The following is a 56,416-nucleotide window of genomic DNA, read 5'->3' as shown; positions in this document are numbered from 1 at the left end:
CCTTACATCACCGGTGAGATCAAGCGGTTCTTCCGCGACACCTCCTGGGCCGTGCACGTGCCGCGCCGGCTGCAGGAAGCCCGTATCGAGCTGTCCAAGGCGACGGAGGAGCTGCGGACCCGGCTGGGCCGCATGCCGTCCACGGCCGAGCTCGCCGAGCTGATGCAGCTGGAGCCGAAGGAGGTCGCCGAGGCGCAGAAGGCGTCCAACGGCTACAGCGCCGTCTCCCTGAACGCGGCGGTCAACGGCCAGGACGACGAGTCCGACACGATGCTGGCCGACTTCATCGGAGTCGATGAGGAGTCCTTCGAGCTCGTCGAGAACTTCCACTCCCTGGCGCCGCTGATCGCGGACCTCGACGAGCGGGACCGCACCCTCATCCACCTCCGCTTCGTCGAGGAGCGGACCCAGCAGCAGATCGCGGACGAGCTGGGCTGCTCGCAGATGCACGTGTCGCGGCTGATCAGCCGTGTCGTGAGCAAGCTCCGCGCCGGCCTGATGGCCACCGACTGACCCGCTGACCGGCTAACCGGCTGCCACAGCCTTCGCCCAGCGGTAGTCCGCCTTACCGCTGGGCGAACGCTGTATGTGGTCCGCGAAGACCACGGACCGCGGGATCTTGTACCCGGCGAGCAGCGCGCGGCAGTGGGCCTGAACCGCTTCCAGGTCCAACGAGGGTGCCCCGGGACGGAGTTGCACGACCGCGGCCACCCTGCTGCCCCACCGCTCGTCGGGGACCCCGGTCACCAGCGCGTCGTACACGTCGGGATGCGACTTGAGCGCCTGCTCGACCTCCTCCGGGTACACCTTCTCGCCGCCCGTGTTGATGCACTGCGAGCCGCGGCCGAGCACGGTCACGATGCCGTCCTCGTCGACCGTCGCCATGTCGCCGAGCAGCACCCAGCGCTCGTCGTCCTTCTGGAAGAACGTCTCGGCCGATTTCCCCGGGTCGTTGTAGTAGCCGAGCGGTACGTGACCGCGCTGGGCGAGGCGGCCGGGCTCGCCCACCGGGACCGGCTCGTGCGTCGCCGGGTCCACCACCCGCGTACGCTCGTTGACCTCCAGGCGGAAGCCCCTCTCCGGGCCGGAGTCGTCCGTCGCCTTGCCGTTGGAGCCGGACTCGGAGGAGCCGAAGTTGTTCAGGAGCAGGACGTTCGGCACGAGCTCCTGGAACTGGGCGCGGACCGTCTCCGACATGATCGCCCCGGACGAGGAGACGCTGAACAGCGACGAGAGGTCGACGCCCTGGAGCGGGCCGCGCAGCGCGTCGATCAGCGGCCTGAGCATGGCGTCACCGACCAGCGACACGCTCGACACCTTCTCCTTCGCGATCGTGCGCAACACCTCTTCGGGTACGTACTTGCGGTGCAGGGCCACGCGCTGCCCGTAGTTGAAGGCGATGAACGACGTCAGCGTCGATGTGCCGTGCATGAGCGGGGGAGTGGGGAAGAAGGTGATGCCGGGTCCGCCCGCCGCCACGCGCTCGGCCAGCTCCTCGGGCCGCTTCACCGGCTCGCCCGCGGGCTCGCCGCCGAAGAGCCCGGCGAAGAACAGGTCCTCCTGACGCCACATGACGCCCTTGGGCATACCGGTCGTGCCGCCGGTGTAGATGATGAACAGGTCGTCGGCCGAGCGCGGCCCGAACCCGCGCCGCGGCGAGCCCGCCGTCTCCGCGTCGATGAAGGCCACCGCGTCGAGCCGGGGCGCGTCCGCGCGAGAGGCTCCCACCCGGATCAGGTGCCGCAGCTTCTCCGTGCGGGGCAGCGCCGCCGCGACGCGCTCCGTGAACTCGGCGTCGAAGACGAGCGCGGCGAGGTCGGCGTCACGGTAGAGGTAGACCAATTCCTCTTCGACGTAACGGTAGTTGACGTTGACCGGCACGAGGCGCGCCTTGAGGCAGCCGAGGACCGTCTGGAGGTACTCGACGCCGTTGTACAGGTGCAGGCCGAGGTGCTCGCCGGGCTTCAGGCCGCTGTCGATCAAGTGGTGGGCGATGCGGTTGGCGGCCGCGTCGAGCTCGGCGTAGGTCAGTCGGCGCTCCGCGCCCGTGCCGGGATGGTCGATGTAGACGAGCGCCTCGCGTTCGGGGACCACGTCGACGACCGACTCGAACAGGTCGGCAAGGTTGTACTCCACCGCACTCCTCCTGACCCCGGCACCCACAGTGACGTCTCGCTTGGCGGTCATCAGAGCAGAGGCACCCACAACTGGGAAGGGCCCCCGCACAACAAAACTGACTGGGTGTCAGAAAACTCTTGAACTGGCTCCTCTGCTGCTGCAACCTGTTCCAGGTCCAAAGGCGCCGGGCCGGCCGTCCGTCGGCCGTCGATGGAAGGAGCACGGCACATGGGTGGGACCGAACACCTCACCGTGCGGCGCGAAGGCGCCACACTGATACTCACGCTGAACAGGCCCGAGGCGAAGAACGCCCTGTCGCTCGCGATGCTCGTGGGCCTCTACGACGGGTGGATCGAGGCCGACGAGGACGACGAGGTCCGCTCCATCGTGCTCACGGGCGCGGGCGGCTCGTTCTGCGCGGGCATGGACCTCAAGGCCCTCGCCGGCAAGGGCATGGAGGGCGAGCGGCACCGGGACCGGCTGACGGCCGACCCCGATCTGCACTGGAAGGCGATGCTGCGCCACCACCGCCCCCGCAAACCCGTCATCGCCGCCGTCGAGGGCTACTGCGTGGCGGGCGGCACGGAGATCCTTCAGGGCACCGACATCCGCGTCGCGGGCGAATCGGCGACGTTCGGGCTCTTCGAGGTGAAGCGGGGGCTGTTCCCGATCGGCGGCTCGACCGTCCGCCTCCCGCGCCAGATCCCCCGCACGCACGCCCTCGAAATGCTGCTCACCGGGCGTCCGTACGCGGCGGCCGAGGCCGCGTCGATCGGCCTGATCGGGCAGGTCGTGCCGGACGGCACCGCGCTGGACAAGGCCCTCGTCATCGCCGAACAGATCAACGCGTGCGGGCCACTGGCCGTGGAGGCGGTCAAGGCATCCGTGTACGAGGCGGCTGAGCTGACGGAGACGGAAGGGCTCGCGGCCGAGTTGAAGCGGGGGTGGCCGGTCTTCGACACGGCTGACGCGAAGGAGGGTTCCCGAGCCTTCGCGGAGAAGCGGGCGCCCGTCTTCCGGCGCGCCTGAGTCGTGTCACGTCCGCGGGCTGTTTCCGGCCCGTCGTACGTCCTCGCGCCCCTGCCGGGCGCCGCCTCCGTTCCTCCAGCAAAAGGAGTTCGCTGATGGCATCCGCTCCCTCACCGGAGGTGCTGCGCGCGCCTCTCGTCGTCGAGTTCCCCTTCACCCGCTCCCTCGGGCCCGTGCAGAGCGCCTTCCTGACCGGGCTGCGCGAGCGCACCGTGCTCGGGGTCAGGACCGGGGACGGCCGCACGCTCGTGCCGCCCGTCGAGTACGACCCCGTGACCGCCGAGGAGATACGCGACCTCGTCCAGGTCGCCACGACCGGCACCGTCACCACCTGGGCCTGGAACCACGAACCCCGCCGCGGCCAGCCCCTCGACACCCCCTTCGCCTGGGTCCTTGTCAAGCTCGACGGCGCCGACACCGCCCTGCTCCACGCCCTCGACGCGCCGGGCCCCGACGCCGTGCGCACCGGGATGCGCGTCCGGATCCGCTGGGCACCCGAACGCGTCGGCGCCATCACGGACATCGCCTGCTTCGAGGCGTACGAGGGGACCGCGGGGCAGACCCGGCCCGCCGCCCACAGCGGCGAGTTCGACGACGCCGTCACCGGGATCGTCGCGGCCGCACGGCTCGACTACACCTACTCGCCGGGCCGCGCACAGACCGCGTACATCAACGCGCTCTCCGCCCGCAAAACCGTCGGTGAACGCTGCCCGTCCTGTCAAAAGGTGTACGTCCCGCCCCGCGGCGCCTGCCCCACCTGCGGGATCGCCACGGCGGAACGGGTGGAGGTGGGACCGCGCGGCACGGTCACGACGTACTGCATCGTCAACATCAAGGCGAAGAACGCCATGAACGACGCCATCGAAGTCCCCTACGTCTACGCGCACATCGCCCTCGACGGCGCGGACCTCGCCCTGCACGCACGCATCGCCGGCATCCCCTACGACCAGGTCCGCATGGGCCTGCGCGTCGAACCGGTATGGACCGAGGGCGGCCGCTTTCCCGACCACTACCGGCCCACCGGCGAACCCGACGCCGACTACGACACGTACAAGGAGCTGGTGTAGATGGCGTCACGCAAGCCCTCCGTGCTGCGGCCCGCCCGCGACGTCGCCATCGTCGCGTTCGGGCAGAGCGACCACCGGCGCACCTCCGACGAGCTCTCCGAGGTGGAGATGCTCATGCCGGTGCTGCACGAGGTCCTCGCCGCCACCGGCATGAAGACCAGCGACATCGGCTTCACCTGCTCCGGCTCGTCGGACTACCTCGCGGGCCGGGCCTTCTCCTTCACGATGGCCCTCGACGGGGTGGGCGCCTGGCCGCCGATCTCCGAGTCGCACGTCGAGATGGACGGCGCCTGGGCGCTGTACGAGGCGTGGGTGAAGCTGCAGACCGGCGAGGCCGACACCGCGCTCGTCTACTCCTACGGCAAGTCGTCACCCGGCTCCGTACGCGATGTGCTGACCCGGCAGCTCGACCCGTACTACGTCGCCCCGCTGTGGCCCGACTCCGTGGCGCTCGCCGCGCTCCAGGCGCAGGCGCTGATCGACGCGGGGGAGACCGACGAGCCCGCTCTCGCCGGCGTCGCCCACCGCAGCCGTACCGACGCCACCGCCAACTCCCACGCACAGCTGACCGGTTCGGTCGAGCAGGGCGGGTATGCCGTACGACCCCTGCGCACCGGGGACTGCCCGCCGATCGGCGACGGGGCGGCGGCCGTGATCCTCGCCGCGGGCGAGCGGGCCCGGGAGCTCTGCGGGCGGCCCGCGTGGATACGCGGCATCGACCACCGCATCGAGGCGCACGGCCTCGGCGTCCGCGACCTCACCGACTCGCCGTCGACACGCCTGGCCGCCGAGCGCGCCGGCGTCCACGAACGCCCCGTCGACACCGCCGAGTTGCACGCCCCCTTCACCTCGCAGGAGATCATCCTGCGCAAGGCCCTGGAACTGACGGACGACGTCGCCGTCAACCCCTCCGGCGGCGCCCTCGCCGCCAACCCGATGATGGCCGCCGGACTCATCCGGCTCGGTGAGGCCGCCGCCCGCATCCACCGGGGCGCGTCGGACCGTGCCGTCGCCCACGCCACGTCCGGGCCCTGCCTCCAGCAGAACCTGGTCGCCGTCCTGGAAGGAGACACACGTGTCTGAGGGACCCGTGTCCAAGGAACCCGTGGCGGTCGTCGGGATCGGCCAGACCAAGCACGTGGCCGCGCGGCGCGACGTGTCGATCGCGGGCCTGGTCCGCGAGGCGGCTCAAAGCGCCCTCGTCGACGCGGAGTTGACGTGGGACGACATAGACGCCGTCGTCATCGGCAAGGCGCCCGACTTCTTCGAGGGCGTCATGATGCCCGAGCTGTATCTCGCCGACGCGCTCGGCGCCGTCGGCAAACCCATGCTCCGCGTCCACACGGCGGGCTCCGTCGGCGGCTCCACGGCACTCGTCGCCGCGAACCTCGTCGCGGGGCGCGTCCACGGCACCGTCCTCACTCTCGCCTTCGAAAAGCAGTCGGAATCCAACGCCATGTGGGGCCTGTCGCTGCCGATCCCCTTCCAGCAGCCCCTGCTCGCCGGCGCCGGCGGCTTCTTCGCCCCGCACGTGCGCGCCTACATGCGGCGCACCGGGGCCCCGGACACGGTCGGCTCACTCGTCGCGTACAAGGACCGCCGCAACGCCCTGAAGAACCCCTTCGCACACCTCCACGAGCACGACATCACCCTGGAGAAGGTCCAGGCCTCGCCGATGCTCTGGGACCCGATCCGCTACTCGGAGACCTGCCCGTCCTCCGACGGCGCCTGCGCGATGATCCTCACCGACCGTACGGGCGCGGCCCGTGCGCCCCGGCCGCCGGCCTGGATGCACGGCGGGGCGATGCGCAGCGAGCCGACGCTGTTCGCGGGCAAGGACTTCGTGTCCCCGCAGGCGGGCAAGGACTGCGCGGCCGACGTCTACCGGCAGGCCGGCATCGCGGACCCGCGCCGGGAGATCGACGCAGTCGAGATGTACGTGCCGTTCTCCTGGTACGAGCCGATGTGGCTGGAGAACCTCGGCTTCGCGGCGGAGGGCGAGGGCTGGAAGCTCACCGAGGCCGGTGTCACGGAACTGGACGGCGACCTCCCCGTGAACATGTCCGGCGGCGTCCTGTCCACCAACCCCATCGGGGCCTCCGGCATGATCCGCTTCGCCGAAGCGGCACTTCAGGTGCGCGGCCTGGCGGGTGAGCACCAAGTGGCGGGAGCACGCAAGGCACTAGGGCACGCCTACGGAGGAGGCGCGCAGTTCTTCTCCATGTGGCTCGTCGGCGCCGAACCGCCCACCACCTGACAGGGGCCGGTGGCGCCGGACGGATCGAGGTCCTGCCACCGCGGCCTGTCCGGCGCCCGGAGCGAAAGCTAGGCTGGCGCCCGACCGACGTATTCGGGAGGAGCACGGACGTGGCCGACAGCACCACTCAGCAGCATCCGCTCGCGGGCTGGGACAAGCCGGAGCTCGACCTCAGCACGGCGGACTGGCGATCGAGCAGCGAGGGCCGCGGCGACGTGGAGATCGCCTTCATCGAGGGTTTCGTCGCCATGCGCAACAGTGGCCGCCCGGAGAGTCCTTCCCTGATCTTCACCCCGGCGGAGTGGGGAGCCTTCGTCCACGGCGCCCGGGAGGGCGAGTTCGATCTGACATAGCGGGCGTGCGCCACGCTCAACGCAGCACCACGCAGCCCCGGGCGTCGAGGGCCCGCAGGACGTGGTCGCTGATGTGCACGTCGTTCCAGCGCAGGTCCAGTTTCTCCAGAGCGGGCAACTCCGCCACCCAGGCGGGCAGGTCAGTGAGGTGATTGGCGCGCAGGTCGACGCGGCGCAGCAGGGGCAGGCCGCGCAGGGCGTCCGGTACGTCCGTGAAGGCGTTCTCGCGCAGCTCCAGTTCGCGCAGCTCGGTGAGGCGGCCGACGCCCGTCGGGAGACGGGTCAGTCGGTTGCCGCGCAGCCAGAGTTCCCGGAGGGCGGAGAGTGAGCCGACCGACTCGGGCAGGCGGGTCAACTCGTTGTGCTGGACGCGCAGTTCCACGAGTCCGGCCAGGCCGCCGAGCGTCTCGGGGAGCGCCGTCAGACGGTTCTCGCCGACGTTCAGATACGCGAGCCGGGTGAGACGGCCCAGGGACGCGGGAAGCTCGGTGAGCGCGTTGTCGTGCAGATAGAGGAAACGGCTGAGAGCCGTGAGGTCGCCGAGCTCCTCGGGGACCGCGCGCAGCTTGTTGTGGCCGAGATCGAGGGTGTGCAGAGAGGTGAGCGTGCCGATGCGGCCGGGGAGCCCGGTGAGCGCGTTGTCGGGCAGGAGCAGCACCTTCAGTTCTGGACGCAGCCAGACCTCGTCGGGCACGTCGTCGAGGCCGGCGCGCCAGTAGTTCAGTACGGATCGGTCGGTCACGTTGGTCTCCGCGGTCGATGGTTGCGCCATTGTGCCCGGGGCGGAGCCTCGCGCCGGAATTCGGTCGCGGCGGCGCAGCGCGGCGGCTCCGTCGCTGGTCGCGCCGTTCCCCACGCGCGCGAGGCGCGCCCGCCCCCGCGCCGGAACGCCCCGCGGGCCACGTACCATGGGCGCATGTCCTTCCTCCGCCGCCGCAGCTCCGCCACTCCCGCGGGCCCGGACTTCGATGTCCTGGCCATGGACCCCGGTGACTGGCCCGGCAATCTCGGCGCGGGCCTGCTGCCCGCCCCCGACGGCAGCTGCCAGGGCGTCTTCCTGCGCTACGACCTGTTCGGCGGCCGCGGCCCCGCGATGATCATCGGTAACCTTCCCGAGGGCTCGCCCGCGCGCGAGACCGCCGAGGGCGAGGTCCCCTTCGAGGTGGCCCAGCTGCTCCTCGCCCTGGAGAACGACGAGGACATCACGGTCGTCTCCACCGAGGACGTGCCGGTGATGCAGGGCGACAACCTCCTCATCGTGCGCCGTCTCAAGCTCTCCGAGGGCCGGATCTCCTGCGTGCAGTTCGACCGCAGTGACAACGTCCTGGTGACCATCGCCGCCTGGGACCGGCCGATCACCGATGACCTGTACGCGCTCCTGAAGCCGCTGCCCGCGGAGCTCTTCCAGCAGGGCTGACGACCCGGCACCTCCCCGTCACGGGTACTGCCCCTCCTTTCTCCGTACTGCCCCGCTCCGCTTCAAGGAGCGGGGCAGTTTTGTGTCGTGCCCTTGCCAGCCCAGTCATCGGACCTTTAGCGTGACCGCTCATGACTCAGGGGATCACGCGAAGGACGACCATGAGGACCGCTCTCGGCGGTGCTGCCGCCATCGCGGCGAACGGTGGCACGCTCGGCGGCCCCCGGACGGCCTCAGCGGCTTCCGAAGACGCGGATCGTGACACATCCGATGACTTGTTGCTCTGGTACGACGCCCCCGCGGCCGACTGGGAACGCGAGGCCCTGCCCGTCGGCAATGGCGCCCTGGGCGCCATGGTCTTCGGCACCCTCACCTCCGAGCGGCTCCAGTTCAACGAGAAGACCCTGTGGACCGGCGGGCCCGGCTCCCGGGAGGGCTACGACTCCGGCAACTGGCGCGAGCCACGCCCCGGCGCCCTCGACGCCGTGCGCGACGAGCTCGACGAGAAGGGGCGGCTCGCCCCGGACGCGGTCGCGGCCGGGCTCGGCCAGGCCCGGCGCGGCTACGGCGCCCACCAGACCTTCGGCGACCTCCACATCGACGTGCCGGGCGCCCCGGCCGTACCCGACGCCACGTACCGCCGCGCCCTCGACCTCGGCCGGGGCCTAGCGACTGTCACGTACCTCCACGAACAGGCGCGACACCGAAGGGAGTTCTTCGCCTCGTACCCCCATGGGGTGATCGTCGGCCGGCTCTCCGCCGACCGTCCCGCGCAGGTCACCTGCACCTTCCGCCACACCTCGCCCCGCGCCGACCGCACCGCGAAGGCGAGCGGCGACCGCATCACCGTACGGGGCGAACTCGCCGACAACGGGCTGAAGTTCGAGGCGCAGCTGCGCGTCCGGCACCGGGGCGGCACGAGCGTCGCGAACGACGACGGCAGCGTCACGGTGACCGGCGCCGACCACGTCTGGTTCGTCCTCGCCGCGGGCACGGACTACGCCGACACCTACCCCGGCTACCGGGGCGAGGACCCGCACGCCGCCGTGTCCCGCACCGTCGACAAGGCGGTGGCGGCGGGCCACGGCACGCTGCGCGCCCACCACCTGCGCGACCACCGTGCCCTCTTCGACCGCGTCACCCTCGACATCGGTCAGGCGCTGCCCGCGGGCGTGCCCACCGACCGGCTGCTCGAGCAGTACGGGACAGGGGCGGGCGACACCGCCGACCGGGCCCTGGAGGCGCTCTTCTTCCAGTACGGCCGCTACCTCCTGATCGCCTCTTCGCGCGCGGGATCGCTCCCCGCCAACCTCCAGGGCGTCTGGAACAACAGCACCACCCCGCCCTGGGCGGCCGACTACCACACCAACATCAACCTCCAGATGAACTACTGGCTCGCCGAGGCCGCGAACCTCGCCGAGACGACCGCCCCGTACGACCGCTTCGTCGAGGCGCTGCGCGCGCCCGGCCGGCGTACGGCCCAGGAGATGTTCGGCAGCCGCGGCTGGGTGGTGCACAACGAGACCAATCCGTACGGCTTCACCGGCGTCCACGACTGGTCGACGGCGTTCTGGTTCCCCGAGGCCGCCGCCTGGCTCACCGCGCAGCTCTACGAGCACTACCGGTTCGGCGGCTCCACGGACTATCTGCGCACCACCGCGTACCCGGCGATGAAGGAGGCCGCCGAGTTCTGGCTCGACAACCTGCGCACCGACCCACGCGACGGCACCCTGATCGTCACGCCCAGCTACTCGCCCGAGCACGGCGACTTCACCGCGGGCGGCGCGATGGCCCAGCAGATCGTCCACGACCTGCTCACCAACACACTGGAAGCCGCCCGCGTGCTCGGGGACTCGCCGTCCTTCCGTGCCGATCTCGAGAAGACGCTCGACGCCCTCGACCCCGGGCTGCGGATCGGCTCCTGGGGGCAACTCCAGGAGTGGAAGGCCGACCTGGACGACCGGACGGACGACCACCGGCACGTCTCCCACCTGTACGCACTGCACCCCGGCCGGCAGATCGAGCCCGGCAGCACATGGGCCGAGGCGGCGAAGGTCTCCCTCACCGCGCGAGGCGACGGCGGCACCGGCTGGTCCAAAGCCTGGAAGATCAACTTCTGGGCGCGTCTGCGCGACGGCGACCACGCGCACAAGATGCTCGGCGAACAGCTGAAGTCCTCGACGCTGCCCAACCTCTGGGACACGCATCCACCGTTCCAGATCGACGGCAACTTCGGCGCCACATCGGGCATCGTCGAGATGCTCCTGCAGAGCCAGCACGACGCGATCGAGATCCTGCCCGCGCTGCCCGCGACCTGGCCCGAGGGCTCGGTGCGCGGACTGCGGGCCCGCGGCGGCGCGACCGTCGACATCGACTGGGCGGCGGGCCGCGCCACCCGCGTCGTGTTGAAGGCCTCGCGCACACGCGAACTCACCCTGCGCGGCCACCTGTTCAGCGGCGGCACGAAAAAGGTCAGGGCGCGCGCGGGGGAGCGCTACGTCTTCGGCCGCTCGTGAACGCGCGGCGACCCGTCAGGCGTGGACGCCGATCATCCCGATCCCGTCGATCGCCGCCGGGGACAGCGCCGACTCGTCCAGGCCGGACAGGGGCATCCAGGCCACGGCTGACGTGGAGTCGTCCGTCACGGTGACCCGGGCGGGCCCCGGCGCGAGTTCGACGACGTAGAAGAGCCCCACCAGATGCCAGCTCACGCCGAGCCGGCGGGCCGAGTACGTCCGCGCGTCCACCAGACGCGCGGACACCACTTCGAGGCCGGTCTCCTCGTGCAGCTCGCGTGCGAGCGTCTCCTCCGGCTGCTCGCCCGGATCGATGCCGCCGCCGGGCAGATGCCACAGTCCGGGCTCGAACACCGGTGAGGCGTCGGAGAGTTGGGTCAGCAGCAGTTCGTCCCGCGCTGTGGCGACGGCGTACGCCGACACGCGCGATCGGACCTGATTCCCCACCTGTGCACCTCCGCAGTTTCCCACCGTGCGCTTCGAGACCCCCAGATCGTACGTCGGGTCCGAGCCCGCCCCCACGGCAGGCCCGGACCCGACCGTCCTCGAAGGTGCTACGAACCCGGCCGTGCCACCTGCACGTCCGCCGCCCGCACATAACCGATCCGGTGCCCGTACTGGATCACGTAGTACATGTCCTTGCCGCGCACCACCCTGTGCGGCGCGGTGTCGAAGGTCGGGGAGTAGAAGTACTCGCCCGGCACCTTGTCGCCCGCCACGTACTTCTGGCCCGCGAGGATCTTGTACGGCAGCGGGGAGACCGCCTGCACGGGGACGCCCGCCGGATAGGCCTCCTTCTCCGGGTACGCGCGCCCGTACACCGGGATCTCGGTCGCGCCGGCCTTCGGCGTCACCAGGAGCCCCTTCGCCGGGACCGCGGTGGGCTGCTTCGCCGGGTTCTTGAACCAGGCCTTCTGGCCGAGGTACCAGACGGCCGTCCAGTCGCCCTCGCGCCCCGCGACCGCGTACTGCTGACCGGTGGAGAGCCGCGCCCCGACGTCGTTCACGTCGATCGTGGAGGCCTGGCCGCCGGGACGCTTGCCGATGTCCTTGATCAGCGGCGCGTCGTCACGCGGCTCCGTGTGGACGCGCACCGCGGCCGAACCGTGCGGCACGCACTTCTCGCCGGGCTTGACGCAGCCCGTGTACTCGGGACGGTTCTTGGAGTACTCGGGCGCCACCGTCACCACTCCGCTGCCCGGACCCGCCGTGCGGTGGAACGGCTTGCCGAGCAGCTGGAAGTAGTGCTGCCAGTCCCAGTACGGCCCCGGGTCCGTGTGCATGCCCGGGATCGACGAGGGCACGGTGCCCTGGACGTTGTCGTGGCCGAGGATGTGCTGGCGGTCCAGCGGAATGCCGTACTTCTTCGCGAGGTACTTCACCAGCCGGGCCGACGAGCGGTACATCGCCTCCGTGTACCAGGTGTCGGGTGCGGTGAGGAAGCCCTCGTGCTCCAGGCCGATCGACTTGGCGTTCACGTACCAGTTTCCGGCGTGCCAGGCGACGTCCTTGGCCTTCACATGTTGGGCGATGTGGCCGTCGGTGGAGCGCAGGGTGTACTGCCACGACACGTAGGTGGGGTCCTGCACCATGTTCAGGACACCTTCCCACCTGCCCTCGGTGTCGTGGACGATGATCGAGTCGATGCTCTGGCTCTTCGGCCGGTCCGACAGGTCGTGGTTGCCGTAGTCCGGATTGCCGTTGGGGTCCTTGAACTCCTCGTACGGCGCGGGAATCCACTCGCACGAAACGGTCCTCGGGCACTCGGTCGGACCCGTGGGCGCCTTGCGCAGACCCATGCGCTTGAGCTGCGCGGCATCGGGCCTCAGGCCGGGCTCGGGCGCCAGCGCGACGCGCTGGCCCGCGTCCGTCGTGCGCCGCTCGCCGTCCCGGATCACGGCGAACACGTCATTGGCGTACGTGGCCGCGGTGGCCTCGTCGTCCGCCCCGGAGAAGCGGGCGATGGCGCCGTACCAGTCGGCGGGGTCGCCGCTCAGCGGTTTGCCGAGCTTGCGCTGGGCCGTCGCGAGCAGGGCCGCGCCGCCCTCGACGTTCGCGGCGGCGTCGGTGCGCAGTTCGTCGGCCGACCGGCCGGTCAGCTCGGCCGCGCGGGGCAACGTCCGCAGACGCGCCGGGAGTTCGGACTCATCGGGCACCTCGGCCCTGGGCGGCGGGGCCGGGCGCGAGGTGTCGCCGCGCGGGTCCTCCGTGCCCTCACTGTGGTGCGGGGCCGAGGCCAGGGCGGTGCGGGCGTCGGTGAGGTGCATGGGGCCGTAGCCCCCGGTGACGCTGGCCGCGCCGCCGTGCCCGTCCCAGCGCGACTGGAGGTAGGAGACGCCGAGCAGCACGCTCTGGGGAACGCGGTACTCGGCGGCGGCGGACGCGAAGGCGTTCTGGAGCCGCTCCGCGGGGGCCTGCTGGGAATCGCCGGACGACGGAGCCGCGCCGAGCAGCGGCACCAGCAGACCGGCCGACGCGAGGGCGCCCGCCGTTCTGACGGCACGTCTGCGCGCGGACGAGGTACGGGCGGTGTCGGATCCTCGCAATGCAGCCTCCTGGGACTCCTGGGCCGATGAAGCGTGACGGGGCGTGCGGGGCCGGGCGTGCGTCAGTGGTACCGGCTCCCCGACGATCCGTCAATCATCCCCAGGGCAGGAGATTTCGCATGTCAGCGCCGGTCCCGGCGGGTCAGGGGCGGGTTTCCGCCAGAGGGGCCCCACCGCCTGCGGCGCGTCAGTGGCGTGGACCAATGAGCGGTGCGGAGATCCACCTGTTCGGTGGAGCGGCCGGGGGAGCGGCGGCCGGATTCAGTCCAGCGGCTCGGCGGCTTCACCCCCGCTCGACTCACGAGGCATGCGCGTCACGTCCAGACGCGGCCAGTCGGCCAGGTCACGCAACAGCTGCCGGTCATGGGTCGCGACCACGACGGCGGAGCTCGTGCCGAGGATCGCCTCGGTCAACTCGTCCACCAGCGCCGACGACAGATGGTTGGTCGGCTCGTCGAGCAGTACCGATCCGGGCCGCCCGGCCAGCGCCAACGCCAGGTCGAGACGCCGCCGCTGACCCTGCGACATCCGCCCGACCGGCGTGCGCATCGCGTCGCGGTCCAGCAGGCCGAGCGACCCGAGCGGGACGGCGTCGGCGTCGCGGAGCAGGCCACGGGCCACCAGCCGCCCCACGTGCCGGGCGTGCACCTCGCGGGCGGTGAGCCCGGGGTCCTGCGCGGCGGTCTCCTGGGTCACCCGGACGACCCGCGCCCCCGCCGCCGTACGGACGTAGCCGCCCGTGGGCGCGAGCGAACCGGCCAGCACCGCCAGCAGCGTGGACTTTCCGGCGCCGTTCGGCCCGGTGACGAGCAGCCGGTCGCCGCCGGACAGGGTCAGGTCGACGGGACCGGCGAGCCGCCCCTCGACCACGACGCCGTGCGCCCGCAGCTGCGGCGCGCCCGGCCTGACACCCGGGTCGGGCCACCGCAGGACCGGCGGCGGCTCCGGCACATCGATCCGGTGCGCCTCCAGGGCATCCTGCTGCCGCTTCAGTGCCTGGACCACACCCGGTGCCCGGGACTGGCGCTGGTGCTTGCCGGTGCCCTTGTCCGGCCGCCACCCCGTGGAGAGCCGGTCGCGGGCCTTCGACGCCGCGTCCCGCAACCGCCGGTGCTCTTCCTGCTGTTCCTCGTGGTCCTGCTCCCAGCGCTCGCGCTCGCGACGTCGCGCGTCCTGCCAGGCGTCGTAACCGCCGGCGTAGAGGCGCGCCCGCCCGTCGCGGGTGGGATCGAGATCGAGGAACCGGTCCGCGACGTCACGCAGCAGCGCCCGGTCGTGGCTGACGAGGGCGAGGCCGCCGTCGTGCTCCCGCAGCCTGCGGGTCAGGAAGTCGAGCCCGGCGGCATCGAGGTGATTGGTCGGCTCGTCGAGCAGCAGGACGTCGTGCCGCGCGCCGAGCAGGCACGCCAGCCGCACCCGATAGCGCTGTCCGACCGACAGCTCGGACAGCGGGCGTTCGCGGTCGGTGCAGGCGCCGAGGGCTTCGAGGGCGACGTCGACGCGGCGTTCGGCGTCCCACGCGTCGAGCCGGGTGGCGGCGTCGAGCGCGGACGCGTAGCGGCCGTCGGCCGTGGGGTCGCCCTCGGCCATGGCGAGGGTCGCCTCGTCCAGCGCGGCGAGGGCCGCGAGTGACGCGGTCAGCGCCTCGGACGTGAGGGTGCCGACGGTCTCGCCGTCCCGCGCGGACAGCTCCTGGCGGGCCAGGCCGATGGTGCCGACCCGGTGCACGGCGCCCTCGTCGGGGCTGATCAGACCGGCAAGGACGTGCAGCAGTGTCGTCTTGCCCCGCCCGTTCTCGCCGACGACGGCAGTCCGCGACCGTGCGGAGACGGTGAGCGAGACATCGTCCAGGACGTGCCGGGACCCCAGGGTGACGGTGATGTTCTCGGCGCGGATGTGCGCGCTGCCGCCCGCCTCGATGGGCAGAGAGCCGATGGGCAGAGAGGCGTTGGGCAGAGACGCGGCTTCGGGGAAGGTGGCTTCGGGGGAGGGGGTGAGGTTCACGGGTGCTCCGCAGCTCGCAGTGGAGCCGGGCAGCGGAAGGCGGCCGCCCGGCGGGAACCGGGACGGCGAGCGCTGACTCAGTGGAGAGAAGGCGCCGCCGTCAGCGGGCGGAGCGAACCTTCTGCGACCAGATACCTCGTGCCATGACAATCATGCTAACAGCGGGGCTTCTCGATCTCCTGGGGTTTTCCGGGGCGGTCCCGTGGTCGGCGCGCGGTCACCGGAAGCAGTCACCGGATGTCTCCCGACCAGTCGAAGCGGCGCCGGTCGCCGGGACGTGGACGGTACGTCGCCCGGCCGTCGGCGCCGAACCGCCCCAGTTCGGTCCGGAGGCCGACGCCCGCGTCGACTTCCTCCTGCGTCCAGCCGGTGATGTCGAGCAGCAACCCGTCCAGCGGGCCGCCGACCAACTCGGCGTAGGACTGTCCCGGACGTGGGCCCGGTCGTTCGTGATCCTGGCCGTAGACCCGGCCGCGCAGCAGCTGCTCGTCGTCGCTGTCCATGCGGTCCAGCCTTCCAGCCCCCACTGACAGCGAGGTTTGATAGTGAGGTCTGACAGCGAGGTCTGGGGCGGACAGCGCTCTCGTTCGACGCGCGCTCAGTGCTCGGACGGCGCCAGATGTGCGCGTTCTCCCTGGGCCCCGAACAGGGCGAGCAGTTCCGCGGGCCGGCTGTCGGCGCTGCCGATCCAATGCGGGACGCGGGTGTCGAACTCCGCGGCCTCGCCGACGCCGAGCCGGAACTCCCGCTCCCCGAGCACGAACCTGACCTGGCCGTCGAGGACGTAGAACCACTCGTATCCCTCGTGGGTCTGCAACTTCGTCGTGGGCGCCCGGCCCGCGGGCGGATGGATCACCTTGTACGCCTGGATGCCTCCGGGCCGTCTCGTCAGCGGCACCATCACCAGCCCGGCCCGCCGCACGGGGCGCAGATGGACGCGCGGGTCGCCGGTGGGCGGCGCCGCGACGAGATCGTCGAGCGGGACGTCGTGTGCCCGGGCCAGGGGCAGCAGCTGCTCCAGCGTGGGGCGGAGCTTGCCGTTCTCGAGGCGGGACAGGGTGCTCGCCGTGAGGCCGGTCTCGCCGGCCAGGGCCGCCAAGGTGGTGCCGCGCGCCCGGCGCAGGGCACGCAGCCGCGGCCCGACTCCGGCCAGCACGTCTTCCGCGGAGTTGCCGCTGTTGTGCTTGCTGCTCTTGCCTTCCTTGCTCTCCATGGCCCGATGATGCGGATCCGCAATTTTTCTTGCAAGAGCGAAAAGGCGGTGCCGATGCTGTCGGTACATCACCGGAGTCGGAGAACGCGTATCGAAGCGCGCTCGTCGCCGGTCCACGAAGGGGTACGCGCATGGATTCCACCGGACGCCGACAGCCCACCGCAGAGGTCACCGGCACCGACACCGCTGCCACCGCCACCGCCACCGCCGGAACCGACGCGGACGCGGATGCCGAACTGTTCTGGGAGCGGCACTACCGCACCCGGCGCACCTGGGGCGGGCGCGTCAATCCGCTGCTCGCCGAGACCGTCGCCCCCCTGCGCCCGGGGACGGCCCTGGATCTCGGCTGCGGCGCCGGCGGCGACACCATCTGGCTCGCGCGGCAGGGCTGGCACGTCACCGCCGTCGACATCTCCACCACCGTGGTCGAACGCGTGCAGGATCGCGCCGGGGAACTCGGCGTCGGGGACCGCGTCACCACCGAACAGCACGACCTCACGAGCAGCTTTCCGGCAGGCCGGTTCGATCTCGTCTCCGCCCAGTACTTCCAGACCCCGTTCGCGCTGCCCCGCAGCCGCATCCTGCGCACCGCCGCGAAGGCCCTGCGCCCCGGGGGCCGACTGCTGATCGTCGACCACGGGTCCACCGCACCCTGGTCATGGAGCCAGGAACCCGACGTCCATTACCCCACGCCCACCGAGATCGCCGCCGAACTGGATCTCGACCCGGCGCGCTGGTCCGTCGTCCGCGCCGACATGCCCCGCTGCAAGGCCACCGGCCCCACCGGCGAGACGGCCACCGTCATCGACAACGTCCTGCTCGTCCGGCGAGCGGGGTCATGACCCCCTGGCAGAACGGGGCAGGCACGCCCTTCGACGGAACGGAGCAACCAGATGAGCAACCAGATGAAGGAAACCGCACCTCCGGGCTCCGCCGACGACGAGAAGGCCACCCTCCGGAGCTGCCTCGACCAATTGCGGAACTCGATCGCCGACAAGGTCGCGGGCGCGCCGGAACCCCAGGTCCGCACGGCCGGAGTGCCCTCGGGCACCAGCCTTCTCGGGCTGCTCAAGCACCTGGCGTTCGTGGAACGGTTCTACTTCCTCGGCGAGGAGCCCGGCCACTGGCCCGCGACGCTGCGGCCGTCCGCCACGGACACCGTCGACAGCGTGCTCGCCGACTACCGCACGAGCGTGCAGCGGGCGAACGAGGTCATCGGCGCCTGCCCGGATCTGGCGTTCCTCGCCCCGCGGCCTCCGCGGCGGGGACCTGGACCCTCCATGCGATGGGTCCTGGTGCACATGATCGAGGAGACGGGACGGCACGCCGGTCACGCGGACATCCTCCGCGAGCAGATCGACGGATCGACCGGCCGCTGACGAGCCGGAGAAGATGGAGCCATGCCACACGACGTGAACGAGACGGCCGGGACAGTTCTGAGCAAGCAGGACCTCCGTGAGGTCACGGCCTTCGCCGCGGCATGTGCGGAGGGGGTGCTCGCGGTGTTCGAGGCCGATCAGCCGGACGACGCGCGGCCGCGGGACGCGATCGACGCCGCGTGGGCGTTCGCTCGGGGCGGTGAGCGCGGGAAATCCCTGCGCGACACGGCGTGGGCGGCGCTGAAGGCGGCCAACAGTACGGAGACCGCGGCGGCGCGGGAGGCCGCGCGGGCGGCGATGGCCGCTGCGGGCGCCGCCTACCTGCATCCGTTGGCCAAGGCCACGCAGGTCAAGCACATTCTGGGAGCGGCCGCGCACGCGGCCAGAGCGGCCGAGCTCGTCGCGGGAGACGATCGCACCGTCGGTGCGGGACACATCGGCCGGGCGGCGCGTCGGGCGACACCAGCCGTCATCGACGTACTCGAACGCTTTCCGGCGGCGCCGACCGGTGGCGGACGCGTCGGTGAGCTGATCCGCGCGCTGGACGCGGACCTCCGTCACTGAACCACCGATGACCCGCGGGCCGTTCCCGCGAGCGGCATGAAGAAGCCCCGGCTGGACGGGGGAGACCAGCCGGGGCCGTTGAGTGTGGCGAGCGGAGGGCGGTCGCCTCTCGGCGAAAGGCTCCATGGGACTTCAGCCGAACGATCTTCCCCATGGGCTATAGGTGAGGCCCGGGGACACTGTCCCCTCCGCAGCCACACCTGAATGAACGACGGACCACCGCGCGTTGTTCCAGGCCATATGCCTCATACAGGGTGATCTGGGCCACACCTCCTGACCGGGCCGGAGTCTCCTACGCTGCTGCCATGCAGATCCGCCTCATCGACCCACGCGACACGGCGTGGGAACAGCCGCACGCCACCTTCCGCGTCTACTTCTGGGACGTGCCCGCCAGGAGCTCGCACGAGTACGAAATCGTGGAGGAGGTCGACGTCGAGGAACTCCTCGCCTGGGCGAAGGAGTACGCGGCGGAACGAAGCTGGACCTACACCCTCTACGTCGCGGTCGCCGACGCCTCCGGCCCGGGACTCATCCGGCTCGCCGGTGTCACGGACGACCCGTTCGACGACGCGTAGCCGATCGCGTGAGAACCCGTGATCAGACCATTCTGTCGAAACCGGTCGACGGTACGAGAGCCGACCCGCACCTCACCCCCGCGGCGCCCACCGCCGGCCGCCTCCACATCCCCCTGCCCCCCCGGACGGACCGGACCGCCGAAACCGGCACCGTCAGACGAAGCGGCGCACGAAGGTCAGTGCGACGTCGGCGACCTCCTGCCACCTGCTGTCCAGCGTCAGGGCGTGGTCCCGTCCGTGCAGCTCGACGATCTCCGTGACGCACGGACCGCGCTTCTGCCGTTTGTACGCGCCGCTGGCGAGCGCCCAGGGAATGGCGTTGTCCTCGCCGCCCGAGACGATCAGCAGCGGGCCACGCCGCGGATTGCGGCAGTCGGCCTTGACCTCCGTGCGGGGGTTGAGGTTGGCGAGCGCCGCCTGCATGGGCGGGGCGCACGGCGCGGACACGGCGTACCGCTCGTAGATGGACCGGGCCTCCTCCTCGCCGACGGCGTTGGCGTAGGCGTAGCGGAACTGCTCGTACGTCAGCGGCTTGGCGCGCTTCCGGTTGGCGGGGTTGGCGATCATCGGGAGCAGCGAACGCACCGTGGACAGCGGCATCGCGAGGACACCGCGGAACGGGGCCGGGTCGATCGCCACCGAGGCCGCCGACAGGCCGCGTCCTGCCAGGATCTGCGTGAGCAGCCCGCCGACGGAGTGGCCGATCACCACGGGCTTGCGCTCCAACGTGCCGATGCGAGCGGCGAGATGGTCGGCGACCTGCCCGACGGTCGTGCCCGCGACGGCCTCGGGGTGCTGCCTCGCCTCGGCCGTCGTCGCCGGTTCGCCGGGCCACGTCAGGGCGACCGGCGCGAACCCCGCGGCCTCGAAGTGCGGGAGCCAGTGGTCCCAGCTGCTCGCCAGCATCCACAGGCCGTGCACGAACACGGCCGGCGTGCGGCCGGAGGTGTTGGCCCGGTCGATCTGCTCTGCGTCGGTTGCGGACATACCCTGACGCTACGGTCACAAGCCGGCGCCCGTAAGGGGGAGTTGGGGGTGTGGCCGATACTGCCGCCCGCGCCGCCGGATCGTGCCCCCGACCTCAGCGGGCGGCGCCCGACAGCACCCGGTCCACCTGACGCGGCGACAGGGCGTGCTCGACGGCGAGGATCGCGGCGCCGATCGCCGCCGCGTTCTCCCCGGTGCGGCTCGGCTCGATGCGCAGCACATGCGTGGCCAGCGGGTGCGAGCGCCGGTACACCGCCTCGCGTACTCCGGCGAGGAGCTGGTCGTGGACGGCGGCGAGCGCCCCGCCGACGACGACCGTGTCCGGGTTGAAGAAGTTCACCAGACCCGCGAGCACCTCGCCGACCGAGCGGCCCGCCTCGCGCACCATGCGTACGGCGTCGCGGTTGCCGGACTTCACCAGACGCACCACATCGCTGCCCGACGTCGCCTCCAGGCCGAGCCCGGAAAGCCTGCGGGCGAGCGCCGCGCCGCCCGCCACCGCCTCGAGGCAGCCGGAGTTGCCGCACCGGCACGGGTCCTCCAGATCACCGACCCGGATGTGCCCGATGTCGCCCGCACTGCCCTGCGCGCCCCGGTGCAGCCTGCCGTCGGCGACGATGCCGCAGCCGATGCCCGTGCCCACCTTGATGTAGAGGAGGTAGCGGGTGTCCGGAAAGGCGCGGCGCTGCTCGGCCAGCGCCATCACGTTCACGTCGTTGTCGACGAGGGCGCGCGCCCCGAACCGGTCGGCGAAGAACTCGGGAATGGGGTACTGGTGCCAGCCCGGCATGATCGGGGGATCCACCGGGCGGCCCGTGGAGAACTCGACGGGACCCGGCACGCCGACGCCGATCGACTGGAGGCCGCCCGCGTCCCGACCGGCCTCGTCGAGCAGTGCGCGCAAGGTGCGTTCCACATGGCCGAGAACCGCCTGCGGGCCGTCCCCGATGGACAGCGGGTCCTCGCGCAGCGCCAGTGTCTCGCCGCCGATGTCCATGAGCGCCACCCGGCAGTGCGAGGCGCCCAGGTCGACGCCCGCCACGGCGTGCTCACGGGTGCGCAGCCGGAGCCTGCGCGGCGGCCGGCCGCCCGTCGAGCCGCCGTCGGCCTCCTCCGCCAGGAAGCCGTGCGCGATCAGGGCGTCCACGCGCTGCGACACCGTCGAGCGCGCGAGCCCCGTGAGGCGGGCGATGTCCGCACGCGTCTCCGCGGCCCCGGTGCGCAGCAGGGCGAGCACCTCCCCGGGCGAGGACGGCACGGCTGAGGGGAGGTGATCCGGCGCTCCAGACATGTCGCCACCCTAGGGACGAGTTTCGCTGCTCACAAGGCCGATGCTGTTCGACAATCGACCTAACTCACCGTCAAAGTACGGGAAAATAAAGCTGCTTGAGCCCTTGACAGGTCAAAGCCCGCTCATCACATTGCTCTGCAGACCGCTGCCGAAGGAGCCGATGGTGCAGGCGATGCAGGCAAGCCAGCTGAACCGGACGATGCTGACGATGCGCGGCGTCTCCAAAAGCTTTCTCGGGGTGCGCGTGCTGCACGGGGTCTCGCTCGACCTCGCCGCGGGCGAAGTGCACGCGCTGGTCGGCGAGAACGGCGCCGGGAAGTCGACCCTGATGAAGATCCTCGCCGGCGAGCACGTCCCGGACGAGGGAACCATCACGCTCGACGGCACGGAACACGCCTTCACCCACCCCGTGCAGGCCCAGGCCGCCGGCGTCGGCATCATCCACCAGGAGTTCGCGCTCCTCGAACACCGCACCGTCGCCGAGAACGTCTTCCTCGGCCGCGAACCCACCCGCTACGGCCTCGTCGACCGCCGCACCATGGAGACCCGCACCGCCGAACTCCTCGACGACGTCGGGGTGTCGGGCATCACTCCGCGCACGTACGTCCGTGACCTCTCCGTCGCCCGCCAGCAGACCGTCGAGATCGTCAAGGCACTCGCCTCCGACGTCCGCGTGCTCGTCATGGACGAGCCGACCGCACCGCTCGCCGACCACGAGGCGGGCCTCCTGCACGCTCTCGTGCGCCGCCTCGCGGCCCGGGGCCTCGGCGTCCTGTACATCTCGCACCGCCTGCGCGAGGTCTTCGACCTGTCGCAGCGCATCACGGTCCTCAAGGACGGCCGCCACGTGACGACCGTGCCCACCGCACACACGGACACCGACCAGGTCGTACGCGCCATGGTGGGCCGCGAGCTGAGCGCCTACTACCCGCCGCGCGCCCGCCCGAAGGACATCGGCGACACCCGCCTGACCGTGCGCGGCGGCGGCAACGGCCGCCTCTCGGACATCGACCTCACCCTGCGCGCCGGCGAGGTCACCGGCATCGCGGGCCTCCAGGGATCGGGCCGCACCTCCTTGGCGCGAGCCCTGTTCGGAGCCGCCCCCTTCACCGAGGGCACCATGACCGTGGACGGCGCCGAACTGCGCCCCGCCTCCCCGCGCCGGGCCATCCGCGCGGGCATCGCCCTGGTCACCGAGGACCGCAAGGCCGAGGGCCTCGCCCTGCGCCAGTCCGTCCGCGACAACGCCCTCCTCGTCACCCGCGCCGTCCCCGCCCGCGACCGCCCGCCCGCGGCACGCGAGCTGACCGCGCTCCTGGAACGGGTCCGGTTGCAGGCGCACGGCGAGGACCAGCAGGCCCAGTACCTCTCCGGCGGCAACCAGCAGAAGGTCGTCATCGCCAAATGGCTCGCCGCCCGACCCCGCGTGCTCCTCTTCGACGAGCCGACCCGCGGCGTCGACGTCGGAGCCAAGGCCGCCATCCACACGCTCGTCCGCGACCTGGCCCGCGAGGGCCTCGCCGTCCTCATCGTCTCCTCCGAACTGCCCGAACTCATCGGCATGAGCGACCGCGTCCTCGTCATGTCCGAAGGGCGGATCGCCGGTGAACTCCCGCCCGGCGCCGCCGAGGAGGACGTCATGCACCTCGCCACCGGACACCCCGCAGCGCGCCCGGCCCCCGCCCCGCCGACGCCCGACAGGACCGCAGAGGAAGGAGCCGCATGACCGGCACCGCCGTCGCGCCGCCGCCCACCGTGAAGAAGCCCGGCGCCCCGCACCGCCGCAGCCGCCTCACCGACCCGGCCGTCGGGGTCTGGCTCGCCGCAGCCGTCGTCACCGCGCTCGGCTGGATCGTCGTCGCCGCCCGCGGCGGGGACTTCCTCACCCTCGCCAACGTCGTCGGCATCCTGCAGAACTGCGTCGCCCTCGGCCTGGTCGCGGTGGGCCAGACCGCCGTCATCCTCACCGGCTCCCTCGACCTGTCGGTGGCCTACCTCATCAGCCTCGGCACGCTCGTCGCCGCCACCACGATGGAGGACGGCAGCGTCGTCACCGCCGTGCTCGCCGTCCTCGCCCTCTCGGCGGCGGTCGGCCTCGCCAACGGCCTCATCGTCACCGGCCTCAAGGTCAACGCCTTCATCGCGACCCTCGGCACCGCGTTCATCCTGCGCGGCTGGATCGAGGACAACTACACCGGACCGGCCGGCAAGGTCTCCCCCTCCTTCCAGCACCTCGGCTACGACCGCGTCGGCCCCTTCCCCGTCTCCCTCTTCCTGCTGCTCGCCGTCGCCGCCGCACTCTGGCTGATCACGCGCCGCACCCGCCTCGGCCACCACCTGTACGCCACCGGGGGCGACGAACACGCGGCACGGCTGTCCGGCGTCCGCACCCGGCGCACCGTCATCGCCGCGCATGTCCTGTGCTCCCTCTGCGTCGGAGCCGCCGCACTGTTCCTCGCCGCGCGGCTCGGCGCGGGCGCCCCGTGGGCCGGCACCGAGGCCCGCTACGACCTGGAGTCGATCGCCGCCGTCGTCCTCGGCGGCACTGCGCTCGCGGGCGGCCGCGGGGGAGTGGCCGGCACCCTCGGCGGTGTCCTCGTCCTCGCCGTGCTCGACTCCGTCTTCAACCAGCTCGGCGTCGACCCGTTCTTCAAGAACGTCGTCCGCGGCGTCGTCATCATCGCCGCCGTCGCCCTCTACGCCCGGCGCGGCGCCAGGAGGACCGCATGACCACGGCCACGGCGACAAGCCCCGCGTACAAGCGTGTCGTACGTTCCCTCGGCACCGGAGCCCCCGTCTACGCCCTCCTCGCCGCGCTGCTCCTCCTCCTGGCGATCACCGACATCGGCTTCTACGAGCCCGACCGCTTCCTCGCCTTCGTCAAGCGGGCGGCGCCCCTGGTGATCCTGGCCGCCGGCCAGTACCTGGTCATCGTCTGCGGCGAGTTCGACCTGTCCGTGGGCGCGATCGTGACCGCCGGAGTGGTCGCAGCGGCCGAGGTCTACGGCTCGTTCCCGGACGCGCCCTGGCTGGTCATCGCGGCCGGACTGCTGCTCGCGGGAGCACTGGCCGGGCTGGTGAACGGGCTGATCACGACCCGGCTGCGCGTCCCGTCGTTCATCACCACGCTCGGCATGATGCTGATCCTCGAAGGCGCCGTCTTCTACTGGACGGGCGGCTCGCCCCACGGCCAGCTCCCGCAGGACTTCCGGCAGCTGGGGCGCGGGACGGCGATGGGCTGGCTGCCCTGGGCCGTCCTCGCCTGTCTCGCCGCGGGCGCCCTCGCGGTGCTGCTCATGCGATCCGACTTCGGCCGCACCCTCGTCGCCACCGGAGACAGCGAACGCACCGCCGCCCTCGCGGGGGTGCGCGTGCACCGGGCGCGCGTCATCGCCTTCACCCTCTCCGGGGTGGCCGCCGCGCTCGCCGCCATCCTCGTCGCCGGCTTCTCCGGCGTGTCCGCGCAGGCAGGCCGCGGCTACGAGTTCGAGGCGATCACCGCCGTGGTCCTCGGCGGTGTCGTGCTCGGCGGCGGGCGCGGCAGCGTCGTCGCCGCGATGGCCGGCGCCTTCTCGCTGCAGGCCCTGTTCACGCTGCTCAACCTGCGGGGCGTGTCCGGCGCCCTGGAGTCCACCGTCCAGGGCGTCATCGTCATCGCCGCCGTCGGTATCGGGGCCGCCGACTGGTCCCGGCTGCGCCGTCGTCGTACCCACTCCCCGGGAGGGACACCCTCATGATCCGCAGACGCACCCTCGCGTCGGCCGCCGTCCTGCTGACGGGCGCCCTGCTCACCTCGTGCTCCAGCGACACCCCGCCCGACGCGCCCGGAGCGGCGAGCGTGAGCAAGGAGCCAGGAGGTGACAAGCCGTCCAAGTTCTTCGAACAGGCCGAGTACGAGCGGCAGTTGATGCTCTCCGAGGAGACCCCGAAGGGCCCGGCCGGCAAGCCCTGGGAGCAGATGCTCGAACCGCGGATGACCAGTACCGCCCAGTACGAGAAGAAGGGCTCGGACGGCACCCACCTCTGCTTCTCCAACGCCGGGGTGTTCAACCCGTGGCGGCAGGTCGGCCTGAAGAGCATGAAGGCCGAGGTGAAGCTCCACAAGGAGATATCCGACTTCACCGTCCTGGACGCGCAGGGCAAGGACGACAAGCAGATCTCCGACATCCAGGAGCTCGCGGGCAACAAGGACTGCGACGCGCTCATCGTCTCGCCGAACACCACCGCCACCCTCACGCCCGCCGTGCAGCAAGCCTGCGGCAAGCTGCCCGTCATCGTCTTCGACCGCGGCGTGGAGACGGACTGCGCGGTCACCTTCGTCAACCCGATCGGCGGCTACGGCTACGGCGCCGTCGCCGCCGACTTCCTCGTCGACGAGGTCGAGCCGGAAGGGAAGATCCTCGCCCTGCGGATATCGCCCGGCGTCGACGTCCTGGAGACCCGCTGGTCGGCGGCGAAGCTCGCCTTCGACAAGAGCGAACTCGACGTCGCCGACGTGAAGTTCACCGACGGCGACCCCGCCAAGACCAAGTCGATCGTCGCCGACGCGATCTCCAGGCACGGCTCCATCGACGGCGTGTGGATGGACTCCGGCGCCACCGCCGTCGCCGCCGTCGAGGCCTTCGAGGACGCGGGTGTCGACGTACCGCCCATCACGGGCGAGGACCAGCAGGACTTCCTTCAGGCATGGAAGGACAAGAAGCTCACCGCGATCGCCCCCACCTACCCGACCTTCCAGTGGCGCACGCCGGTCATCGCGGCCCTGCGGGTCCTCGACGGCGAGCCGGTGCCCAAGGAGTGGAAGCTGCCGCAGCCCACCGTCACCCAGGACAACCTCGACGAGTACCTCCAGGACGGCATGCCGCCGCTGCACTACGCCATGTGCGGCTGCCAGCAGCTGCCCGGCTTCCCCGGCGACTGGGGAGGCAAGAAGTGACTCCCCAAAGCCCCGCCCCCGCATGGCCGTTGGGCGCCAACCCCTGGATCTGGCACTCGCCGGTGACCACCGACGCCCTCACCGAGACCCTGCCCCGGCTCGCGGACTGGGGCTTCGACTGCGCGGAGCTCCCGCTGGAGAACGCCGACGACTGGAACCCGGCGGCCATCGGCAGACTCCTGGACGCCACGGGCATCGCCCCCGCCGCCGTCGTCGCGGCCATGTCCGACGGACGCAACCTCGTGCGCGCCGACCCGATCACGGCCCGCACCACCCAGGACTACCTCCGGCGCTGCGTCGACGCCGCCCACGCGATCGGAGCCCCCGTGGTGGCCGGGCCCGTGTACGCGCCGGTCGGCCGCACCTGGCGCATGGACCTCTCCGCGCGCACGGCGGCGTACGAGGAATGGCGGGCCAACATCGCCCCGGTCGTCGCCCACGCGGCCCGCGCCGGCGTCCGCATCGCCGTCGAGCCCCTCAACCGCTACGAGACGAGCCTGCTCAACACCGTCGCCCAGACCCTGGACGCCCTCGAAGGTCTGCCCGAGGACGCGATCGGCATCGCCCTGGACACGTACCACCAGAACATCGAGGAACACTCCCTGCCCGAGGCGGTCCGCGCGGCGGCGGGCCGCATCGCGCACGTCCAGGTGTGCGCCAACGACCGGGGCGCGCCCGGCACCGACCACCTCGACTGGCCGGGCTTCCTGGGCGCGCTGCGGGCGGCGGAGTACCGGGGGCCCCTGTGCATCGAGTCGTTCACGTCGCACAACGACGCCATCGCCGTCGCGGCCTCCGTCTGGCGGCCGCTGGCCCACAGTCAGGACGGCCTCGCCACCGACGGCCTCCGCTTCCTGCGCCGCGCTGTCGCGGCCCTCTGAGTTTCCGGCATCAGGCACCCGTACCCAGTCCACACAGAGAGGACCCCTCATGAGCTGTCATGCTCGTGACATAGAAGGTCTCGGAGGTCCGAGAGGCCACAGAGATCTACGAAGAGGGCTCGTCGCCCTGATCGCGGCCCTGCTCCTCACCGTCGCCTTCCTGCCCGGCACCGGAGCAACGGCGGCGGACAAGGCCCCCGCCTTCCGCGCCCTGCTCTTCACCAAGGCCGTCGGTTACGTCCACGACTCCATCCCGGCCGGCATCAAGATGGTTCAGGAGCAGGCCGCGGCGAACAACTTCGAGGTCGTCCAGACCGACGACGCCACCGTCTTCAATGACGCCGAGCTCAAAAACTTCGACGTCATCGTCATGCTGCAGAACTCCGGCATGGTCTGGGACACCGAAGCCCAGCGCGACGCCATGAAGAAGTACGTGAAGAGCGGCAAGGGAGTCGTCGCACTGCACAACACCCTCGACATGGGCGTCGAGGACTCCTTCCCCTGGTGGGACGAGCTCATCAACGCGGGCGCCCACATGCCCGCCCACTCGCCCGGTGTCGTCAAGGGCACCGCCAAGGTCGCCGACCACACCCACCCCTCCACCAAGGGCCTCCCGGAGCGCTGGGAGCGCCCGGAGGAGTGGTACAACTTCGACAAGAACCCCCGCGGTGACGTGCACGTCCTGGTCACGGCCGACGAGACCACGTACGACCCGGGCAGCGAAGCGATGGGCGCCGACCACCCCATCTCCTGGTGCCGCAACGCCGAGGGCGGCAAGGTCTGGGCCACCGCCATGGGCCACGACAAGGCCTCCTACAGCGAACCCGCCTTCCGCGAGCATGTGCTCGGCGGCATCACATGGGCGGCGGGCAACACCCCCGGCGACTGCGGCGGCACCGTCTGGTCCGGCTATGAGAAGACCGCCCTGGACGACAACACCGCCGACCCCATGGAGCTCGACGTCGCCAAGGACGGCAAGGTCTTCTACGTCCAGCGCAGCGGCGAGGTGAAGATCTTCGACCCGAAGACCCACGCCACGACCACCGCGGGCAAGCTCGACGTGTACACCGGCGGCGAGGACGGCCTGGTCGGCATGGAACTCGACCCGAAGTTCGCCACCAACCGCTGGATCTACCTCTACTACGCGCCGGCCAAGGCGACCGACGACGTCAACCGCCTCTCCCGCTTCACGGTCAGGAAGAACAACACCCTCGACCCGGCCAGCGAGAAGAAGCTCCTCGACGTCCCCGCCTACCGCGACCGCACCTTCCCCGAGCCCGGCCACACCGGCGGCGCCGTCGAGTTCGGCCCCGACCGCACCCTCTACCTCGGCGTCGGCGACGACACCCCGCCGAACCTCGACCCCGCCTGGCAGGGGTACGCCCCGCTCGACTGGCGACCCGGCAAGCAGATGCTCGACGCGGCCCGCACCGCGGGCAGCACCAACGACCTGCGCGGCAAGATCCTGCGCATCAAGCCCAAGGACAAGGGCGGCTACACCATCCCCAAGGGCAACCTCTTCAAGCAGGGCACGGCCAAGACCCGCCCCGAGATCTACGCCATGGGCTTCCGCAACCCCTTCCGCTTCACCGTCGACCCGAAGACCGGATACGTACACGCCTCCGACTACGGTCCCGACCGCGGCGGCCCCACCACAGAACGCGGGCCCGAGGGCCTCGTCGAGTACAACGTCATCAAGAAGGCCGGCAACTTCGGCTGGCCCTTCTGCCACGGCAACAACCAGGCCTACGCGCCCTACAACCCGGACACCCAGAAGGCGGGCGCCAAGTTCGACTGCGCCGAACCCGTCAACCCCTCACCCAACAACACGGGCCTGAAGAACCTGCCCGCCCTCCAGCAGCCCGAGATCTGGTACGGCTACGGCACGTCCGAGGAGTTCCCCGAAATGGGCTCCGGCGGCTCGGCCCCGATGAGCGGACCGGTCTACCACTACGACGCGAAGAACCCCTCCAAGACGAAGTTCCCCGCCTACTTCGAAGGCGCGAGCTTCTTCTACGAGTGGGCCCGCGACTCGGTCAAGGAGATCCGCTTCGACAAGGACGGCGGACTCCTCAAGATCAATGACTTCCTGAAGTCGGCGAAGTTCGCCAAACCCATGGACATGACCTTCGGACCCGACGGATCGCTCTACGTTCTGGAGTGGGGCAGCGAGTTCGGCGGCGGCAACAACGACTCCGGGCTCTACCGTATCGACTACGCCCAAGGGCAGCGCATCCCGCTGGCCAAGGCCAAGGCGTCCGCCACCGACGGCCCCGTCCCGCTGAAGGTCGACTTCTCCAGCGAGGGCAGCACGGACCCCGACGGCGACCCCCTCACCTACGCCTGGGACTTCGACGGCGACGGCACCTCTGACTCGACCGAAGCGAACCCCACCCACACCTACACCGCCAAGGGAGACTTCAACGCCCAGCTGAAGGTCACGGACTCCAGCGGCAAGTCCGGCTACGCCAACGTCCCCGTCACCGCGGGCAACACGGCCCCCAAGGTCACGGTCGAGACACCGGTCGACGGAAAGCTCATCGAGTTCGGGGACAAGATCCCGTACAAGGTCACCGTGACCGACCCGGAGGACGGCACCGTCGACTGCTCCAAGGTGACGGTGAACCCCGCCCTCGGCCACGACGATCACGAGCACCCGACGACCGACATCCCCGGCTGCGAAGGAACCGTCGACACCGGCGACCTCGGCGGTCACCCGGAGGGCGCCGACCTCACATACGTCCTCAACGCCAAGTACACGGACAAGGGCGGCGACGGCGTCAGCACCCTGACCGGCTACGGCCGTTCCGTACTGCAGCCCGAGCACAAGCAGGCCGAGTACCACGACGACCAGTCAGGGACGCGCATCGTCTCGCAGGAGGGCGCCGAGAACGGCAAGCGCATCGGCGACATCAGCGACGGCGACTGGATCGCCTTCAGCCCGATGAGCGTGGAGGGCGTCGGAAAGGTCGCGTACAAGCTGTCCTCGCCGTACGGCGTCGGCACCATCGAGCTGCGCGCGGACGCCCCCGACGGAAAGCTGCTCGCCACGACGCCCGTGCCCGACACCGGCGGCTGGGACACCTACCGGTCGACGCCGGCTGTCCCGGTCGATGCCCTCACCGGAACACACAAGCTGTACCTGGTCTTCAAGTCGACCCAGAACAATTCCTTCGACGTGGACGCGGTGCAGTTCTCCGCGGCACAGCCAGTCACGTCATAGTCCTCGGGTAGTCGCCAGAGGCATACGAAAGTCCGCGGAGCGCCCCTGTCCAAAGCGCGCCGCGGACCTTCGCCCCCCGTCAGCGGGTACCGACCGCCGCACGCACGGCCCGGCGGGCCATCTGACAGTCGTCGTGCAGCCGCCTCAGCAGCAGCCGCTGTACCTCGCCGGTCGGCGCGGCACCGGGGTGGGCCGGACCCGGCGCCACGGGGGCCGCGTCGTGCATCGAACGCTGCACGGCCGATTCGAGGGTGCGGATCTCGCGGGTGAGGACCAGCATCAGGTTCACCAGGAACGCGTCGCGTGCGGCAGGACCCGCGGCCTGCGCCAGCTGGCTGATCTCGCGTCGCGCCACCGGGGCGTCACCGAGGACCGACCACAGGGTCGCCAGGTCGTACCCCGGCAGATACCAGCCGGCGTGCTCCCAGTCGACCAGGACGGGGCCGGGGGGCGAGAGCAGGATGTTCGACAGCAGGGCGTCGCCGTGGCAGAACTGCCACATGCCCTGGTGGCCGCTGCCCTGATGCCCGGCGGAGTGCGCGATGCCGTGCAGCAGCTTCTGCAGGTCGCCCATGTCGCGGTCCGTCAGCAGGCCCAGCTCGTGGAAGCGGGAGATCCGCCTGGGGTAGTCCAGCGGCTTGCCGAACATCTCCGCCGGCGGCCGCCACTGGTTGAGACGGCAGACGGAGCCGAGCGCCGCCCGGATGTCCGCACGCGGCGGGGCCTCGGCAGGATGCCGGTGCAGTGCCGCCACCCGGCCGGGCATCCGCTCGATCACCAGCGTGCAGTCGTCGGGGTCGGCGGCGATGAGCCGCGGCGCTCGGACCGGCGGGCGATGCCGGACGAACGAGCGGTATACCGCTATTTCGTGCCTGATCCGCTCCTCCCATCCGGATGAACGGTCCAGCAGACACTTGGCGACGGCGGTGCCGCGCCCCGCCGTGCCGATGAGCAGCACGGTGCGACCGCTTCTGCGGAGCACCTGCACCGGGTTGAACTCGGGGCAGATGCGGTGCACCGAGGCGATCGCGGTGCGCAGTTGCGCCCCCTGGGGGCCGGACAAGTCGAGTCTCCCGCTGAGCGGTTGCGCGCCGGTCCCCGGCATGCGGGGCGTGCGGCCGACGCCTGGCAGTGCGCCCGCGGGGCGCACCGGCTCCAGATAGGGGCCGTTCCCCGGTGACGGGGCCACCTCGCGGCCCCGGTGGACCGGGGGGCGCGGGTGGAGGGGCCGGGGCGGGGCGGACACGGAGGACGATGCTGCGTACATGGGCGATACAGATCCCTTCGTGTGCCTGTGAATTGCGTGCGCCTCCCGGCCCGATCACTTCGGGTGCACCCTGGGGAGTGCCTTGCGGCGACCGGGTCGGGGTGGCGCACTCCTACCTGACACCCGGCCTCCCCTGGCACACCATGTGGCGCACCCTGGCGAACCCTGGCGAATAGTCGCTCAGCAACTGACAGACGGTTACTGTCAACTCAGCCGAGAACCTGGGGGCTTGACGTGAACGGACAACCCAACACCCGCCTTTCCGACCTGTTCGGCCTGGCCGGCTGGTCGAAGGGCGAGCTCGCGAGACTGGTGAACCGGCAGGCGGCGGCCATGGGCCATCCGCAACTGGCCACCGACACCTCGCGGGTGCGGCGGTGGATCGACATGGGAGAGATCCCGCGTGATCCGGTGCCACGGGTGCTGGCTGTTCTGTTCACCGAGCGTCTCGGCCGTGTCGTGACCACTGAGGATCTGGGTCTGGTCCGGCACGGGCGCGTAGGGAAGCGGCGTGGCGACGGGAGTGTGGAGCACCCCGACGGCGTGCCGTGGGCGCCCGAGCGGACAGCCGCGGTCCTCACCGAATTCACGGGAATGGACCTCATGCTCAACCGACGCGGCTTGGTGGGCGCGGGCGCTGCGCTTGCCGCAGGCTCCGCACTCAGCAGCGCCATGCACGACTGGCTGCACACCGATCCGGCCTTCAAGGCCGACGCCCCCCGCACCTATGATCCCCTGCACGCCGACCCCGCCGGGTTCGACCGCTACGAGGCCGCCCCCATCGGGTCCCAGGAGATCGAGGAGCTGGAGCGCTCGGTCGAAGTGTTCCGTGCCTGGGACGCGGCCCGCGGTGGCGGGCTGCAGCGCAAAGCGGTGGTGGGCCAGCTCAACGAAGTGGGCGGCATGCTCGCCTACCGCCACCCCGACCACCTCCAGCGGCGCCTGTGGGGCGTCGCTGCCAACCTCGCCGTGCTCGCCGGCTGGATGTCGCACGACGTCGGCCTCGAACCCACGGCGCAGAAGTACTTCGTCATCGCGACGCACGCGGCGCGCGAGGGCGGCGACCGTCCGCGCGCGGGGGAGGCCCTGTCCAGGGCCGCGCGCCAGATGGTGCACCTCGGCAAGCCGGACGACGCCCTGGACCTGATGAAGCTCGCCCAGTCGGGCGCGGGCGAAGAGGCCCTGCCCCGCACCCGGGCGATGCTGTACACGATCGAGGCCTGGGCGCACGCGTCGATGGGCCGCGGGCAGGCGATGAGGCGCACCCTCGGACTCGCCGAGGACCTCTTCGTGTCGGACAAGGGGGACGTGCCGCCGCCGAGCTGGATGCAGATGTTCGACGAGGCGGATCTGCACGGCATGCAGGCCCTGGCGTACCGCACTCTCGCCGATCACGAGGCGTCGGCTGCGTCCGCGGCGCAGCGGCACGCGAAGGAGGCGATCGAGCTGCGGGCGCAGAACCGCGACCGGTCGCAGATCTTCGACTACATCTCGCTCGCGTCGGCCTGCTTCATCGCCGACGACCCCGAACAGGCCGACAGGTACGCGCGGTTGGCGCTGGTGTCGATGCGGGCCAACTCCTCGCACCGCACCTGGGACCGGCTGCGCGAGATGTACCGGCTGACCGCGCAGTACGCCGGTTATCCGAAGATCCAGGACCTGCGCGAGGAGATCAAGCTCGCGCTGCCGAAGAGTGCCAAGGGGAGGACGGCCAGGGCGTAGCGCACCGGAACACATTCAACAGCGCGGAATGAACACTCAGATCCGCGCGACCAGCAGGCAGGCGTCGTCCTCACGCGGTGTCTCGCCGAACTCCTCGACGACGGCCCGCACGCAGTCCTGTGCCGTACGCGCCCTGGCGAAGCAGGACGCGAGGGAGAGCAGCAGGCCCGTCGCCGTGTCCCTGTCGCGCCGCGGCACCAGTCCGTCGGTGTGCAGCAACAGCCAGTCGCCGGGCTGCAGTTGTTCTTCGGCCTGCTCGTACTTCGCCCCGGAGGAGGCGCCGAGGAGCACGCCGTGCGGTGGCGTCAGCGCGCGCCCCGTCCCGTCGCGGAACAGCAGCGGGGCGGGGTGGCCCGCCTGTGCCCAGGTGAGCAGATGCGTTCCGGGGTCGTAGCGGCAGCAGACGGCGCTGCCGAGGGCGGGCTGGAGCGTGGTGTCCAGCAACTGGTCGAGCCAGGCCATGAGTTGGCCCGGCGGCGCCCCGGCGACCGCCATGCCGCGCAGCGCGCCGAGCAGCATCGCCATGCCGGAGGTGACGGTGACGCCGTGTCCGGTGAGGTCGCCGACGCTCAGCAGTGCGTGGCCTTCGGGCAGTTCCATCGCGTCGTACCAGTCGCCGCCGATGAGTGCGCTGGTCGAGGAGGGGAGGTACTGACCGGCGACGTCGAGCCGGGCGGGTCCGCCGTGCGGAAGCCGCAGGGAGCCGCGCCACGGCGGGAGGACCGCCTCCTGCAGTTCGAGCGCGAGGCGGTGCTCGGTCTGTGCGACGTCGCGGTGGCGCTGCAGCGAGTCGCGGCTCTCGCGGACCACGCGCTGGCTGCGGCGCAGCTCGCTGACGTCCCGCAGGACCGCCCACATGGAGGCCGTGGAACCGTCGGCGGCGAGCACGGGCTCGCCCATCATGTGCACCTGGCGCACGCGGCCGTCGGGCCGCAGGATGCGGTACTCGCCGTCGATGGGCTTTCCGTCGATGAGGCAGCCGGTGACCATAGCGGTCAGCAGTGGCTGGTCCTCGGGGTGCACCAGCGAGGGGAGTTCGTCCAGGGAGAGCGGGGGAGCGGCCGGGTCGCGTCCGAGGATCTCGTAGAACTCGCCGGACCAGCTGGCCTCGTCGGTGAGGAGGTTCCACTCGGCGCTGCCCACCCGGCTCAGGAGGGAGTCCCGGTGGGGCTCAGGAGGCGCCGCGGCGGTCGGCGCCACGGGCTCCCCGCCCGTCCGCGGCGGCCCGTCCCGCAACTGCGCCAGGTGGTCGTCGAGGTCGTTGAGCTGGTGGACCGCCAGGTCGCACAGGGCTCGCTGCCAGCGTCCCGCGGGGTCCCCGTGGTCGGCCGCGGCGTCGCGCCGCACGGCGTCGACCTCGCCGCGGAGCCGGCGCGTCTGCGAGATCAGCGCATCGACCGTGCCGCGCTCGGGCGGCTGGGCGGCTGCGTGGTCCGCGAAGACGTGGGACGGCATGAGGTGCTCCGTTGAGGGTGCGGTGCGACCAACTTGACGAGTGGTGGACCGCTAATGACTTTCGCACAGCGGGGGGTGGCCCGTAAGGGATTTGGCAACACACGATGCGGTGGTGCTTCTGGCATATGCCTATGTCCTACGGGCGGGTGGCGAGCCGGTCCGCACGCGAGCGCAGGGCGCACAGCCCGTCGCTACCCCTTCTGGTTCCGGCCCGGCACCTGGGGCGACCTCGCGGCCTCCGCCTCGGCCTTGGCGTCGCTCACCGCCGCGGCAGCCTGCTTCGCGACCTCGTCCGCGGCTGCGGCGGCGTCGAGCGAGAGCGGCGGATCCGCCTCGAGCTCAGCGCTGCCCGCGGCCGACGTGCCCTCGGCATCGGCGGTGGCCGTCTCGGCGGGTCGCGTGGTCGCGGGGAGACCTGTCGACGAGTGATCGCCGAACGCGGTGGTGACGGTGCGCACGGCTTCCGTCAGCTCGCCCGGGATCACCCAGAACGTGTTGTTGTCGCTGTTCGCCAGGTGGGGAAGCGTCTCGAGGTACTTGTAGGCCAGCACCTTCGGGTCGGCGTTGTTGCGGTGGACGGCCTGGAAGACGCGCTCCACCGCCTTGGCCTCGCCGTCCGCCCGCAGGATCATGGCCTGCTGCGTGCCCTGTGCCTCCAGGATGTCCTTCTGCTTCGTGCCCTCCGCGGTGAGGATCTTGGCCTGCCGCTCTCCCTCGGCGTGCAGAATGGCCGCGCGCTTGTCACGCTCGGCACGCATCTGCTTCTCCATCGCTTCCTTGATGGTGTTCGGCGGGTCGATGGCCTTGATCTCGACGCGGTTGACGCGGATGCCCCACTTGCCGGTGGCGTCGTCGAGGACGGTACGGAGCCGGGTGTTGATCTCCTCGCGCGAGGTGAGCGTCTCCTCCAGGTCCATGCTGCCGATGACGTTGCGCAGGGTGGTCACAGTGAGCTGGTCGATCGCCTGCAGATAGTCCGCGACCTCGTACGCCGCCGCCCGCGGGTCGGTGATCTGGTAATAGAGCACGGTGTCGATGTTCACCACGAGGTTGTCCTCGGTGATCACCGGCTTGGGCTGCGACGAATACACCTGCTCACGCACGTCGAGTTTCGTGTTGACGCGGTCCGCCACCGGCAGGACGAGATTCAGGCCGGGCTGCAGCGTCCGCCGGTACCTGCCGAACCGCTCGATGTTGTAGCGGCGCGCCTGCGGGACGATGCGCACCGAGGAAGCCACGAGGAAGACGACGACGATCGCCGCCACGAGAATCGGGATGACAACCGGGTCCATGCTTCCTCCTGCATCGCCATGGGTTCAGCCGTTCACGGAAGGAGCTCACGGGGGTAGACGATGGCTGTGGCGCCCTCGATCTCCATGACGTCCACCAGCGCTCCCGCCGGGATCACATGGCTTTCGTCGAGGGCACGGGCGGACCATTCCTCACCGCAGAGTCTGATCAGGCCGTGGAACGCGGTCACCTCCTGCATGACCTCGGCCCGCTTGCCGATCAACGCGTCGCTGCCCTCGTGTGTGAGGGGCGCCTGCGCCATGTGACGCAGCGCGACGGGGCGTACGACGACGAGTCCCGCGGCCGCCGCCGCGGCGAAGGCCACCAGCTGGCCCGCGAGGCCGATGCCCAGCCCGGAGACCACGGCGGTGACCAACGCGGCGCCCGCCAGCAGCCCGAAGACCAACGTCAGAGTGAAGAACTCCGCGGCGCCCAGCGCGGCGGCGGCGACCAGCCATGCGAGCCACGGCATCGGATCAGCCTCCCTCAGGGGACTTACCTACCAAAACTACCTCCGAGAACGCCGCACGGAACAGGCTTCTCCCACGCCGTCCCGTACGCACGCCGAGTCCCCTACTCACATCGAGCCTTCGGGGGAGGCCGCCGACAGGCCGAGCCGGTCGCCGGTACGGGTGCGGTCGACGAGGCGGGCCACCAGAGGATGCAGCGGACCGCGTATACGGCAGTCGGCGCCGGCCCGCACGATCTCCTCCCGGGACCGCAGGAGGGCACGCAGTCCGGTGCAGTCGCAGAAGGACGTCTCGCGCAGGTCGATCAGGACGCGGGTGGGGCGGGTGTCCAGGCAGGCGTGGACGGCTGCGTGGAACGTGCCGACGGTGGCCAGGTCGAGCTCGCCGGACACGAATATCACGTACTGGTCCTCCAGCAGCACCGTGTCCGTACGCAGCCGTGCACATTCATGCGGAACCGAAATCACGTTCCCCTTTCGAAAACCGTCCCCACCAGCGGGAATGCGAGAGGGGCCGAGCGTCGCGAGTACCCCCGGGCGCCGGAAGCACGCGTGGCACTTGGTGTGCCCGGCGGGTCGCTGGGCCAAAATCGCCTCCCGGCTGCGGCACGATCTCTTTGGCGCGTTCGGTGCGTTCAGCGACCCCTCGCCGTGGAACAACCCTGAGTCGTGGTCGGGAACCAATGGAGGGCGGGAGCCTATGAAGACTGTTCCAGGGCCGACCGATCACGTCGTGGTCGTGGGCGCCGGACTCGCGGGGCTGTCCACGGCCCTGCACCTGCTCGGCGCGGGACGCGCGGTGACGGTGGTCGAACGGGCCGCGCACCCGGGCGGCCGGGCCGGGCTGCTGCGGCGGGCGGGCTACCGGATCGACACCGGCCCCACGGTCCTGACCATGCCCGACATCGTGGAGGACGCCTTCGCCGCGGTGGGCCGGAACATGCGCGACAGCCTGGATCTCATCCCCCTGCACCCGGCGTACCACGCCCGGTTCGCCGACGGCAGCTCCCTGGACGTGCACACCCGGCCCAAGGAGATGGAAGCGGAGATCACACGCTTCGCCGGCGCCACGCAGGCCATGGGGTACCGGCGGCTGCGGGCCTGGCTGGAGCGCCTCTACCGGCTCCAGATGCGGCGCTTCATCGACACCAACTTCGATTCCCCGCTGGAGCTGCTGACCCCCGATCTGGCGCGGCTCGCCGCCCTCGGCGGCTTCGGGCGGCTGGACGCGCGCATCGCCTCGTTCATCTCGGACGAGCGGCTGCGGCGCGTCTTCTCCTTCCAGGCGCTGTACGCGGGTGTCCCGCCGGCCCGTGCCCTCGCCGCCTACGCGGTCATCGCCTACATGGACACCGTCGCCGGCGTCCACTTCCCGCGCGGCGGCATGCACGCCCTGCCGCGGGCCATGGCCGACGCCGCCGCCGGAGCGGGCGCCGACCTCCGGTACGGACAGGACGTCCGGTGCCTGGAGCGGACCGGCCACCGCATCACGGCCGTCGTCACCGACCGGGAGCGCATCCCCTGCGACGCCGTGGTCCTCACACCCGACCTGCCCGTCGCCTACGAACTGCTGGGCCGCACCCCGCGCCGCCCGACGCCACTGCGACGGTCACCGTCCGCCGTCGTCCTGCACTTCGGCAGCGCCCGCACGTGGCCCCACCTGGCCCATCACACGATCTCCTTCGGCGCCGCCTGGCAGCGCACCTTCCACGAACTCACCCGCACCGGACGCCTGATGTCCGACCCGTCCCTGCTCATCACCCGCCCCACGGCCACCGATCCCGGCCTGGCACCCCCGGGACGCCATCTGCACTACGTGCTCGCCCCCTGCCCCAACACCGACATCGGCCCCGACGCCCAGGACTGGCGGGAGCTGGCACCCCGCTACCGCGACAGCATCCTCGCCGCACTGGAACGGCGCGGGCTCACCGGCGTCGCCGCCGCCGTCGAGGAGGAGTGCCTGGTGACTCCCGCCGACTGGACCGCGCAGGGACACGCGGCAGGCACCCCGTTCTCCGCCGCCCACACCTTCGCGCAGACCGGCCCCTTCCGGCCCCGCAACCTGGTGCGCGGCACGGAGAACGCGGTCCTCGCGGGCTGCGGCACCACCCCCGGCGTCGGCGTGCCGACCGTCCTCATCTCCGGAAAGCTGGCCGCCGCCCGCATCACGGGCCCCCGCCGCGCACCGGCCCTCGCCTCCCCGGGGCGAGCCGCCGGCAGAGGAGTCGGATGAGTTCCCGGGAGCTGGACGCCGCGGCCATCACCGACCCCGCGCTGCGCTCCGCTTACGCTCACTGCCGCCGCCTGAACGCCCGCCACGGAAAGACCTACTTCCTGGCCACACGGCTGCTGCCGGTCGAACGGCGTCCCGCCGTCCACGCTCTCTACGGCTTCGCACGCTGGGCCGACGACATCGTAGACGGCACGGCCGACATGGCCGACACGGCCGACACGGCCGCACCGGCCGACCGTGCCCTGGCACTGCGACGCCTCCAACACCACCTGGAGCACGCGCTGCGCACCGGGAGGAGCAGCGAACCCGTCGCCGCGGCCCTGGCCGACACAGCCCGGCGTTACGCCATCGATCCCCGGCACTTCACCGACTTCATGGCGTCCATGCGGCAGGACCTCGAAGTGTGTGAATACCCCACGTATCACGATCTCGAGCGGTACATGCACGGCTCGGCCGCCGTCATCGGCCTGCAAATGCTGCCCGTCCTCGGAACCGTCGTACCCCGGGAAGAAGCCGCCCCGCACGCCGCCGCGCTCGGCACGGCCTTCCAGCTGACCAACTTCCTCAGGGACGTGGGCGAGGACCTCGACCGCGGCCGCGTCTACCTCCCCGGCGAGCTGCTCGCCGCACACGGCGTCGACCGCGCGTTGCTGCACTGGAGCCGCGCCACCGGCCGCGGGGACGCCCGGATCACCGCCGCGCTCATGGCCGCCGCCGCCCTCACACGAGACGCCTACCGCATGGCGGCCCCCGGCCTCGCCATGCTCGACCCGGTCGCACGGCCCTGCATCCGCACCGCGTTCGTGCTGTACGGCGCCATCCTCGACGCCATCGCCGCCGACGGGTACTCGGTGCTGCACCGCCGGGCGGTCGTCCCCCGCCGCCGCCGCGCCACCGTCGCCTGCGACGGTCTGTGCCGGGTCGCCGCGGCCCGGCTGCGCCACCGCCTGGACGGCGCCGGACCGCCGCGGGCGGCCGAACCGGCCGTACCCGCACCACCGCACCTCACCCGCGGCGGGTACCGCCGACCGTCGCCGAAGGAGCCGGTATGACCGATGGCTCACGCTCACGCGGAACCGGACGCTTCCCCCTGCGGCTGCGCCGTCGGCCCGTGGCCTGGGAGCACCAGCGCCCGACCTGGCGCGACGCGAGCCCCGCCGTGATCGCCGCCGCGCTGAAACGCGCTCAGAGCCGGCCGTCGGGGAACTGGTACGCGCTCGGCGCCACCCGGGACATCAGGGACGACCGCCCCCTCGGCCGCACCGTCGCGGGCCTGGAGATCGTCGTGTGGCGCGGCGCCGACGGCGCGTTGCGGGCAGGACCGGGCGCCTGCCCGCACCTGGGCGCCCCGCTCAGGGACAGTCCGGTGCGCTGCGGCACGTTGATCTGCCACTGGCACGGACTCGCCCTGGACGGTGCGCCGTTCGGAACGTGGCAGCCGTATCCGGCGTACGACGACGGGGTTTTGACCTGGGTCCGACTCGACGACGTCGGCGGCGAACCGCCTCTGGACCGGCCCGTGCTCCCTGCGCGCCCGGACCTCGCTCGCAGTGTGGCGACCGTGGTGACCACGAGCGGACGCTGCGAACCCGAGGACGTCGTCGCCAACCGCCTCGACCCCTGGCACGGTGCCTGGTTCCACCCGTACTCCTTCGTCGATCTGACGGTGGCACCCCTGACCGGTGACGACGCGTTCACCGTCGACGTGTCCTTCAAAGTGGGCGGGCGCGCCGTCGTACCGGTGCGGGCCGTCTTCACCGCGCCGGAGCCCCGTACCGTCGTCATGCACATCACCCACGGCGAGGGAGCGGGCTCAGTCGTGGAGACGCACGCGACTCCCCTGAGCGCGGCGGGCGCGGGACACCCCCGGACCGCCGTCGTCGAAGCGGTGATCGCCACATCCGACCGCCGGGGCTTCTGCGCCGCCAAGTCCGCCGCTTCCGCACTGCGACCGTTGATGCGGGCGGCGGCCGCGCGTTTGTGGCGGGACGACATCGCCTACGCGGAACGGCGCTGGACCCTGCGCAGCACGGGCCGCTTTCCCGGTTGACGCAGGGGCCGAAGAGCCGGTCCCGGGCGCCGATCAGCCCGTCTCAGGTGCCGAGCAGCCGGTTCAGGGCCCGCAGGGCGCCCACCCTGCCGCGGGTCGGCACCGACCACAGGGTCTGGCCCCGCAGACCCCAGCGCCGCAGCAGTGCGTTCGCGGCCAGGAACCCCGAGGTCGCGGCCCGCTCCATCAGGGCGACCGGCAGCTCGGTGCGCACCAGGTCGCCCGCGACGGTCAGGGCCGGGTCCGTGGTGCGCACGGTGGGCCGGTCCTGGTAGGTGCCCACCGCGAACAGGGGGCAGTCGGCACGCCATTCGTGGCGTTCGTCGACGACCTTGGCGTCGCGTGTCTCGGGGTAGACGCGCCGGAGCTGGGTCAGCAGTCGTTCCTGTTCCGCGATCCGGTCGGTGCCCGAGGGGACGGCGTAGGCGTGCAGTTCCACCACTGAGCCGCCCGTGCGGGCGAACCGGCGCGAGGCTTCGCCGTCCCACCGTTCCAGCACGCTCACGTTGTCCAGCGGGCCGTACCCGCTGGTCCCGAGGAACCCCGGACGGTCGTGGGCGACGGGCCTGTCCAGCCAGAGGCGGGAGACGAGGAAGGCCGGGGCGGTCCGCAGCCGCATGATCCGCTCCCGCCAAATGCGGTCGGCCAGTTCGGGCGAGCGGGCGACCACGTGCTGAAGGCCGGTCGTGTCCAGGGCGAGCACCACGCTGTCGTGCCGCGTCTCGCTGTTCGGGGTGGTGACGAGGAACCCTCCGCCGGGGACGGGCTGCACGTTCTCCACCGCGTGCCCGGTGCGGATGTCCGTGCCGTGACCGGAGAGATAGGCGGCCAGCGGCTCCCAGAGCGCCGCGGGGAAGGGCTCACGCGGCACGTCGAACAGCAGGCCCTCACTGGAGCCGAGGAAGTAGATGTGGAACATCAGCGCGAGTTCGGCGGCCGAGAGCCCGCGTGGATCGGCGAAGAAGCTGCGGGAGAACACCTCGAACGCCAGATGGTGGGCGGCTCGGGGAAACCGGATCCGCTCCAGCAGTTCCTGGGCGCTGAGCCGGTCGAGCTGCTGATAGACGTCGGGTACGCGCACGTCCATCAGCGGCAGGGCGGCGCGCGGGTTCATCCGGGTCAGGTCGCGCAGGCCGAAGGTGGGGCTCCGCACGGCGAAGCCGAGGGCGCTCCAGGGCGGTGTGCGGGGCACCTTGGCGAAGCTGTCCCGGTATCCGGCGCTGTGCCGCAGCGGGTAGTCCGGCAGCCGGGTCAGCATGCCGAGGCCGGGGTCCGCACGGCGCAGCAGGCCGCGCAGGTTGTAGTACTGGCGGAAGAAGGCGTGGAAGCCGCGGGTCATCGTCGCCGTCGAGCCGTCGGCGAGCTCCACCGGCCAGCCCGCCAGGCGGCCGCCGAGCTGCTCATCGCGTTCGAACAGGGTGACGCGGACGCCTCGTTCGGCCAGGGCCGTGGCGGCGGCGAGCCCGGCGATCCCGCCGCCCACGACGGCCGCGGTGGGGGCCGCTCCCCGCGCCGGGCGGGACAGACCGGTGGGGCCGTGCCACACCTGGGCGCGGCGGTCGCGGCCGCGGGAGGCCGGCCCGTCCGGCGACGTGGTGCGCGGACTCATCGCACGGCCTCGCGGGACGCACCGGCACCGGCCAGCACGGTGTGCACGATGCCGGTCTGCCAGCCGGGCATCGGCAGGACGCGTACGTCGCAGAAGCCGGCCCGGCGGGTCCGCGCGGCGAACTCGTCCGCGGTGTCGAAGCCGGTCACGCTGTGGAAGAGGTGCCGGTAGAGGGGCCCGTCGCCGGTCAGGGTGCCCGCGGGCTGCACCACCGCCTTGCAGACGGCCCGCCACACCAGGCGGTCGACCGGGCGGCCGCTGAGGGTGTACTCGTGCACTGCCAGCCGCCCGTGCGGGGCCAGGAGGGCGCGGACCGCGGCAAGGACGGTGTCCGGGTCGGCGAGGTTGCGGAACAGATAGGCGGCGAAGACCGCGTCGAACGGGCCCTGCACGCCTGCCCGTTCGAGCTGCTCGGCGGGGGCCTGTACGAAGGTGACGGTGGGCGGCCAGGCCTTCTCCGCGGCGCGCGCCAGCATGCCCGGTGAGGCGTCGACCGCGACGATCTCGGCCAGCGGGGCGACATGGCGCAGGGCGGTGGTGGAGGCGCCGGTCCCGCAGCCCAGATCGAGCAGCCGCAGCCCGGCGCCGCCGCGCGGCAGCCGCAGCCGGCGGGCGGAGCGGCGCAGGTGGGCGTGGTAGCCGGGGTTGACGCCGACCAGCCGGTCGTAGGTGCGTGCGGCGTGGTCGAACGCGGCGGACAGGCTGTCGTCGCGCAGCACGGTCATCTCAGTCCTCTTTCCGGTCGGCTGGGCGGCCCGTCGTGCCGGGGGAGCGGGCGAGAGTGGTGGGGTTCCTGGGCAGCAGGGGCAGTTCGAGAGCCGTGCGCAGCATGGGGCGAACGGGAGTGCGCAGCCCGATGGACAGGTCCTCACGGGTACTGGTGCGGCCGTCGAGGAAGCGGAGCAGCCGTTCCATGGGCACCTGGCGGAACAGGTCGCTGAAGAACTCCGCCCCGCTCACGCGTCCGGTGTGCAGCGCGCGCAACAGGACGGCGTCCATCGCCCGCGACCACGCCGAGTGGGCGGCCGGTGGCTGGGGCGTCCGACCCCGGTGGTAGGCGGCGGCGACGGCGCGTGCCTGCCGTTGGATGGCGGCGAAGGTGTAGCCGGTCGAGGGCCGCGTGGCTCCGCCCGCGGTGCCGATCCGGAAGACGGAAGGGCTGCTGCGGCGCGGGAAGCGTGCGTCGGTCATGGGGATGACGCCGTGCTCGACCCGCGTGATCTCGTAGTGCTCCAGGGCCAGTTCATGCCGCAGGTAACGGCGCAGGGCATCGTCGTAGCCCCGGTCGTCCAGGACCTGCCGGGAGAACTCCGTGTACTCGACCAGGGTTTGGGTGGGGCTGGTGGGCAGGGCGTAGACGAAGGAGAGACCGTGTGCGGGCTGCCGGGTGCGGAAGTCCATCAGGTCCGCGACCCGCGGGTCGAAGGCCGGCCGGTCGGCCGTGATGAACCAGCCGCGGAAGTGCTGCAACAACGTCGTGCGCCCCGGGGGCAGGACACGGGGAGGGCGGGAGTCGAACACCCACCGGGCCCGCAGCACGGAGGGCCGCCCGGCGGGGGAGCGCAGGTGGATCTCGGCGCCGGGGCCGGGCCCGCGGCTCAGTTCGCGGCCCAGTTCGCGAATCCCGGTGACCACCCCGGCGAGCCGGACCACATCCGGCTCGCCGGACAGACGGTCACCGACGAGGGATTCGAAGGACGTGGAGCGCAGCATCTTGTAGCTCAGCGGGGCGGGCGAAGCGGCGACGGTGGAGCCGTCCGGAGCTCTGACCCGCAGGGTGTCCCAGGCGGCCGTCAGGGCGGTGTCGAACGCGCCGCCGGGCTCCTCCCAGAAGCACCAGGTGCGCTCGGCCGGCTTCAAGGGGCCTGCCGGTGCGTCGACGAGCACCATCGAAGGGGTCCGGCCGCCGGTACGGCCATTGACGAGGTGGTACGCCAGCGAGAGCCCGGCCGCACCGGCCCCCACGATGGCGATCTGCGTGTCGAGCATGAACCTCCTCGCCGGTCGTCCCGCCGGTCACCCCGGTGTGCGGCGTGCTGTGCACAGCATTCCGTACAAGGCCGCCACTTGGACGCACCGTCGCGGGCGGGTTGCGTGACCGGCGGAGTGGCGCCCTCTCACGCGGGCCGGGTGCTCAGCTCTCCTCCGGGTACCAGCGCAGTTCCACCGTGTTGCCGTCCGGGTCCTGGACGTAGAGGGAGATCGCGGTACCCCGGGCACCGAAGCGCTTGCCGGGACCGTCGACCACCGTGAAGACACCGGAGTCGATGACCTGTTGCCAGTCCAGCGGTTCGACCACGAGGCAGATGTGGTCGACGTTGGTGCCCTTCGGCTCCCCTTCGGGACCCACGACGAGGTCGATGATCGTGGTGGGGCTCACCCGCACGGAGGGAAAGGGAACCTTGCCGGCGCGCCATTCCTCCACCCGCACCGGGGCCAGTCCCAGGGGGCCGGTGTAGAAGGCGAGCGAGCGCTCGATGTCGGCGACGTTCAGGACGAGGTGGTCGAAGGCGATGACGCGCATGAGGGTCTCCGTGGGATCGGGGCACCGGGGGTGCGAGGAGTGAAGAGCGAGCCGCGGGCTGTAGGTGACTTCCTTGACTCGCCGGTGAGTTCAGCATTGCCGAGCTGCCATTGATCGGTCCAACGCATGTTTGTCATCTGATCCATCGTGAATCACGATGGATCGATGGATCTCCAGCAGATGCGTTACGTCCTCGCCGTGGCGGAGACCGCGAGCTTCACCCGCGCGGCCGAACGGTGTCACGTCGTCCAGTCCGCGCTCAGCCACCAAGTGGCCAAGCTGGAGAAGGAATTGGGGGCGCGGCTGTTCGACCGGACCAGTCGGCGGGTGCGCCTGACCGCTGCCGGAGAGGCCTTCCTGCCCGCCGCACGGCAGGCGTTGGAGGCGGCGGAGCGGGCGCGGGCGGAAGTCGCGGCGGCCACCGGCGAGATACGCGGCAGGCTGACCGTCGGGTCCATTCCCACCGTCGCGGCCGTCGACCTCCCGGCGGTGCTGAGCGACTACCGCCTGCGCTACCCGAGCGTGCGGATCACGCTGCGGGCCGGCTCCAGCGAACGGCTGGTGGAGCAGGTGCGCGAGGGCGCGCTGGACGCGGCATTCCTCGGCGTACAGCCCGGATTCCGCCCGCAGGGCGTCCGGGACCACGAACTCGCCCACGGGCAGCACGTCGCGGTGGTCGCCCCGGGGCACCCGCTGGCCGCGGAGCGGGAGGTGGATCTCCGCCGCCTCGTCGACGAGGTGTTCGTGGACTTCGCCGAGGGCAGTGCCGCGCGCGCCCAGTCGGACGAGGCGTTCGCGGCGGCCGGGCTGCGGCGCGAGGTCGCCTTCGAGGTCTCCGGCGTCGAGCTCATGGCCCGGATGGTCCGCCACGGACTGGGCGTCGCCCTGCTGCCCGCGCTGTACTCCGTCGAACTGCACGGCCTGCGGAGCGTGCCGGTCGCCAACGGGCCCGTCCGGGTGGAGCGGCTGGTCTGGAGCCGGTTCACACCGTCGCCCGCGGCCTCCGCTTTTCTCGCCCTGCTGGGAGTCGGCGGACCACATCCGGATGTTCCGAACTAAACAGACAATATGGGTTATTGCCCTTAGACTTGTCCGAGGGTGGGCGTCACTGGACATAGTGACGACGTAACGATGAGGAGGCTCTCATGCTTGCTCAGCACACACCGCTTCTGCTGACTCCGACGGACTCCGCCGCGCTCGGAACGGCCATGGTGGAGCCAGAGACGATTCTGAGCGACGCACCGACGTACGCACCGGAAGCGCAAGGCGTTCTCCTGCTCCTGGTGCTCCTCTCGCCGAAGGAGCCGAAGGAGCCGAAGGGCAAGTGAGTCCCGATCAGTCGCAGACCGCATACGCCGCGTCAGCGGCTGACCTGGCTCTTCGCGCCCTCGACGCTCTCCACGGCGTCGGGGGCACCGCGATGCTCGCCGAGCATGTCGAGCGCTCGGACGACCCCAAGGCGGCACTCGCCGCCCTCCGCATCGTCGGAGCCGACGCGTTCGCTCCCTATCTACTGAGCGACATGGTGTTCCACCCACAGGACGCGGCGGCCGTCGCCCAGTCGTTCGCGGTGTTCCAGCCCTCGGTGAGCCCGCCCGCCGCGCCGCCCGAGGGCGCCGCAGAACCGTGGCTCGTCGCCTGGCGGGACTGGGCGACGGCGGCACTCCTGGAACGGTTCGCCGATCCCCGGACAGTGGGAGGCCTTGCGCCTCAGCCCACGGGAGCGCCGATGCTCACGGCACCGATGCTCACGGCACCACTTCGGGACGACACCACTACTCACAGCGGCCACGCGGGCACCGGCTGGCAGCAGTGGTCCGTCCGCATGGGCCAGCTCTCCCCGCTCGCGCTTCCCCAGCTCGACGGGCCCGTGCACGGCGCCGCCCGCGCCGCCCCCCAGGCCCTCGCGCGCGGCGCCACCCGCGCGATGCTGCGCCGGGACTACCCGACAGCCGCGCGCATCGCACGATGGCTCGCTCTGCTCGCCTCCGAAAACGTCGCCCTGCCGCTCGACCCGGAGCCCCTCGTCGAACACCTCCGCCTGCACGGCGGCGGACCGCGGCTCGCCCTCGACGTCGCGATCGCCCGGCGGCTGCTCGGACCGGAGACCACATGACCGCGCACGTGACACGGACCGCCCACGAGGTGAGCGCAGGCGCCCTGACGTGGCTCCACGCGCACCGCGAGCGCGGCGCACTGCCCGCCGACACCACCGCCGACCTCTGCGACCCCGACAGCGTGTACAAACCGCTGGGCGAGAACGCGCTCGCCGCCTCGCTCGTCCTGCGCGAATCGGTCGCCGGCAGCACCGAGCAGCGGCTGGCCCGCGAACTGCTGGACTTCTGCTGGCAGCAGTTCGGCGAGGGAGACATGCTCTACGAACGGCTGCTGCGGTACTCGCTCATGACCGACCCACTGGAGACGTACCTGCCGTTCGCCCGCAGCGGGGTCCGCCACGAACCCCTGGACCGGCTGCTCGCCCACACCAGCGCACTGCGCGCCGTGCGAGGCGCCGAGCTCCTGCCCAACCGCAGGCTCGCCGTGGCCAACGCGGCCCGCGTCGTGGGCCTGGACCAAGGCGGGCACGCGTACGACTGGGACACACTGACCCGAGCCACCTGGCTGGGCGCGACACCGGAACCCTGGCTCATCGACTGGATGACCGGCTACTGCCTCACGCACACGGTCTTCCACCTCACCGACTGGGGCGGCACGCCCACCGGCCTGCCCGAAGACCTCGCCACGTACGTGGCCACCTGGCTTCCTGTGTGGATCGACATCTGGGCCGAGATCGGACAGTGGGACCTGGTCGCCGAGCTCATGATCGTCGGCTGCTGCCTGGAGGAGCCGTACTGCGACCCCGCCGACTGGGAGCGGCTCGCCCACGTCCAGCACGCCGACGGCCTGGTCCCTCGCGACGGTGACCCGGTCACCGACGACCCCGGGCAGCGCTATGCCGACCACCAGCACACCACCGTGGTCGCCGCGGTCGCGGGGGCCCTCGCGGTGTCCCGGACGCTGGGCGGGGCGACGGGGTGACGCACCGTGGAGCTCCGCGCGGCGGTGACCCCGGCGGCGGCGTGACGGTGGTGTCGGACGGGCTGTCGGACGGGCCCGCGTGGGCGGTACGCATGCTCGACAGCCTGCGCGACGCCGCTCCCGGCGCGAGCACGGTCGCCCTCGCCGTGCGGCGCGGCCCCGAACGCGCTCTGCTCACCACAGGTGACACGGCGTTCCGGGGCGGAGCACCCGCGGACGCCGACACACGCTTCGAGATCGGCTCCCTCACGAAGACGTTCACCGCGCTCCTGCTGGCCGAGATGGTGGCGCGCGGAGAGCTCGCGTACGACGATCCGATCTCGCGCTTCCTGCCCCGCGCCGCCGCCCCGCATCTGGACGGGACCCGCATCACCCTCCTCCACCTGGCCACCCACACCTCGGGCCTGCCCCGGCTGCCCCCCGGCTTCCTGCGCACCGCGGCACTTGCCTGGTTCAGCAATCCGTACGCCGATTTCTCCCCCGCCGCCCTGCGCCGCGCCCTGGCCCGCACCCGGCCGCGCGCCGCCCCCGGCACCCGCGTGCGCTACTCCAACCTCGGCGTCGGCCTCCTCGGGGAACTGCTCACCCGCGCCGCCCACGGCGCCGGCGACGCGAACTTCGCCCTCCTGCTCGCCGACCGCGTCCTGGAACCACTCGGCCTGACCCGCACCAGCTGTGCCACGGACCAGCCGCAGGCCACCGGCTACTGGCACGGCAGGCCCCGCCCCGCCTGGCAGATCCCCGCCCTGCCCGCGGCCGGAGCCGGCCGGTCCAGCGCCCGCGACCTGCTGACGACACTCGACGCCCTCCTGGACCCCACCGCGCCACCCACCACGGTCCCCCGCACCCTGCGCACCGCGCTCGTCGACGTCACCCGTCCCCGGATCGCCCTGCCGCGCACCGGCAGACGCATCGCGCTGATCTGGAACATCAGACCGCGCCCCGACCACGACCTCCACCACCACTCCGGAGGCACCCGCGGCTTCACCACGTTCGCGGGCTTCAGCCCGCAGGCGAACGTCGCCCTCACCGCCCTGACCAACACGAGCCCCACCTTCACCGACACCTTCATCCAGCGCGCCTACCTCGAACTATGTGCCCTCGTCCGGCGGGGCCGACCGGGCGAGATGAGCCGGGAGCGCGCATGAACTCGACCGGGCGGGGCGAGGGCTGACAACCATGACCACTCTGCCGCGCATCGCCCCCATGCTCGCCACCCCGGGGTCGCTGCCGCCCCCGCAGAGCGAGCACCTGTGGAGCACGGAGACCAAGTACGACGGGCAGCGCGCGGTCGTGTACCTGCCCGGCGACCACACCGTGCTCATCCGCTCGCGCTCCGGCGAGGACATCACCGCCGCCTACCCCGAACTCCACGCTCTGGCCGACCTCCTGGGCGGCGTCCCGGCGGTTCTGGACGGGGAGATCGTCGTCCTCGACGACGCGGGCCGTTCGAGTTTCGAGCGCCTCCAGCCGCGGATGGGCCTGGCCGGCTCCCCGGCGAAGGCGGCCCGCCTCGCCGCACAGGAGCCCGCGCACCTGGTCCTGTTCGATGTGCTGTTCCTGGACGGCCGGGATCTGACCCGCGCGCCCTACGCCGTCCGGCGCGACACCCTGACGCAGCTCGTCGACGCGGGCCCGGGCTGGTCCATCCCCACCGCGGTCACCGGACACAGCCGCGAAGCCCTGGAACTCGCCCACGCCCAAGGCCTCGAAGGCATCGTCCTGAAACGGCTCAACTCGGTGTACGAGCCCGGCAGGCGCTCACCGGCCTGGATGAAGATCAGGAACGTTCGCACCGTGGACGCGGTCGTCGGGGGCTGGCTGCCCGGCCAAGGACGGCTCGGCGGGCTGCCCGGCGCGGTCCTTGTCGGACAGTACGAGGACGGGGCCCTGGTCTACCGGGGCAGCGTGGGAACGGGGTGGAGCGAGCGGGAACGCACCGAGCTCGCCCGCCTCCTGGACGTCGCCGCCATCGACGACTGCCCCTTCACTCCCGCGCCCGCCGTGCCCGGCGCCAGATGGGTCCTGCCGCGGCTGGTCGCCGAGATCCGCTACGCCACGCGCACCCGGGCCGGCCTTCTGCGCCACCCGGTGTGGCACCGGCTGCGTCCGGACCTGGCCCCCGAAGGGTGAGGGGTGTCCGGCGGGTTGCTCGGCGCCGGGAAATTCGCGTGCGCGCCGGAAACCTGGCGACTACGGTGGTCCTCGTTCAGGTGCGCGGGTTGCGGCTACTTCTCCTGTCAAGAGAGCAACGCGGGTTCGAATCCCGTCGCCGACCTCTGGTCGGTGTCGTCCAGCGGCCGAGGACGCTTATGTCGCCGCCGCCGATCTCGATCTCTGAACACAGACGGCGTGAGCCGCCCGCCACGGGGGAAATCAGGCGGGCGGCTTCGTTGTGTGCGAAGGCCCCTGTGCGGCGCGAGTTGGGCCCGAGGTGCACGCCGGTCCGGCGCGGGGGAGGCTGGTGAGAATGCGGCGCAAGGATGCGAAGGGCAGCGGAGAGCGGGACGTGGAGAGTGTTCTCGACGAGCTCTACGCCACCGCGCCGCCCCATTTCGTCTCCCGCCGTGAGGAGCTGGCCGCGGAGGCCAGGACGGACGGGCGCGCCGACGACGCCCGCCGTATCCGTGCCGCCCGCCGCCCCACCCTCGCGGCCTGGGCGGCGAACCTGCTGACGCACTCCCGGCCGGAGGAGAGCCGGCGGTTCCTGGAGCTCGGGCAGGGGCTGCGTGAGGCGTACCGGACGCTGGACGCCGCCGGGATCAAAGAGCTGAACAAGCAGCGCGGCAGTGTCGTGGCGGCCCTCTCCCGGCAGGCAGTCGTACTCGCCCGTGAGGCCGGGCACCGGTTGTCGGACGCGGCGCAGCAGGACGTCGCCTCCACCTTGCACGCCGTTCTCGCCGATCAGGAGGCGGCGGACCGGTGGGCGGCCGGGCGTCTGGAGAGCGCCCTCACCCCGCCCGCGGACTTCCCGTCCGCCACGGCTGGGGCAGCCGGGGTACGACGGCCGCGGGCGGGAGGGAGAGGGGGAGCGGAAGCGGGGAAGGCCGGTAGAGCGCGCGGGCGGGCCGGGGTGAAGGACGAACTTGCCGAGCGGCGCCGCCAGAAGAGGGACAGGCTCCAACAAGAGGCTGGTCGAGCCGCCGCGGCGGCGGATGAGCGACTGCGGGAGCAGCGCGCCGAAGAACAGGACGCCGACGCATCGCTGCGGCAGGCACGCGAGCGGTACGAGGAAGCACGTCGGCAGGTGTCCGCGGCCGAGGAACAGCTGCGACACGCACGTGAGGAGCTTCAGCGGGCCGAGCAGGCACAGGGGGAAGCGGAGGAACGGAACCGGGAGACGGCTGACGCCGTGGCGCGGGCCGAACAGGAGGCCCGCGACGCCGCGAAGGAGAGGGAACGTCTGCTGGACGGTCGCGAATAGATGACGGGGTGCCGCGACGGGTGCCGTAACGGGTGCCGCAGCGGCGGGCGAGGCCTCACCCGTGGCCCTTCTCCTCCACTCGTCCGCTCCCAGCGAGCGGTCTGTGCCCGGGAGTGCCAGCGTGGTCGGAAGGAACTTCGGCGCCCCCGCGCGGCGCAGGATGGAGCGGGCTCACATGGCACGTGCGATCTGGACCGGCGTGATCACCTTCGGGCTGGTCAGCGTGCCGGTCGGTCTGTACACCGCGGTCGAGAACCATACGGTCCACTTCCACCAGCTGCAGCGCGGCACCGCCGACCGGATCCGCAACCGGCGGGTCAACGAACGTACCGGCAAGGAAGTGCGGTCCGAGGACATCGTCAAGGGTTACGAGGCGGCCGAGGGCGAGTACGTCGTCGTCGAGCCCGACGAGCTGGACGAGATCGCCCCGGGCCGCTCCCGGACCATCGACATCAGCGACTTCGTCGACCTGGACGACATCGAGCCGGTCTACTTCGACCGTACGTACTACATCGCCCCGCGCGGCAAGGACCACGCCAAGGTGTACGGGCTGCTGCGGGAGGCGCTGGCGGAGGTCGGCAAGGCCGGCATCGCGACGTTCGTGATGCGCGGCAAGCAGTACCTGACGGCGCTGCGTGCGGACGACAAAGTCCTGGTGCTGCAGACGCTCCACTGGGCGGACGAGGTGCGCGACCCCGACCAGGAGCTTCCCGAACTCCCCTCCGGCCATGCCGGCAAGGGCAAGGAGCGGGACATGGCGGTCCAGTTGATCGACGCCCTGGACGCCCCGTGGGAGCCGGCCAAGTACCACGACACGTACCAGGAGAAGGTGCGCGAGCTGGTGCGCGCGAAGGCCGAGGGCCAAGAGATCGAGGCCGCGGAGGAGGCACCGCAGGCCACCAACGTCGTCGACCTGATGGAGGTCCTTCAGGGCAGCCTCGACCGGGCCCGGGGCTCCAAGGGCAAGGGCAAGGGCGAGGGCAAGGGTGACGGAGAAGGCAGAGGCGAGGGCGAAGGCGAGGGCTCGACCGCGCCGAAGAAGTCCACCGCCAAGAAGTCCACCGCCAAGAAGGCCCCGGCGAAAGCGGCCGCCCGTGCGTCGGCGCCCAGCCGTGCGCAGGGCGGGGGCAAGCGCGAGCTCCAGCAGCTGAGCAAGGCCGAGCTGTACCAACGAGCCACGGATCAGGGCGTCGAGGGCCGCTCCAAGATGAGCCGGGACGATCTCATCGACGCGCTCGCGGGATCCGGCCGCCGCCGCGGCAGGAGCACCGAGACCGGCAAGAGGGCCAAGAGTGCCGCGTGAGCGCGGCCGGCCCCGCCCGCCGTCACGGCGTCCAGACGACGCACGTCATGCTGCCGGAACTCCGGTCGGTCACAGTGACAGCGCGTTGCCCAGCCGTTCGATCAGCGCGTGGGCCGTCTCCTCGCCGCCGACCACGGCGCCTGCCGTCACCGTGGTGATGGCGATCGGCGCGAGGTATCCCTTGAGGGCCGCAACGGCGCGTCGGAGGGTGCCGGGGTCCGGCTCGTCCCGGGCGACCTCGGCGCGGATCGTCGTCGCGAGGTCCGACGCGTCCTCGCGGACGTCGTCCGGCACGTCCGCGGCGGCCAGATGGCGTACGGCGTCGGCCACGGCCTCGGCCAGCGCCTCGAATCCCGGAGTGACCCTCTGGAACGCCTGGATTGACTGGTCGGCATTGCCGTAGATCACCGATCCTTCGACCTTGCCCACATTTCGATCGCCGGTCTGAATGAACTTGTCGCCGAAGTGAAAGCTTTCGCTCATTTGGCCACCTTGCCCGTGTTGGCGTTACCGAACTGCTTGATGCTGTCGCCGATATGAAAGTTCTCGACCTGGAATTGAAACTCCGCCTGTGGGTTGTCGATCGCTTCCATGATCGACTGGGATATCTGGGTCACCAGTTCTCTGTCGGGGCTCGCGAGTACGGCGTACGGCGCTCCGGCGGTCTCGATGTTGAGCTGGTGCAGTGCTTTTCGGGCGACCGCCGCGAACAGGCGTACGAGACCGGAGATGAGGAGCGCGGACAGGAACAGCAGCACCACCGGCATGATGATGCCGGCCAGGGTGGTCCGGCCCTGGGTCGAGTACAGGGCGACGCCCATGAATACGACGTACACCACGAGAAGCCAGCGCACGACGTGCTTCAGGATCTTCGCGAAGCTCGGTCTCACTGTCCTTGTCGTCACGCGGGCGATGTTGTGCAGGGGATAGGCCGCAGTGTCGACCCAGAGAACGCGTCGGCTGACGCTGATGCTGATCATGTTTCGCCTGTAGAACATCCTGCCCCCCGTGCCAGGAATTCCCCGGAAGTCGGCGAATCGGCGGAATCGGCAAGCGAATGCTATCCATCTGTCGGCGGTGCAGGTAGGTGAATCGGCGAATACGTATCGGTGGTGCGGAACAACGGGGCGGCCGCCGCGCACGGCAGGTCCGTCCGGTTCCTCGACCACCCTGCTGGTACTCGGGCGTCCTGGTCTCGGTCAACAGCGCGCTGGACTCCCTGACCCCGACCAAGATGTACGGCAAGGTGCTGGGGGCCACGGCCAAGAAGGCGAACACCATCGAGAAGTTGGTGTTGACGGGGGAGGAGCCCCTGCGCACGCAGTGGGCCGCGGTCATGACGGCGGAACGGTTGGCGCTCTTCCCGGCGGTGGCCGTGCACCAGGTGTCGGCGCCGTTCGCGTTGACGAAGAACAGCCGCCCGACCGTCCTCAGGCTCGTGCCGCGCCACGGCTTGGCCTTCGGGCCGGTGGGACCGAGATCCACGGACTCGCCGACGGCCTTCATGCGGGCGGGCGTCCAGTAGGCGAGAGCGTCCTTGCGTTCCTTGGTGGTGAACTTCAGGACGGAGACCGAGTCGGCGGAGGCGGATGCGGAGGCGGAGGCGGAGATGGGGACGGAGGCCGAGGTGGGCGCTGCCGTTGCGGCTGTGACGGCTGTGGCCGGGATCGTGACGGCGGCGGCGGCGAGAGCGAGGGCCGTACCGGCCACGGCGCGGCTCGGGGCGCGGCCGCGAAGGCGCCGGGTCGTGGAGGCGGACGTCTTCGGCGCGGCGGATGTCTCGGGCGCGGCGGGTGGCTCCTCAGCGGCTTGCACTGCGGACCGGCTGTCGGTCCGCAGTGCAAGAGAGGGCAATCACCCGGGTTGGTCGGTGCTGTTGACGTTCTGTGACACCAGAGGGCCCGCCACGGAACCGCTCAGTGGGCGATGCCGTCGATCAGCTCGCGGGCACCCTGCCGCAGCAGCGCCACGGCCACGGACGTGCCGAGCGTCGCCGGGTCGAGCGGCCCTGCCCACTCGTGCGCGTTGAGCACCGTCTTGCCGTCGGGCGTGAACACGCAGGCCCGCAGCGACAGGTCGCCGCCGCGCTCCGACCGGGCGTACCCGGCGATCGGCGAGTTGCAGTGCCCCTGCAGAACGTGCAGGAACATGCGCTCGGCGGTCGCCTCCCGCCAGGCGTTCGTGTCGCCCAGGTCCGTCACGGCGTCGATGGTCGCGGTGTCGTCCTCGCGGCACTGCAGGGCGAGGATGCCCGCACCGATCGGCGGGCACATCGTCTCCACCGACAGGATCTCGCTGGCCAGTTCGGGGCGGCCGATCCGGTCCAGGCCCGACTGGGCGAGCAGCAGCGCGTCGGCGTCGCCCGCGGCGAGCTTCTCCAGCCGGCGGCCCGCGTTGCCGCGCATCGGCACGCACTCCAACTGCGGGTGCGAAGCGGCGAGCTGCGCCACGCGGCGGACCGACGAGGTGCCGATGCGGGTCCCCGCGGGAAGCTCGTCGAGGGTGAGCCCGTCGGGGTGGATGAGCGCGTCCCTGATGTCGTCCCGCTCGAGGAACGCGGCGAACGTGGTGCCCGCGGGCAGCGGCCGGTCCGCGGGCACGTCCTTGACGCAGTGCACCGCGAGATCCGCCTCACCGGCGAGCAGCGCGGCGTCGACCTCCTTGGTGAAGGCTCCCTTGCCGCCGAGCGCCGCCAGATCACCCATCCAGCGGTCCCCCGAGGTGGTGACCGGCACGACCTCGGTACGGATACCGGGGTGCAGCGCGGCGAGTTCGCTGCGGACGCGCTCCACCTGGGCGAGGGCCATGGGGGAGGAGCGGGAGACGATGCGGATCAGCTCAGGAACGGACATGCGGTCCACGATAAGGGCTCCGAAGGGATGCCTCGGACAGGCGTCCAACCGATCAAAGGACCTTCGGCACGGGGAAGTTGGTGCCCGGGGGGCGAGCGAGGCGACGTTTCGGCCACCCGGGGGGAGTCGTCCCGGGGTCGCTGCGGGCCGCCTCGCGCCCGCTCAGGGGTCGATTCTTCCGCATGCGGGCTGCACAACAGCCTCATAGCGTGAGGTGCAGACAGCCGCGGCGCGGCGCCGCGCCCGCTCCCTGGAGGCCCCATGTCTCGCGAAATCGACCTCGCCCCGATGACGGCCACTCATCTGGCCGACGTCCTCGCCCTGGGCCGGCGGGTCTACGACACGTCCGTGAAGCCCTACACCTCTTGGTCGCTCTCGGCGATCGCCAGGCACTTGGACGGTGAGGCCTCCGCATGCTGGGTCGCACTGGACGGGGACCACCTCGCGGGCTTCGTGCTCGGCTCGATGGGCTTCGACCAGCGCTCCGACTGGGGCAACCTGGAGTGGATCGCCAGCGCCCCCGAGTACCAGGGGAAGGGCATCGCGAGCCGTCTCGTGAAGGCCTGCTGCACGACGCTCACGGAGGCGGGCGCGAGCGCCGTCGTGACCGACGTCGAGTCGCGCAACACCGCCTCGTCCGCCCTGATGCGGCGCAACGGCTTCGAGGCGAGCGTGTCGGTGACGCTGTTCGTACGCGAGAGGCCCCGGTAACCGGATGTCCGGGCCGGGGGGGGGGGCACCCGGGGCACGCCGCCCCGCGCCCGGGTGCGGGGCAGCCGTTGGGGGGGGACTTCGGGCAAGCGGGGCGGGGGGTCGGGGCGGG

General features: G+C 71.5%; 53 protein-coding genes (1 of these 53 only partly in view). 32 read left to right on the top strand and 21 right to left on the bottom strand.

From position 1 onward, the window contains the following. Positions 1-513: the 3' portion of a SigB/SigF/SigG family RNA polymerase sigma factor gene (locus AB0N81_RS09795; RefSeq protein ID WP_365357214.1), read on the top strand. It extends 357 nt beyond the left edge of the window; the window shows 513 of its 870 coding nt (coding positions 358-870); the start codon falls outside the window, past its left edge; it ends in the stop codon at positions 511-513. A 12-nt stretch (positions 514-525) separates the two neighbouring features. On the opposite strand, the gene AB0N81_RS09790 is transcribed toward AB0N81_RS09795, so the two are convergent. Continuing rightward, entirely contained in the window at positions 526-2,136 is a 1,611-nt protein-coding gene (locus tag AB0N81_RS09790) for an acyl-CoA synthetase (RefSeq protein WP_365357213.1), read from the bottom strand. Between the two features lie 210 nt (positions 2,137-2,346). On the opposite strand from AB0N81_RS09790, the gene AB0N81_RS09785 reads away from it, so the two are divergent. From AB0N81_RS09785 to AB0N81_RS09765, 5 genes are all read left to right on the top strand, one after another. After that, entirely contained in the window at positions 2,347-3,147 is an 801-nt protein-coding gene (locus AB0N81_RS09785; RefSeq protein ID WP_365357212.1) for a crotonase/enoyl-CoA hydratase family protein, read from the top strand. A gap of 95 nt (positions 3,148-3,242) precedes the next feature. After that, on the top strand, positions 3,243-4,214 hold the full coding sequence (locus tag AB0N81_RS09780; protein ID WP_365357210.1) for an OB-fold domain-containing protein: 972 nt from the start codon (positions 3,243-3,245) through the stop codon (positions 4,212-4,214). Continuing rightward, positions 4,215-5,297, top strand: coding sequence for a thiolase domain-containing protein (locus AB0N81_RS09775; RefSeq protein WP_365357209.1), 1,083 nt, complete (start codon positions 4,215-4,217; stop codon positions 5,295-5,297). Between the two features lie 7 nt (positions 5,298-5,304). Further along, positions 5,305-6,471: a thiolase domain-containing protein gene (locus AB0N81_RS09770; protein WP_365357495.1), complete on the top strand. Its 1,167-nt coding sequence runs from the start codon at positions 5,305-5,307 to the stop codon at positions 6,469-6,471. Between the two features lie 110 nt (positions 6,472-6,581). After that, positions 6,582-6,824: a DUF397 domain-containing protein gene (locus tag AB0N81_RS09765; RefSeq protein ID WP_365357207.1), complete on the top strand. Its 243-nt coding sequence runs from the start codon at positions 6,582-6,584 to the stop codon at positions 6,822-6,824. Between the two features lie 16 nt (positions 6,825-6,840). Here AB0N81_RS09765 and AB0N81_RS09760 read toward each other — a convergent pair whose 3' ends face one another. Further along, positions 6,841-7,596 (bottom strand): leucine-rich repeat domain-containing protein, encoded by a 756-nt coding sequence (locus tag AB0N81_RS09760; protein ID WP_365357494.1) that lies wholly within the window; start codon positions 7,594-7,596, stop codon positions 6,841-6,843. Positions 7,597-7,740: 144 nt separating this feature from the next. Here AB0N81_RS09760 and AB0N81_RS09755 point away from each other — a divergent pair, with 144 nt between their 5' ends. Together AB0N81_RS09755 and AB0N81_RS09750 are read left to right on the top strand one after the other, a co-directional pair. Then, complete coding sequence (locus AB0N81_RS09755; RefSeq protein ID WP_365357206.1) at positions 7,741-8,241, top strand: hypothetical protein; 501 nt, start codon at positions 7,741-7,743, stop codon at positions 8,239-8,241. A 161-nt stretch (positions 8,242-8,402) separates the two neighbouring features. Then, positions 8,403-10,757 carry a glycoside hydrolase family 95 protein gene (locus AB0N81_RS09750; protein ID WP_365357204.1) on the top strand — a complete coding sequence of 785 codons (2,355 nt, stop codon included), beginning with the start codon at positions 8,403-8,405 and terminating at the stop codon, positions 10,755-10,757. Between the two features lie 15 nt (positions 10,758-10,772). Here the strand turns inward: AB0N81_RS09750 and AB0N81_RS09745 are convergent, their stop codons facing one another. The 5 genes from AB0N81_RS09745 to AB0N81_RS09725 form a co-directional block, all read right to left on the bottom strand. Continuing rightward, complete coding sequence (locus tag AB0N81_RS09745) at positions 10,773-11,204, bottom strand: NUDIX domain-containing protein (RefSeq protein WP_365357203.1); 432 nt, start codon at positions 11,202-11,204, stop codon at positions 10,773-10,775. A gap of 107 nt (positions 11,205-11,311) precedes the next feature. Then, the gene (locus AB0N81_RS09740; protein WP_365357201.1) at positions 11,312-13,303 is read right to left on the bottom strand and encodes an N-acetylmuramoyl-L-alanine amidase; all 1,992 of its coding nucleotides are present in this window, start codon (positions 13,301-13,303) and stop codon (positions 11,312-11,314) included. 261 nt (positions 13,304-13,564) lie between these two features. Next, positions 13,565-15,307: an ABC-F family ATP-binding cassette domain-containing protein gene (locus AB0N81_RS09735; RefSeq protein ID WP_365357199.1), complete on the bottom strand. Its 1,743-nt coding sequence runs from the start codon at positions 15,305-15,307 to the stop codon at positions 13,565-13,567. A gap of 230 nt (positions 15,308-15,537) precedes the next feature. Continuing rightward, positions 15,538-15,810, bottom strand: coding sequence for a hypothetical protein (locus AB0N81_RS09730; RefSeq protein ID WP_365357197.1), 273 nt, complete (start codon positions 15,808-15,810; stop codon positions 15,538-15,540). Positions 15,811-15,905: 95 nt separating this feature from the next. After that, positions 15,906-16,520 carry an XRE family transcriptional regulator gene (locus tag AB0N81_RS09725; protein WP_365357196.1) on the bottom strand — a complete coding sequence of 205 codons (615 nt, stop codon included), beginning with the start codon at positions 16,518-16,520 and terminating at the stop codon, positions 15,906-15,908. Between the two features lie 131 nt (positions 16,521-16,651). On the opposite strand from AB0N81_RS09725, the gene AB0N81_RS09720 reads away from it, so the two are divergent. The 4 genes from AB0N81_RS09720 (at position 16,652) to AB0N81_RS09705 (ending at position 19,038) form a co-directional block, all read left to right on the top strand. Next, positions 16,652-17,362 carry a class I SAM-dependent methyltransferase gene (locus tag AB0N81_RS09720; RefSeq protein ID WP_365357194.1) on the top strand — a complete coding sequence of 237 codons (711 nt, stop codon included), beginning with the start codon at positions 16,652-16,654 and terminating at the stop codon, positions 17,360-17,362. Positions 17,363-17,413: 51 nt separating this feature from the next. Further along, complete coding sequence (locus tag AB0N81_RS09715; protein WP_365357192.1) at positions 17,414-17,899, top strand: DinB family protein; 486 nt, start codon at positions 17,414-17,416, stop codon at positions 17,897-17,899. 21 nt (positions 17,900-17,920) lie between these two features. Then, positions 17,921-18,463: a putative immunity protein gene (locus AB0N81_RS09710; RefSeq protein WP_365357191.1), complete on the top strand. Its 543-nt coding sequence runs from the start codon at positions 17,921-17,923 to the stop codon at positions 18,461-18,463. 305 nt (positions 18,464-18,768) lie between these two features. Next, positions 18,769-19,038: a hypothetical protein gene (locus tag AB0N81_RS09705; RefSeq protein ID WP_365357190.1), complete on the top strand. Its 270-nt coding sequence runs from the start codon at positions 18,769-18,771 to the stop codon at positions 19,036-19,038. 153 nt (positions 19,039-19,191) lie between these two features. On the opposite strand, the gene AB0N81_RS09700 is transcribed toward AB0N81_RS09705, so the two are convergent. Together AB0N81_RS09700 and AB0N81_RS09695 are read right to left on the bottom strand one after the other, a co-directional pair. Beyond that, positions 19,192-20,025, bottom strand: a complete 834-nt coding sequence (locus AB0N81_RS09700; RefSeq protein WP_365357189.1) for an alpha/beta hydrolase — start codon at positions 20,023-20,025, stop codon at positions 19,192-19,194. Between the two features lie 94 nt (positions 20,026-20,119). Beyond that, positions 20,120-21,316 carry an ROK family transcriptional regulator gene (locus tag AB0N81_RS09695; protein WP_365357187.1) on the bottom strand — a complete coding sequence of 399 codons (1,197 nt, stop codon included), beginning with the start codon at positions 21,314-21,316 and terminating at the stop codon, positions 20,120-20,122. A gap of 199 nt (positions 21,317-21,515) precedes the next feature. On the opposite strand from AB0N81_RS09695, the gene AB0N81_RS09690 reads away from it, so the two are divergent. The 6 genes from AB0N81_RS09690 to AB0N81_RS09665 are packed head-to-tail and all read left to right on the top strand — an operon-like array spanning position 21,516 to position 30,356. Next, complete coding sequence (locus tag AB0N81_RS09690) at positions 21,516-23,042, top strand: sugar ABC transporter ATP-binding protein (RefSeq protein ID WP_365357493.1); 1,527 nt, start codon at positions 21,516-21,518, stop codon at positions 23,040-23,042. Beyond that, on the top strand, positions 23,039-24,046 hold the full coding sequence (locus AB0N81_RS09685; RefSeq protein WP_365357185.1) for an ABC transporter permease: 1,008 nt from the start codon (positions 23,039-23,041) through the stop codon (positions 24,044-24,046). Before AB0N81_RS09690 ends, AB0N81_RS09685 begins: the two co-directional genes overlap by 4 nt. Next, a complete protein-coding gene (locus AB0N81_RS09680) occupies positions 24,043-25,053 on the top strand; it encodes an ABC transporter permease (RefSeq protein WP_365357183.1) in 1,011 nt (336 codons plus the stop codon). Before AB0N81_RS09685 ends, AB0N81_RS09680 begins: the two co-directional genes overlap by 4 nt. Then, positions 25,050-26,252 (top strand): substrate-binding domain-containing protein, encoded by a 1,203-nt coding sequence (locus tag AB0N81_RS09675; protein WP_365357181.1) that lies wholly within the window; start codon positions 25,050-25,052, stop codon positions 26,250-26,252. The genes AB0N81_RS09680 and AB0N81_RS09675 overlap by 4 nt, the downstream gene beginning before the upstream one ends. Further along, a complete protein-coding gene (locus AB0N81_RS09670; protein WP_365357180.1) occupies positions 26,249-27,133 on the top strand; it encodes a sugar phosphate isomerase/epimerase family protein in 885 nt (294 codons plus the stop codon). Before AB0N81_RS09675 ends, AB0N81_RS09670 begins: the two co-directional genes overlap by 4 nt. Before the next feature lie 49 nt (positions 27,134-27,182). Continuing rightward, positions 27,183-30,356: a ThuA domain-containing protein gene (locus AB0N81_RS09665; RefSeq protein WP_365357178.1), complete on the top strand. Its 3,174-nt coding sequence runs from the start codon at positions 27,183-27,185 to the stop codon at positions 30,354-30,356. A 79-nt stretch (positions 30,357-30,435) separates the two neighbouring features. Here AB0N81_RS09665 and AB0N81_RS09660 read toward each other — a convergent pair whose 3' ends face one another. Then, the gene (locus AB0N81_RS09660; RefSeq protein WP_365357177.1) at positions 30,436-31,623 is read right to left on the bottom strand and encodes an aminoglycoside phosphotransferase family protein; all 1,188 of its coding nucleotides are present in this window, start codon (positions 31,621-31,623) and stop codon (positions 30,436-30,438) included. Between the two features lie 234 nt (positions 31,624-31,857). On the opposite strand from AB0N81_RS09660, the gene AB0N81_RS09655 reads away from it, so the two are divergent. Next, complete coding sequence (locus AB0N81_RS09655) at positions 31,858-33,345, top strand: hypothetical protein (protein ID WP_365357175.1); 1,488 nt, start codon at positions 31,858-31,860, stop codon at positions 33,343-33,345. Positions 33,346-33,381: 36 nt separating this feature from the next. Here the strand turns inward: AB0N81_RS09655 and AB0N81_RS09650 are convergent, their stop codons facing one another. From AB0N81_RS09650 to AB0N81_RS09635, 4 genes are all read right to left on the bottom strand, one after another. Continuing rightward, positions 33,382-34,800, bottom strand: coding sequence for a SpoIIE family protein phosphatase (locus tag AB0N81_RS09650; RefSeq protein WP_365357174.1), 1,419 nt, complete (start codon positions 34,798-34,800; stop codon positions 33,382-33,384). Positions 34,801-34,991: 191 nt separating this feature from the next. Beyond that, on the bottom strand, positions 34,992-36,092 hold the full coding sequence (locus AB0N81_RS09645) for an SPFH domain-containing protein (RefSeq protein ID WP_365357173.1): 1,101 nt from the start codon (positions 36,090-36,092) through the stop codon (positions 34,992-34,994). A gap of 32 nt (positions 36,093-36,124) precedes the next feature. Next, on the bottom strand, positions 36,125-36,562 hold the full coding sequence (locus tag AB0N81_RS09640; RefSeq protein WP_365357172.1) for an NfeD family protein: 438 nt from the start codon (positions 36,560-36,562) through the stop codon (positions 36,125-36,127). A gap of 105 nt (positions 36,563-36,667) precedes the next feature. Beyond that, positions 36,668-37,027 carry an STAS domain-containing protein gene (locus AB0N81_RS09635; RefSeq protein WP_365357170.1) on the bottom strand — a complete coding sequence of 120 codons (360 nt, stop codon included), beginning with the start codon at positions 37,025-37,027 and terminating at the stop codon, positions 36,668-36,670. 232 nt (positions 37,028-37,259) lie between these two features. Between AB0N81_RS09635 and AB0N81_RS09630 the strand changes: the two genes are divergently transcribed. Genes AB0N81_RS09630 through AB0N81_RS09620 form a run of 3 tightly spaced genes read left to right on the top strand, consistent with a single transcriptional unit; the run spans position 37,260 to position 40,842 of the window. After that, positions 37,260-38,792 carry a phytoene desaturase gene (locus tag AB0N81_RS09630; protein ID WP_365357168.1) on the top strand — a complete coding sequence of 511 codons (1,533 nt, stop codon included), beginning with the start codon at positions 37,260-37,262 and terminating at the stop codon, positions 38,790-38,792. Further along, entirely contained in the window at positions 38,789-39,844 is a 1,056-nt protein-coding gene (locus AB0N81_RS09625) for a phytoene/squalene synthase family protein (protein ID WP_365357167.1), read from the top strand. The genes AB0N81_RS09630 and AB0N81_RS09625 overlap by 4 nt, the downstream gene beginning before the upstream one ends. Continuing rightward, a complete protein-coding gene (locus AB0N81_RS09620; RefSeq protein WP_365357165.1) occupies positions 39,841-40,842 on the top strand; it encodes a DUF5914 domain-containing protein in 1,002 nt (333 codons plus the stop codon). The genes AB0N81_RS09625 and AB0N81_RS09620 overlap by 4 nt, the downstream gene beginning before the upstream one ends. Before the next feature lie 43 nt (positions 40,843-40,885). On the opposite strand, the gene AB0N81_RS09615 is transcribed toward AB0N81_RS09620, so the two are convergent. The 4 genes from AB0N81_RS09615 to AB0N81_RS09600 all read right to left on the bottom strand — a co-directional run bounded on the left by AB0N81_RS09615 (position 40,886) and on the right by AB0N81_RS09600 (position 44,975). Next, entirely contained in the window at positions 40,886-42,451 is a 1,566-nt protein-coding gene (locus tag AB0N81_RS09615) for an FAD-dependent oxidoreductase (RefSeq protein ID WP_365357163.1), read from the bottom strand. Then, the gene (locus AB0N81_RS09610) at positions 42,448-43,176 is read right to left on the bottom strand and encodes a class I SAM-dependent methyltransferase (protein WP_365357161.1); all 729 of its coding nucleotides are present in this window, start codon (positions 43,174-43,176) and stop codon (positions 42,448-42,450) included. Before AB0N81_RS09610 ends, AB0N81_RS09615 begins: the two co-directional genes overlap by 4 nt. A 1-nt stretch (position 43,177) precedes the next feature. After that, a complete protein-coding gene (locus tag AB0N81_RS09605; RefSeq protein WP_365357160.1) occupies positions 43,178-44,440 on the bottom strand; it encodes a lycopene cyclase family protein in 1,263 nt (420 codons plus the stop codon). Positions 44,441-44,585: 145 nt separating this feature from the next. After that, a complete protein-coding gene (locus AB0N81_RS09600) occupies positions 44,586-44,975 on the bottom strand; it encodes a VOC family protein (RefSeq protein WP_365357159.1) in 390 nt (129 codons plus the stop codon). 165 nt (positions 44,976-45,140) lie between these two features. On the opposite strand from AB0N81_RS09600, the gene AB0N81_RS09595 reads away from it, so the two are divergent. The 8 genes from AB0N81_RS09595 to AB0N81_RS09560 all read left to right on the top strand — a co-directional run bounded on the left by AB0N81_RS09595 (position 45,141) and on the right by AB0N81_RS09560 (position 52,741). Next, complete coding sequence (locus AB0N81_RS09595; RefSeq protein WP_365357158.1) at positions 45,141-46,034, top strand: LysR family transcriptional regulator; 894 nt, start codon at positions 45,141-45,143, stop codon at positions 46,032-46,034. An 86-nt stretch (positions 46,035-46,120) separates the two neighbouring features. Then, positions 46,121-46,303 (top strand): hypothetical protein, encoded by a 183-nt coding sequence (locus AB0N81_RS09590; RefSeq protein ID WP_365357156.1) that lies wholly within the window; start codon positions 46,121-46,123, stop codon positions 46,301-46,303. After that, positions 46,300-47,091 (top strand): hypothetical protein, encoded by a 792-nt coding sequence (locus tag AB0N81_RS09585; protein WP_365357155.1) that lies wholly within the window; start codon positions 46,300-46,302, stop codon positions 47,089-47,091. Before AB0N81_RS09590 ends, AB0N81_RS09585 begins: the two co-directional genes overlap by 4 nt. Beyond that, positions 47,088-48,014 (top strand): hypothetical protein, encoded by a 927-nt coding sequence (locus tag AB0N81_RS09580; RefSeq protein WP_365357153.1) that lies wholly within the window; start codon positions 47,088-47,090, stop codon positions 48,012-48,014. The genes AB0N81_RS09585 and AB0N81_RS09580 overlap by 4 nt, the downstream gene beginning before the upstream one ends. After that, a complete protein-coding gene (locus tag AB0N81_RS09575) occupies positions 48,011-49,162 on the top strand; it encodes a serine hydrolase domain-containing protein (protein ID WP_365357151.1) in 1,152 nt (383 codons plus the stop codon). The genes AB0N81_RS09580 and AB0N81_RS09575 overlap by 4 nt, the downstream gene beginning before the upstream one ends. A 31-nt stretch (positions 49,163-49,193) precedes the next feature. Continuing rightward, positions 49,194-50,147 (top strand): non-homologous end-joining DNA ligase, encoded by a 954-nt coding sequence (ligD, locus tag AB0N81_RS09570; RefSeq protein ID WP_365357149.1) that lies wholly within the window; start codon positions 49,194-49,196, stop codon positions 50,145-50,147. A gap of 337 nt (positions 50,148-50,484) precedes the next feature. Further along, positions 50,485-51,438 carry a hypothetical protein gene (locus AB0N81_RS09565; RefSeq protein WP_365357148.1) on the top strand — a complete coding sequence of 318 codons (954 nt, stop codon included), beginning with the start codon at positions 50,485-50,487 and terminating at the stop codon, positions 51,436-51,438. A gap of 175 nt (positions 51,439-51,613) precedes the next feature. Beyond that, positions 51,614-52,741, top strand: coding sequence for a Ku protein (locus AB0N81_RS09560; RefSeq protein WP_365357146.1), 1,128 nt, complete (start codon positions 51,614-51,616; stop codon positions 52,739-52,741). 69 nt (positions 52,742-52,810) lie between these two features. Here AB0N81_RS09560 and AB0N81_RS09555 read toward each other — a convergent pair whose 3' ends face one another. Beyond that, complete coding sequence (locus AB0N81_RS09555) at positions 52,811-53,224, bottom strand: hypothetical protein (RefSeq protein WP_365357144.1); 414 nt, start codon at positions 53,222-53,224, stop codon at positions 52,811-52,813. Then, the gene (locus AB0N81_RS09550) at positions 53,221-53,721 is read right to left on the bottom strand and encodes a DUF6232 family protein (RefSeq protein ID WP_365357142.1); all 501 of its coding nucleotides are present in this window, start codon (positions 53,719-53,721) and stop codon (positions 53,221-53,223) included. The genes AB0N81_RS09555 and AB0N81_RS09550 overlap by 4 nt, the downstream gene beginning before the upstream one ends. A gap of 107 nt (positions 53,722-53,828) precedes the next feature. Here AB0N81_RS09550 and AB0N81_RS09545 point away from each other — a divergent pair, with 107 nt between their 5' ends. Further along, positions 53,829-54,266, top strand: a complete 438-nt coding sequence (locus AB0N81_RS09545) for a hypothetical protein (RefSeq protein ID WP_365357140.1) — start codon at positions 53,829-53,831, stop codon at positions 54,264-54,266. A gap of 391 nt (positions 54,267-54,657) precedes the next feature. Here AB0N81_RS09545 and hemC read toward each other — a convergent pair whose 3' ends face one another. Next, positions 54,658-55,593, bottom strand: a complete 936-nt coding sequence (hemC, locus tag AB0N81_RS09540; RefSeq protein WP_365357138.1) for a hydroxymethylbilane synthase — start codon at positions 55,591-55,593, stop codon at positions 54,658-54,660. Positions 55,594-55,854: 261 nt separating this feature from the next. On the opposite strand from hemC, the gene AB0N81_RS09535 reads away from it, so the two are divergent. After that, a complete protein-coding gene (locus AB0N81_RS09535) occupies positions 55,855-56,304 on the top strand; it encodes a GNAT family N-acetyltransferase (protein ID WP_365357136.1) in 450 nt (149 codons plus the stop codon). The last annotated feature ends 112 nt before the right edge of the window (positions 56,305-56,416 follow it).

The sequence above is a fragment of the Streptomyces sp. NPDC093510 genome, assembly GCF_040683555.1.
Taxonomy (GTDB): domain Bacteria; phylum Actinomycetota; class Actinomycetes; order Streptomycetales; family Streptomycetaceae; genus Streptomyces.
The sequence above is the reverse complement of the archived record's forward strand: the minus strand, read 5'-3'. Positions and strand labels throughout refer to the sequence as shown.

Coding starts and splice junctions, on each gene's coding strand:
- AB0N81_RS09785 (WP_365357212.1), top strand. CDS start 2,347: ATGGGTGGGACCGAACACCTCACCGTGCGGCGCGAAGGCGCCACACTG.
- AB0N81_RS09780 (WP_365357210.1), top strand. CDS start 3,243: ATGGCATCCGCTCCCTCACCGGAGGTGCTGCGCGCGCCTCTCGTCGTC.
- AB0N81_RS09775 (WP_365357209.1), top strand. CDS start 4,215: ATGGCGTCACGCAAGCCCTCCGTGCTGCGGCCCGCCCGCGACGTCGCC.
- AB0N81_RS09760 (WP_365357494.1), bottom strand. CDS start 7,596: ATGGCGCAACCATCGACCGCGGAGACCAACGTGACCGACCGATCCGTA.
- AB0N81_RS09755 (WP_365357206.1), top strand. CDS start 7,741: ATGTCCTTCCTCCGCCGCCGCAGCTCCGCCACTCCCGCGGGCCCGGAC.
- AB0N81_RS09750 (WP_365357204.1), top strand. CDS start 8,403: ATGAGGACCGCTCTCGGCGGTGCTGCCGCCATCGCGGCGAACGGTGGC.
- AB0N81_RS09730 (WP_365357197.1), bottom strand. CDS start 15,810: ATGGACAGCGACGACGAGCAGCTGCTGCGCGGCCGGGTCTACGGCCAG.
- AB0N81_RS09725 (WP_365357196.1), bottom strand. CDS start 16,520: ATGGAGAGCAAGGAAGGCAAGAGCAGCAAGCACAACAGCGGCAACTCC.
- AB0N81_RS09720 (WP_365357194.1), top strand. CDS start 16,652: ATGGATTCCACCGGACGCCGACAGCCCACCGCAGAGGTCACCGGCACC.
- AB0N81_RS09715 (WP_365357192.1), top strand. CDS start 17,414: ATGAGCAACCAGATGAAGGAAACCGCACCTCCGGGCTCCGCCGACGAC.
- AB0N81_RS09710 (WP_365357191.1), top strand. CDS start 17,921: ATGCCACACGACGTGAACGAGACGGCCGGGACAGTTCTGAGCAAGCAG.
- AB0N81_RS09705 (WP_365357190.1), top strand. CDS start 18,769: ATGCAGATCCGCCTCATCGACCCACGCGACACGGCGTGGGAACAGCCG.
- AB0N81_RS09700 (WP_365357189.1), bottom strand. CDS start 20,025: ATGTCCGCAACCGACGCAGAGCAGATCGACCGGGCCAACACCTCCGGC.
- AB0N81_RS09695 (WP_365357187.1), bottom strand. CDS start 21,316: ATGTCTGGAGCGCCGGATCACCTCCCCTCAGCCGTGCCGTCCTCGCCC.
- AB0N81_RS09690 (WP_365357493.1), top strand. CDS start 21,516: ATGCTGACGATGCGCGGCGTCTCCAAAAGCTTTCTCGGGGTGCGCGTG.
- AB0N81_RS09685 (WP_365357185.1), top strand. CDS start 23,039: ATGACCGGCACCGCCGTCGCGCCGCCGCCCACCGTGAAGAAGCCCGGC.
- AB0N81_RS09680 (WP_365357183.1), top strand. CDS start 24,043: ATGACCACGGCCACGGCGACAAGCCCCGCGTACAAGCGTGTCGTACGT.
- AB0N81_RS09675 (WP_365357181.1), top strand. CDS start 25,050: ATGATCCGCAGACGCACCCTCGCGTCGGCCGCCGTCCTGCTGACGGGC.
- AB0N81_RS09665 (WP_365357178.1), top strand. CDS start 27,183: ATGAGCTGTCATGCTCGTGACATAGAAGGTCTCGGAGGTCCGAGAGGC.
- AB0N81_RS09660 (WP_365357177.1), bottom strand. CDS start 31,623: ATGTACGCAGCATCGTCCTCCGTGTCCGCCCCGCCCCGGCCCCTCCAC.
- AB0N81_RS09650 (WP_365357174.1), bottom strand. CDS start 34,800: ATGCCGTCCCACGTCTTCGCGGACCACGCAGCCGCCCAGCCGCCCGAG.
- AB0N81_RS09645 (WP_365357173.1), bottom strand. CDS start 36,092: ATGGACCCGGTTGTCATCCCGATTCTCGTGGCGGCGATCGTCGTCGTC.
- AB0N81_RS09640 (WP_365357172.1), bottom strand. CDS start 36,562: ATGCCGTGGCTCGCATGGCTGGTCGCCGCCGCCGCGCTGGGCGCCGCG.
- AB0N81_RS09630 (WP_365357168.1), top strand. CDS start 37,260: ATGAAGACTGTTCCAGGGCCGACCGATCACGTCGTGGTCGTGGGCGCC.
- AB0N81_RS09625 (WP_365357167.1), top strand. CDS start 38,789: ATGAGTTCCCGGGAGCTGGACGCCGCGGCCATCACCGACCCCGCGCTG.
- AB0N81_RS09620 (WP_365357165.1), top strand. CDS start 39,841: ATGACCGATGGCTCACGCTCACGCGGAACCGGACGCTTCCCCCTGCGG.
- AB0N81_RS09615 (WP_365357163.1), bottom strand. CDS start 42,451: ATGAGTCCGCGCACCACGTCGCCGGACGGGCCGGCCTCCCGCGGCCGC.
- AB0N81_RS09610 (WP_365357161.1), bottom strand. CDS start 43,176: ATGACCGTGCTGCGCGACGACAGCCTGTCCGCCGCGTTCGACCACGCC.
- AB0N81_RS09605 (WP_365357160.1), bottom strand. CDS start 44,440: ATGCTCGACACGCAGATCGCCATCGTGGGGGCCGGTGCGGCCGGGCTC.
- AB0N81_RS09600 (WP_365357159.1), bottom strand. CDS start 44,975: ATGCGCGTCATCGCCTTCGACCACCTCGTCCTGAACGTCGCCGACATC.
- AB0N81_RS09595 (WP_365357158.1), top strand. CDS start 45,141: ATGGATCTCCAGCAGATGCGTTACGTCCTCGCCGTGGCGGAGACCGCG.
- AB0N81_RS09590 (WP_365357156.1), top strand. CDS start 46,121: ATGCTTGCTCAGCACACACCGCTTCTGCTGACTCCGACGGACTCCGCC.
- AB0N81_RS09580 (WP_365357153.1), top strand. CDS start 47,088: ATGACCGCGCACGTGACACGGACCGCCCACGAGGTGAGCGCAGGCGCC.
- ligD (WP_365357149.1), top strand. CDS start 49,194: ATGACCACTCTGCCGCGCATCGCCCCCATGCTCGCCACCCCGGGGTCG.
- AB0N81_RS09565 (WP_365357148.1), top strand. CDS start 50,485: ATGCGGCGCAAGGATGCGAAGGGCAGCGGAGAGCGGGACGTGGAGAGT.
- AB0N81_RS09560 (WP_365357146.1), top strand. CDS start 51,614: ATGGCACGTGCGATCTGGACCGGCGTGATCACCTTCGGGCTGGTCAGC.
- AB0N81_RS09555 (WP_365357144.1), bottom strand. CDS start 53,224: ATGAGCGAAAGCTTTCACTTCGGCGACAAGTTCATTCAGACCGGCGAT.
- AB0N81_RS09550 (WP_365357142.1), bottom strand. CDS start 53,721: ATGATCAGCATCAGCGTCAGCCGACGCGTTCTCTGGGTCGACACTGCG.
- hemC (WP_365357138.1), bottom strand. CDS start 55,593: ATGTCCGTTCCTGAGCTGATCCGCATCGTCTCCCGCTCCTCCCCCATG.
- AB0N81_RS09535 (WP_365357136.1), top strand. CDS start 55,855: ATGTCTCGCGAAATCGACCTCGCCCCGATGACGGCCACTCATCTGGCC.